Consider the following 57671-nt stretch of genomic DNA (forward strand, 5'->3'; position numbering starts at 1 on the left):
TTATATTTTGGGTCAAGGGGAGTTTATCGATCAAAGAAATACAAGACATTGTTAATGCTACCAGCCATTACCCAATGCTGGCCGAAACATTGATAGCATTAGATAAAACCAAAACCATTTCTATAAAACAGCTAAAAAAACTGGCTCTGGATCCCAAAAAACATCAACAGGAATCTATTTTATATCATTACTCTGAACAATTTAAAACCTACAATTTGCGTAAATCCGATTTATCCCAATTAAATTTGGATGATCTGGATGCTTTAGGGAAATCTTTTAAAGTTTTGAAAGAAGCGGGAATTGCCAATGATTATGCTTATCGTTTGGTACTAAAAAATAACAAAACAGGGCAATTGCTTCGCTTGTTTTTGCCAGGGCTCGCTAAAATCGAATCGCTCTCTCATAGAAAAGCTTTAATTGAACTTTTATATACAGGAGCTCAAAAAGGGGTTGTTACTCAGGGAAAGGCGCTTTTACAAATTAAAGACAGCAATTTATTAGTTTTGGCACGAGCGTTGCGCGAACGATTTATTTGTGTCCAGCAGATGCAAGATTTAGGATTTAAGAAAGAGATCATTGCATTTACAGGCGAAGAAAACAATATCAACTCCAGCCGTTTCAGGCATGTCATTATGCGGGTAGAAGAAAAATGCAAGGATATACATGAAAGATTACGAAAATCATCTCTTGATAAAGATAAAGTTGGAAATTGGCAGCGTGCTGATGAAAAATACCGGCAAACGCTCTACAGCATTGCCTATGATGGCATAACAAAATCAGGTGTTGATCTGCACATTAAAATGAAAAGTGCGGAAAAGGAAATATTGAGTATTGTTGATCCTGAAATAAAGTCAATAATACATAAAGTTTTAGTCGTTATAGCTAATATTATTATTACGACACTGACCTTGGGTTTTGCTAACGATTTAAAAGAAAGTGCCACTGGCAATTATTGGTTTTTTAACCAAAGTCCATCTGGAGAAGTCATAAGAGCCTTAAATAAAGAGGTATTAACTACTATTGATTCTCCGGAGTTAATTACAATTTCGCCCTAATCATAAGGCTTTTGTCAACAAACCCTTATCGCTTTGGGCAATATAAGACAACCCTGAATGTTTAATTAAACTAATTATTTCATGATTGTCATCATGATAAATAAACAAGCAAATTTTTTTTTATAACTCATTATGTGTGCCAGATGTCTAGTTTGTTTCTAGTCAAGTGTTATTTTGTATGAAAATTATACTTGAACTTCTTGACTATTTCTGATTAATATGGGGCATAGGATGGATTGATCTGATTTAAAGGATTTGATATATGGGTTTGCCCAAAAAAGCACTGAAAGAGAGCCAACTGCAGTTTTTAACAGCGGGGACTGCGGTTTCGGATAGCTCTCATCAAACATACAAGGTCAGTTTTATTGAAAATGGCGTTATTAAAAATGCCTTTTATAAAAAACTGGATCCTAAAAATCATTATCCGGAACTTTTAGCGAAAATAAGTGTCGCTGTCTCTTTATTTAAAAGAATTTTTCAGGGAAGAAGATCGGCAGAAGAACGTCTTGTATTTGATGATGAAGAGAGGCTGGTAGGTACTTTATCTATCAGTGTTGACGGATTTAAAGGGTTTAATTTCCATAAAGAGTCAGTGCCTCAGGAGTCTTCCGCCAAAGAACAGGTGATTCCCAGCACAAGAACCTTAATTGAAAAAAGTTTCATGGAAATCCTTCTGGGAAGGTGGTTTCTTGATGATGATGATGGTCACCCGCATAATCTGAGTTTGGCCGGGGACATTGATTTTGATATGTTTTTTTATTGGTTTACCATCTACATGAAAGAGCCCAGGCCAGGTGTAGGTATACCTAAAACAAGGGTTAATTTGACCGTGCGCGATTGGGAAGGATTTCCTAATGTCAAAAACTCAAAGCCTTTTCATTGGCCAACATATAAAAATCCGGGGCAGGAAACTTTGCCAACGGTTTTGCCTGTTCAAGATAAGCTGGTTAATTTAATTCTTGAAAAGACGTACCCGGATCCTGGTCAATTTGAGCAACTCGCTCATGAGCCAGTGGCTCAGGAGCAAAAATTTGCTGCCGCGTTGAAAATATTGTTAACTTATCAGCCGGAGATGATAAGAAAACGTTTGACCGAGCTTTTTGGTGAGATGACGCTAAACTACACTTCTCTGGATGAAACGGATGTCGCCCTGCGCAGTCAGTACGAGAAAACATTTCCTCATTTATGCAATGAAAGCACCAATATAAAACCATTCGTCGATTTCATAATGAATTTATATCAAATGCATTATGATAATTTGTATCGAGTAGTGGTTTTTTATATGGGGTGTGAAAATAATGGGTACGGAGTTCCTTTGCCTGCAACGAATTCAGCGCTCTATCACAAACCCTCTTTCTATAAAGACATAGTCGAATGGGCAAGGACTCAAAATATTACGATTTTTAGCAAGGACGACAGCAGCATCAAATTTGATGAAGATGAGTTGCGAAGAAGATATCATCAGGTGTGGCGAGATGCTTATGCACCTACATTCAGAGATCTGTTGCATGACTCCTATAGCCTGACTAATAAACTATTGCAGCAAGTGTCTACATTTCACGTTGTTCTGGATGAAGTAGAAGGCAAAAAGCCAACTGATGACACTTTAACCAATGCCTGGGAGTTGTTTGGCACCATGCCTGAGTTATCACTCGAGAAAATTACCCCATTAATTAGTGTAGATAAAGACAGCAAACTAAGAACAGCATTAATATTGCTTGTTGAATTTACAACTCAATTTCATGCAGTAGCTAAGGCTTATTATCAGAAAGACCGAAAGGATTTAACGGAGGAGGACAATCTTGAATTCTCCGAGCAATTGGTACAGTTGTATACGAATTATAACCTGAAAATTCGTCAAAGTTTGGCACATACAAGCACTCTTGCCGGTGAATTTAATCGCATAGCCGTTGGGTTAAAGCAATACACAGAGCGGGCCAATTTCCAATTGCATTTAACGACAACAGATGAGCAGATGAAGGAAGCAACTGTAGCCACAACTCCTAAAGAAATATTGCCGCATACGCATGAAGATGTCATTAGGCAGTTTAATGATTCTTTATTCCTTTGGGCTAAGAACTTAAGACCTGAAGACTTATCCCATCATATCTCTGAAATAATTGATAAATATTATGCCCCAACTATAGAACTATTATCAAAGCGTCATAGAGCACAACCTGTTAAAGAATATTTACAAGCTAGCGTAAATGAAAGTGGTGAAAACAGATTGGCTTATATTTTAAGCGCAGGGGAGGGTGATACAGGTGCTTTAAATACTTTGCTTATTCAACACCTCACGCCTTATATGCTACAAACTTATCCTTTGTTGAGCATTCGTAATGCAGTTAAAGAAGGTAGTTTTGATAAGGATTTGGAAATTTTTACCAAAGCAGCTGTAGATTTCGCCAAACATGACAGGCGTTTTATTCATTTATACAATGTGGAGGGTAAGTCTCTATTTTTCAAAACAATGTATGAGTGGATTGATGAGCTCCCTGCGACTAAGTTTAAGGGGTTGCTTGAGTCTGCATTAAAAGATTACGAAGGTAAATTATGGTGGTCCACTTCAAGGAGATCGGAGGTGGAAGGTTATTGTACAAAATTCTCGCAAGCAAAAACTATTGCTATGACCTTTTTAAACGGGAAAGACTCCTCCTCTCTGAATGATGTTTTATTTGATAAAATCATTGCGGCTATACAAAAAGACATAAACAAAAACAAAGAAAAATTAAAGATACCAGGATTCAGGCTAATTAATTGCTACAATACCAAAGAACACAGGGCTGATTATTTTAAAGAGGTCAAAAATTACGCAGAACCTATATCTCATAGGCAAGAAACTACTTTGAATTCAAATATTACGAGCTTGGTGGTTTAAATTTTCTCTGGCATGGAGATTTACTCGTCTTATTGTGACAATACAATAAGCTTTAGGTTATTATTCTCTTTTTTCAGTTTTGAGTAAAAAGTATGTTTCGTGATGTACTGAAGACACTACCCCAATACCTTATTCCGAAACACGGTATCACTGCTTTAGCAGGGTATTTTGCTGACGTTAGGAACCCTCGTCTCAAGAATTTCCTAATTCGAAACTTTATTCGTAAGTTTGATGTCGATATGAGTGAGGCACTTATTGAAGATCCTAAGTCTTACGACTGTTTTAATGATTTCTTTATTCGTCATTTAAAGCCGGAATGCCGTCCTCTTTCTCAGTCAGATGTGATTTGTCCAGTAGATGGTTGTATCAGCGAAATAGGCAAGATTGAACGAGGACAGTTATTGCAGGCTAAAGGCAAATATTATTCTGTACAAGAGCTTTTGGCCTGTGATGGGCAATTGGCCGAACAATTTGTGCAGGGACAATTTGTAACGCTATACTTATCGCCAAAAGATTACCACAGGGTTCATATGCCAATAGATGCAGAGCTCGTTTCAATGACTTATATTCCAGGTGCTTTGTTTTCCGTTCAACCAGCAACTACACGCGTTATTCCTAAATTGTTCGCACGAAATGAAAGGCTTGCCATTTTTTTTAAAACGAAAATTGGCCCAATGGTGATGGTGATGGTTGGAGCTACTATTGTAGGTGCAATTGGAACCAGTTGGCATGGTGATGTCAAAAGAGCAAAAACATTAGAGCGTTTTGATTATAGTGAACAGTCTCCAGTAAAGATTTTATCTCAGGGAAGTGAAATGGGGTACTTTAAACTGGGATCTACGGTCGTTCTATTGTTTGCAAATGGAGAAAAAATGCAGTGGGGTAAAGATTTACTTGCTGGTAGCAAGATTCAGTTGGGTAAACCAATGGCAATGATTACTTAATTGATGGTACCGAGAAGAGGACTCGAACCTCCACGGGGTTGCCCCCACTAGCACCTGAAGCTAGCGTGTCTACCAATTCCACCACCTCGGCATAGGGCCTTAAGTTACGCAAATTATAGTGTTCTGTCAATATACTATTGCGCGAAATCAAAAAAGTATAAATTACTCGACATTTATTGCTGCGAATAGGGGAACCCGGCTTTTAATATTCTTTCTCGTACTCCCTGCCATTCACTCGTATTGGGTGGTAGCTCGATAGCGATACAAATGGCATCGGATGTATCAGCTAATCTTAGTTGATAATACAAATCATAGGCCGATTTTTCAGGATGCATTCCCAATGGATGAAAGAGATTAGTCTCGACACCAGGGGGTTGTCTATTCGCTATGACATAAACAGTCCCTTTGCGTTTTTGACAAAATTCGGAAAGAGTTTCATATTGATCAAAATAATATAAAGTTTTTTGTGGTTGATAATGGCTATCCAATTTACCAGGGACACGAATATCATTTTTTTGAGTCGAGCAACCTATGGCAATCGTTTCAGCAATAGTTTTTTCATCTATTATCCCATGGCGTAAAATTTGATAAGAATCAGGATTGGTAGCATCTACAATGGTTGATTCAATTCCCACACGACAGCGTCCTCCGTCTAATATAGTTAATTCGACATCATTAAATGATTGTTTAACGTGCAAAGCGGTGGTCGGACTAATTTTTCCAAAAGGATTGGCAGAGGGTGCCACCACAGGAATATTTAATTTTTGTAACAATTTTTGTGTCAAGGGGTGATCCGGGCACCTTATCGCTACAGTAGATTGACCACCGGTAATGAGCGGATTGATTTGATCTTTTTTACAATGGAATACCAGGGTCAATGGTCCAGGCCAAAACTTGCCAGCTAATTGATGCGCATACTCAGGTACCTCTTCCACGAGGTCATGCAGATCCCAATTGGAAGCAATATGAACAATCAGAGGATGATTTAAAGGCCTGCTTTTCATTTCAAACACAGCTCTGATGGCAGCATTATTGTTTATTGGTGCTGCCAATCCGTAAACCGTTTCAGTTGGTATAGCTACTGGTTTTCCTTGCTGCAAATCATGAATTGCCCGATTGAGATTGGTAGTAATTATGGACATATAAGGGGCTCGATAAAAAATAGTTATGTTTCAGGGTCTTTCTATCTGTTTTTAAGCTCAATTTAAATAAGAATAAGCTTCCATAAATAAACTGGAGGGAATCAGGCAGGATCAATAACCTGATTTTACCTCAACCCTATACTGTAAATTCTATTGCGATAAACTAATAAATATTAGTCTTTCTAAAAAATTAAAACTTAAATTCCAGCAATTTCTACATCGGTTTATTATAGAACATATGGTTCATATTGTGGAGTCCACATCGTTCTTTTTATAGAATCATCGATTTCATTATCGTTCATTGGTTCTATATGGCCTTCTTTTATACCTTGTAAAATTACTGCTCTCGCTATATGTTGACTGACTTTTCTAATGGAATTTAATTCTGGGAGTAAACGTCCTTCTCCGGTTTTAATTGCAGGTGCTAATTCACTTAATGCAACTGCTGCTGCCATCATCATTAAATCAGTCACTCTTTTGGCTTGTCCTGCAACTACTCCAAGACCAACTCCCGGGAAAATGTAAGAATTATTGCATTGAGCTATCTCAATTTTATGACCATTAATTGCAACTGCCTCAAAGGGACTGCCCGTTGCAATTAAAGCTTTACCAGCTGTCCAATTTAACAGATCTTGCGGGATTGCTTCTGCTCGAGACGTAGGATTTGATAAAGGAAAAATTATGGGGCGTTCACAATAGCTTAGCATGGTCTTGATCATTGCTTCGTTGAATTGGTTAGGTTGGCCAGACACACCCAGGAGTATAGTCGGTTGGGCATTGTTAATAACGTCTGTTAAGGTGATTTCTCCTTGTTTTTCTAATTTCCAATTTTGGAGACGAGTAGAAGAGCGGACAAATCCTTTTTGAAATGGCAATAGATCTGTCATCTCATCATGTAAAAGTCCATACCTGTCAACTAAATAAAAACGTGATCTGGCTTCTTCTTCAGAAAGCCCCTGGTTCATCATAGCATGCACCAGCTGCTCACTGATCCCACAACCCGCTGATCCTGCGCCTAATAAAGCAACTCGATGTTCTTTTAAAGGAGTATTAGTAACACGAGTTGCCGCTAGTATGGCGGCTACAGCAACGGAAGCAGTTCCTTGAATATCATCATTAAAAGTACAAAGTTGATTTTTATATCGCTCCAATAAAGGATAGGCATGTTGTTGTGCAAAATCTTCGAATTGTAATAGCACATGAGGCATATGGCGTTTTATACTTTGCACAAATTGATCAACAAAATCATCATACTCTTTACCTGAAATCCGAGTGTGCCTCCACCCAATATATTCCGGATCGTCCAGACGCTCCTTATTATTGGTTCCTACATCCAGAATAATAGGTAAAGTGTTAGACGGATGTATACCACCGCAACTGGTGTAAAGAGACAATTTGCCTATAGGAATTCCCAATCCACCTGCTCCTTGATCTCCCAACCCCAAGATCCGTTCGCCATCCGTGACAACAATCACTTTGATTGAACGAGTCGACGCAATGTTTTGTATGATGCTGTCCAGTTTGTCTCTCTCGGAATAACTTAGAAATACTCCTCTTGGTTGCCGATAAATGTGGGAAAACATTTCACAGGCTTGGCCAACAACTGGTGTGTATATAATGGGCAAAATATCAACCAGATTATCGATTATAAGACGATAAAAAAGTACTTCATTCCGGTCTTGCAAGGCACGTAAGTAAATGTGTTTCTCCAAGGGGTCTTCTTTGGCACTATAAGCGTCAAGGCAGCGAATTACTTGTTGTTCAAGGGTTTCCACTGCTGTTGGTATTAAACCATGCAAGGCAAATTCATCTCTTTCCTGTAGGCTAAATGCGGTGCCTTTATTTAGTATGGGGTCTCTTAGTAAGTCCATTCCCCTTTTTGTTAATTTGATTGCCATTAGAACACTCCTTGTGAATATTTGTAGCCAAGAAATTTAAATCAGGATTTCTAAATAACTTCAATTCAACTCATTGATTTTAAGATGGAAGTTATTTACAAATTTTATAAATGCTAATTTATTGTTGTATTGTAATTCTCACATAGTTTCTAGTTTAGTCGATTTTTGTGATTTTGTGCTAATAGCGTATTTTGCCTTTTATTTTATGCCGGCATAAAATGATTAAAATTGGGCTATTAGGATAATTGGTTTTGTTACTCAAATGCATAGAAAAAATAATTGATGGGTATTTCGCTGTAATTCCCAGGCAAACACCTGAGTCCGAAAATATCAATAGTGCGTTAGTAATTGCTCATAGAGGAGCTCATAATAATGTAAGGGGGATAATAGAAAACACCCTGGAAGCATTTCAGATCGCAAAAGAGGCCGGATGTTGGGGAATTGAACTGGATGTACACCTCACTAAGGACAAGGTCTTCGTTGTTAATCATGATCCTACCTTAAATCGATTATGGAACAAGGACATTGCTATTGCTGAACTGAATTTTAGTGAGTTACGGGCATTGGAGTGCAGAATCCCGTCGCTCTCTGAAGTAGTGAGTCAGTATGGGAATTACATGCATTTATTTATTGAATTAAAAACAGCTATTGAGGAAGAAGAGATATTAGTGCGAACCCTGCAACATTTAACGCCATGTAAAGATTTTCATTTATTGACTTTGCAGGAAACTACCCTCAAAAAATTGTGTTCTTTTCCTAGACAATCTTTATTGCTTGTTGCAGTGCATAATAACGTTAAGAAATTTTGTGAATTAAGCATCAAGGAGGGGTATGGAGGCGTACTGGGTAATTATTTATTATTGACTAATAGGGCATTACAATATTTACAAGATGCCAATCAACATTTTGGCGTGGGATTTGTTGATTCCAAAAACAGTCTGTATAGAGAATTAAATAGAGGGGTTAAATGGCTCTTTACTAATCAGGCAATAAACATTAATCAGTATTTAAATGACTTAAAAAATAGAATGTAATCATTTTGACAATACTCCTGCCTGTTTTTGACAATTCAATAATCATCACATAGTCTTAAATTAACAGTTCGATTTTATCATCTAGCAAGGATTAGCACCTTAAAGATAACAGGTTTAAGGTCGGGACATTTTAGTGAGTGACGGCAGGGGGTAGAATGACTCTAAAAATTACTTTTTTAGGTTCCGGATCATCCTTTGTTATTGGGCCAGAAAATTATCAATCCAATGTGCTTTTAGAGCTAGAAAAAGATACTTTATTAATTGATGCAGGAACAGATATCAAATACTCATTACGAGATCAAGGATTGAGTTATAAAGATATAAAAAATATTTATATTAGCCACTTGCATTATGATCATTGTGGCGGATTGGAATGGTTCGCTCTAATAACCTATTTTGATCCTAATCTCTCGCAGAAACCTTGTTTAATCGCTTCAGATAAAATTATTAACGAATTATGGGATAAAAGCTTATCCGGCGGGTTAAGCACTTTACCTCATGAGAGAGCAAATCTTAGCGCTTTTTTTGATGTTAAGGCGGTAAAACAATATGAAGGTTTTGTTTGGCAATCAATAAAGTTTAAATTGGTACAAACAGTCCATTACTATAGCGAATATGAATTGATGCCCAGTTTTGGTTTGATATTTAGCTATAATAAATCACGCATCCTTTTTACATCAGACACACAAAGTTGTCCGGTACAGTTAGTCTCCTTCTATGAAGAATCAGATATTATCTTTCATGATTGTGAAACTACAGAATCTAAAAGCGGGGTGCACGCGCACTACTCAGAGCTCGTTAAACTTCCCTCTCATTTAAAGAAAAAAATGTGGCTATATCATTATAATCCAGGGAAATTGCCTAATGCTAAAAAGGATGGTTTCTTAGGTTTTGTTGCCAAGGGGCAAAGCTTTGTGTTTTGATGTAATTCACACACATGCTCCCGGATAATCCAGGGAGCATACTGCGAGACAGCCAGGAAGAAAACAATTTCTATTCAACTGAGAGAAAGTTGTCTTCTCACTACTGATTGGTGAACTGGTTAACAGTACGAGTTATTCGATTGACCAATTCGTCAATTTCATCTTCACTGATAATAAGTGGAGGTAATAATCTTACTACTGTTTCAGCTGTAATATTGAACAAGACTTGGTTTTCCAAGCCCAGGACGCGCATTTCATTTGCAGGCCTGTCCAACTCTATTCCTATCATATAACCTTTACCACGTATAGCTTTTACATGGGGATGCTCTCCCAGGTTGCTAATTAATTTATCCATTAACAAAGCACTATTTTTAGTGACGCGTTCACATAGCTTATCTCGTTCAATGACTTCCAGAACAGTCAAAGCCGTTGCACAAGCTAAAGGGTTGCCACCAAAAGTCGAGCCATGATTTCCAGGTTTAAATAAATCTTTAGCTCGCTTGTTCATTAAACAAGCCCCAATTGGCATACCGTTTCCAAGTCCTTTTGCCGTAGTAAGAATGTCAGGTTGTATGTTGTAATGCATACAAGAATAAAGCTTACCTGTTCTGCCATTTCCTGTTTGTATTTCATCCAAAATTAACATCCAGTCATTCTGCTCGCAAAGGTTAGCCAATGCACGCAGATAACCTTCCTCTGCGGGGTAAATTCCCCCCTCGCCCTGAATCGGTTCTACCATAACTGCAACCACATCCTCTCTGTTGGCTGCAATAGTATGAATGGCATCAAGATCATTGAAGGGAGCACGAATAAACCCAGGGACCAAGGGTTCAAAACCAGCTTGAACTTTACGACTGCCTGATGCAGTTAAGGTGGCCATAGTGCGACCATGAAATGCTTTTTCCATTACAATAATAGAAGGCGTTTCAATTCCTTTTTTATGACCAAACAGACGAGTAAGTTTGATGGCAGCCTCATTAGCTTCTGCTCCAGAATTAGCAAAAAAAACCTGCTCCATTCGTGCCATCGAAGTGAGTTTGGCGGCCAATAATTCTTGTTCTTTAATATGAAAGACATTAGAAGTATGTATTAGCCTGGCCGCCTGCTCCTGTATGGTACGGGTGACATCAGGGTGCGCATGACCTAATCCACAAACTGCTATCCCGCTTAAGCCATCGAGGTATTTTTTCCCCTGCTCATCATACAACCACACGCCTTCTCCGTGCGTGAAGGTTACAGGCATTGGGCTGTAACTTGTAATTAAACTCATGATGTCTCCATAAACATAAAATTATCCGGTAAGGATTGCAACAAATCCAGCTTGTTATTTTATTTCAGATTACTGCTCGCAAAATCCCAATTAACTAATGACCAAAAGGCTTCAATATAATCCGGGCGCCTATTTCTATAATCGATGTAATAGGCGTGCTCCCATACGTCACAAGTTAATAAGGCATTTAATCCTTCAGTCATTGGTGTTCCAGCATTGCTAGTGCTGATAATTTTTAAAGCCCCCGACTGATCTTGGACTAGCCATGCCCATCCGGAACCGAATGTTGTAGCAGCTGTTTGTGAAAATTGTTCTTTGAATGCTGCAAAAGAGCCAAAGCTTTTATTAATGGCTTCTGCCAGCCTGCCTTTTGGCTCACCTCCACCATTAGGGCTCATGCTGTGCCAATAAAAAGTGTGATTCCAAACCTGAGCTGCATTGTTAAAAATACCGCCTTTAGCTTTCATGATGATCTCTTCCAGAGTCATGGATTCAAATTCTGTTCCGGGAATTAATTTATTTAAGTTGGTAACGTAAGTGTTATGGTGTTTACCATAATGGTATTCCAAGGTTTCTTTGGAAACATGAGGGGCCAATGCATCCAATGCATAAGGTAATTGCGGTAGGGTAAAAGTCATATCAATCTCCAGGATTAAAAGTCTTTAGTTTATCAGGATAAGTGTGATATTCAATGTGCCATTACTGAGCGATTCAATATTTTTATAGTCTTGGCCATGGATACATTTCTACTGGTATAATAATCTTTTACAAAATAGTGGATTTTAATTCTCGTCAAGGTGGGGATTTTTGGCACATTTAGTACTAAATTGGTATTTTATTGATCGTTGAGGTAGGGTAAAATATCACTATAAGAAAAAAAGATTGATAGGATTATCACAATAGAATCATTAGTTGCGACCTTGTTTGGTTTTCGACATAATTGGGTTTTTTATTTTATAAAAGGTGCATAGTGGATACTTTAGAAAAAATTAAAAAGCAAATTGCTGAAAATGCGATAATGCTGTACATGAAAGGCACTCCAAAGATGCCGCAATGCGGGTTTTCCGCTCGTGCCGTTCAGTGTATTGAGGCTTGTGGAGTAGACTTTGCTTATGTCGATATCCTTGCTAATCCTGATATTCGTCAAGTTTTACCCCAATTTTCTGACTGGCCTACCTTTCCTCAACTTTATGTGAAAGGGGAATTAATTGGAGGATCTGACATCATAGCCGAAATGTTTCAGCAAGGAGAGTTAGAGCCTATGTTGCGTGATGCAGTAGCGGCATAATTTTAATAACAATTGTGGGATTTACTCACCCACTGCTAATGGAGATAATAGAATGAGTGTCTTAGTTGGGCGTAAAGCACCTGATTTTACTGTGGCTGCAGTAATGGGCAATGGGGAAATTGTTGATAAATTCAATTTACACGAACATTTAAAAGGCAAATACGGATTAGTTTTCTTTTATCCCCTGGATTTTACTTTTGTATGTCCTTCCGAGTTAATTGCTCTTGATCATCGTATCGAAGAGTTCAAAAGACGTAATGTTGAAGTGGTTGCCGTATCTATTGATTCACATTTTACCCATAATGCGTATAGGAATACGCCTGTGAAAAATGGTGGAATAGGGCCAGTGAGATTTACTTTGGCAGCTGATATGACTCATAGTATTTGCCAATCCTATGGTGTAGAACATCCAGTTGCTGGTGTGGCTTTCCGAGGCGCTTTTGTTATCGATACCAATGGTATGGTTCGTTCGCAAATCGTCAATGACTTGCCGATAGGAAGAAATATTGATGAGATTATTCGTATCATAGATGCAGTCCAATTCTTTGAAGAAAATGGTGAAGTGTGTCCTGCTGGCTGGCAAAAAGGACAAGCTGGTATGAAAGCGTCTCCTAAAGGTGTTGCAGAATACCTGTCTGAGCATTCCGAGTCTTTGTAATATAAGACAAGGAAATGGGGTCTTTTTGTTGTTGTGTTTTATTGAGAAGCATAACACAAGAAAATTTCTATCAAACTCCTGGATTACAGTTTTAGGTAATCCAGGCTATTTATGTTTTTCTAATATCAGATGTTTAGCATTCGCCACTTGTTTATCATAAGGCAAAACAAATCAGCTGTTTTTTCGGCATCATAAATGGCAGAGTGCGCTTCCTGGCTGTCGAAATGTAATCCAGCGGCTTGCACTGCTTTGGCCAATACGGTTTCTCCAAAAATCAAACCCGCTAATGTTGCTGTATCAAAGCAAGTGAAGGCATGGAATGGTGATTTTATCCCGGTTCTTTTGATTGCCGCTTTGATGAATAACAAATCAAACCAGGCATTGTGTCCTACTAAAACAGCTCTTTGGCAACGAGTTTTTTTTAGCAAGTCATTGATGGGTTTGAATAAGCGTTCAAGGGCAATTTGTTCATCTACTGCAAAACGAAGAGGCTGGTACGGGTCTATTTGGTTGAACGCCAGTGATTTTTGATCCAGTTCTGCACCAGGGAAAGGTAAAATATGTTCAAAATAACTACTTTCCTTTTTTAACAAGCCTTGCTCATCCATATCCAATAAAACAATACACATTTCCAGGAGAGCATTTTTTTGAGGATCTATTCCCGCAGTTTCTACATCAACAACAACAGGTAAAAAGCCACGAAAGCGATTTTTAATGGTGCTACTTAGAATATTATTGCGAGAAACCATTAATACTCCAGTTTATAGTGTCTCCAGCAGCAATAGGTACAACCTGAGTTGATCCAAATGGGATTGAATTAGGGATAGTTTGAGGTGATTTAATGAGTTCCAATTGCTGTTGATTAATAGGGAGTTGGTAAAACTCTGCACCAAATCGACTAAGAAAATCATTAAGTTTTTTTAATTGGTTAAGTTCATCAAAGATCTGCGTGTAGAGCGCTACCGCAAATGGAGCTGAATAAATACCGGCGCATCCACATGCATTTTCTTTGGCATTGATGGCATGAGGGGCACTGTCAGTGCCGGCAAAAAATTTTGGATTTCCACTCGTTGCTGCAAGTTGTAAGGCCTTTTGGTCTTTTTCGTGTTTTAAAATAGGCAAACAATAATAATGAGGTCTGATGCCCCCTGCGAGTAGCTTATTGCGATTATAAAGTAAATGGTGAGGGGTTATTGTTGCTGTAAGGTTAGCAGGTCCTTCTGAAACATAATCCACCGCAGCTTTGGTTGATATGTGCTCCAGAACGATTCTTAATTTGGGGAAATGTCTGGCAATGGGTTTCAGGTATTCATCAATAAACAGTGCTTCGCGTTCGAAAATATCACTATGAGTGACTTCGCCATGAATTTGCAAAACTAAATTACTCGTTTGCAATGTTTCAAAAAGGGGGTAGAGTGCTTTCAAAGATTTAGCACCCTCTTCAGAATTTGTCGTCGCTCCAGCCGGATAAAGTTTTGCTCCAACTATATAAGAAAGAGAGGCGGCTTGCTGTAATTCTTCTGGTATAACGGACTCATTTAAATAAAAAGTCATATAAGGAATAAAAGAGTTTTGTTTGGGAATGGCCGAAATGATTCTGTTTCTATAACTCTCAATTGCGGCTAAATTAGTTAGCGCTGGTTTGAGATTGGGCATCACTAACGCTCTGGCAAAATGTTGGGCAGACGCCTGGACGGTATGAGTTAGAAACTCTCCATCCCGGAGATGGAGATGCCAATCGTCAGGGCGATTAATTATCAGAGTTTGCATAATAAAGGTTCCTGCATTATTGCCGATAAAAGAGAATAACATGAATTAGGCAATTGGGATGAGCAAAAAATGATTTCAGATCATTTTATATGCAAGACAGCAAAAATTATTGCGATGAGTTCTTTATCCATTACTACTGTCGTCTTTGCTGCTCCCTCTATCCAATATGCAAGCCCTATGGGAGAAGAAAATTGGCGTATGACAGGCAATCCTCTTCGATGTGGTTTGTCATTGACGATTCCAAATTATGGTATTGGCTACTTTGAGCAATACGCCACCCAATCTCCTCACTTCATTCTGCGTAAATGGGATCAAGTTCAACGGGCCTTACCTGCTCAAATTGTAGCAAGTCCCCCAGTATGGAAACCATTATTAACCAAATCTTATTTGGTAACCCGAACTTATATTAAACCCGGGGAGTATGGACTATTTTTAAATCGGCAGCCCGCTTTAAAATTATTGAGGTTTTTATCGCAAGGGTATCAGGCAAGCTTTAGCTATTTATCAGAGGAAGGATTTCACACTACGGTTACACTCTCACCTGTTCGGTTTCAAAAAGTGTACTCGCAATATCAACGTTGTCTTGGTGGCCTGTTGCCCTTCAACTATGAGGATGTAAAAGAAAGCGTGTTTCATTTTGGGGTGGATAGTAAGTTATTGTCTGATGCTGATAAAGCGCAATTACGACGGATTGCCCAATATGTGGATGCAGATGTACAAATTGATGTCATTAAGATTATTGGTCATGCTGATGATAGCGGCCGTAAAGGTTACAATAATGCCATTTCACAATATCGAGCAGAGTCTGTGAAAAATTATTTGATTAGCCTTGGAGTACCTCAAAGAAAACTATCAATAACATGGGTAGGAGCTCTGCAACCGATAGCCAGGAATGATACTGACGAGGGGAGAGCTGCTAACAGACGCGTTGTTGTGACATTGATAAAAAAATAAATTTTATGATTAAAAAAAGTATCTTTTCGTGATGGCACTTCATCCTCGAAAACCCCCTTCTTGGTCAGCAAATTTCTTTTGAAAGAGACATGGCAATAGTGTTAAAAAAATAGAGATAATGTTCAAATTTAGTTATATCGTCATGAAAATATTGGAATTTTTAATAAATTTTCTTGACTTATTTAAAATCACTGCAGATACTCATATCGTTGCATGCTTCGAACCTAAGCGACGATGCGTGCTATTGACAACTCCAAATGGTGAGTTATCAATAAAATGGAAACTCAATAATAAACAAGTGGAGACAAGGCATGTTTAGTTTGAAAAAAACAGCAGTGGCAGTACTCGCCTTAGGAAGCGGTGCAGTGTTTGCTGGAACCATGGGGCCAGTTTGCACCCCAGGTAATGTAACTGTTCCTTGCGAAAGAACTGCATGGGATATTGGTATCACCGCACTATATTTGCAACCAATCTATGATGCTGATTGGGGCTACAATGGTTTCACCCAAGTTGGTGGCTGGCAGCATTGGCATGATGTTGACCATGAATGGGATTGGGGCTTCAAATTAGAAGGTTCTTATCACTTCAATACTGGTAATGACATCAATGTGAACTGGTATCATTTTGATAATGACAGTGATCACTGGGCTGATTTTGCTAACTGGCACAACTACAACAACAAGTGGGATGCTGTTAATGCTGAATTAGGTCAATTCGTAGATTTCAGTGCTAACAAGAAAATGCGTTTCCACGGCGGTGTTCAATACGCTCGCATTGAAGCTGATGTGAACCGTTATTTCAATAACTTTGCCTTTAACGGGTTCAACTCTAAGTTCAATGGCTTTGGTCCTCGCACTGGTTTAGACATGAACTATGTATTTGGCAATGGCTTTGGTGTTTATGCTAAAGGCGCTGCTGCTATTCTGGTTGGTACCAGCGATTTCCACGATGGAATCAACTTCAGAACTGGATCTAAAAATGCCATCGTTCCTGAGTTAGAAGCTAAGCTTGGTGCTGATTACACTTACGCAATGGCTCAAGGCGATTTGACTTTAGACGTTGGTTACATGTGGTTTAACTACTTCAACGCTATGCACAATACTGGCGTATTTAATGGATTTGAAACTGATTTCGCAGCTTCTGGTCCTTACATTGGCTTGAAGTATGTTGGTAATGTGTAATTTGTTAAGTTGATAAGAAATTTCAGCAATACTGTTGACTTTATAGAAGTCCGGCTGGATAATTTATCCAGGTACGCTCTCGATTAGAGCGAAGAATGCGTACTGTTGCTGATATGCTAAATTAGTAACGAACGGAAATTAATAATAAAAAAAGTGGAGATAAGCATGTTAAATTTGAAAAAAACAGCGGTAGCTGTTCTTGCTTTAGGAAGCAGTGCAGTGTTCGCTGGTACTATGGGACCAGTTTGCACCCCAGGTAATGTAACTGTTCCTTGCGAAAGAACTGCATGGGATATTGGTATCACCGCACTATATTTGCAACCAATCTATGATGCTGATTGGGGCTACAATGGTTTCACCCAAGTTGGTGGCTGGCAGCATTGGCATGATGTTGACCATGAATGGGATTGGGGCTTCAAATTAGAAGGTTCTTATCACTTCAATACTGGTAATGACATCAATGTGAACTGGTATCATTTTGATAATGACAGTGATCACTGGGCTGATTTTGCTAACTGGCACAACTACAACAACAAGTGGGATGCTGTTAATGCTGAATTAGGTCAATTCGTAGATTTCAGTGCTAACAAGAAAATGCGTTTCCACGGCGGTGTTCAATACGCTCGCATTGAAGCTGATGTGAACCGTTATTTCAATAACTTTGCCTTTAACGGGTTCAACTCTAAGTTCAATGGCTTTGGTCCTCGCACTGGTTTAGACATGAACTATGTATTTGGCAATGGCTTTGGTGTTTATGCTAAAGGCGCTGCTGCTATTCTGGTTGGTACCAGCGATTTCCACGATGGAATCAACTTCAGAACTGGATCTAAAAATGCCATCGTTCCTGAGTTAGAAGCTAAGCTTGGTGCTGATTACACTTACGCAATGGCTCAAGGCGATTTGACTTTAGACGTTGGTTACATGTGGTTTAACTACTTCAACGCTATGCACAATACTGGCGTATTTAATGGATTTGAAACTGATTTCGCAGCTTCTGGTCCTTACATTGGCTTGAAGTATGTTGGTAATGTGTAATTTGTTAAATAATTAAGTTCTTTTTGAGCCCATCACCAAAATGATGGGCTTTTTTTTTTGAAATGGAGTCCATATGTTGAAAAAGACAAGTTTAGCCCTATTGGGATTGGCTGCAAGTGGTTATACATTGGCAGGAACTATGGGACCTGTTTGTACGCCTGGTAATGTCACTGTTCCCTGTGAAGCAAAACGTTGGGATTTAGGTGTGCAGGCACTTTATCTAAAATCAGTTTATGATGCCGATATGGCTTATAGACAAGTTCACGTAGCCCCCACAAGATATGATGATGATCAGGGTTGGGATTGGGGATACCGATTAGAAGGTTCTTATCACTTTAATACTGGCAATGATGCGACTCTTACATGGATTCACTACAGTGATTTTGCAAATCCTAGTGGCCTTATTGGGAGAATCGATGTATTGCCACCTACATTAGCGTTTCCTCGTTTATTTAACGCAATATATAAAAACAGATTTGAGCAAGTGAACCTGGTGATGGGGCAACATGCTGATTTTGGCTTGGTGAAGGACATGCGCTTCTATGGCGGTTTACAGTACGCCAATATTGAAATCGATAATACGAATTATTATTTTGGCGCGTTTCCTCAGTTAGGTGGGGTCAACCTGTTCGATAATACTGATTACAAAGGAGTAGGTCCTGTCCTGGGAATCGATTATGCTTATGCCTTAACTAATTCATTAAGTGTCACGGCAAATGGTGCTGCTTCAGTCTTATATGGTAAGGGTAAATATAACATCGGGTATGTTGCATTGCCTACAGGCTCTTCTGGCGCAGTAGTGCGATCCATCTATGCAAACAAAAGAACAATAGTCCCCAGCCTGGAAGCTAAGCTTGGATTAAATTATGCTTACAATATGGCCCAAGGAGTATTAAATCTTGAGGGTGGTTATCAGGTAATGAACTATTTTAATGCCCTACATACACAATTCCTGCAAAACATGGCAAACCCAGTAACCAATAGTGATTATGGACTATATGGACCATATATTGGTGCAAAATATATTGGTAATGCCTAAACGAAGTCCTTTACTTAAATGCGTTCGTTATCGACGAACGCATTACTTTAAAATACAGCTGAAAAATCTTGAAAAAAACTCTTTAACAAAAAATATAATCATGGTGATCCATTCTAAGTCTAACCAACTAAATCCCTAATTTATTGATGTATAGGCAATAAACTGTAAATGCATACAAATAAATCAATTTATTTTAAATTTTAGCGGAGTGATCCTATAGCCAGCGAATAATTGCCGCGCTATAATCCCGTGGCTATCCGTTTAGGATGTAAAAATAATAAACAGGAGTACCCCGCATGAAGTTTAAAAAAATTATTTTGGCCCTCGCTTGTTTGTCATCGCCATTATATGCGGATCAAGATCAACAACTGAAAAGTGAAATTCAACGATTACAGCATCAAGCAGAAGATTTACAAGCCCAACTCAACCGATTACAAAAACAATTGGCAAATCATAAAAGCTCTCCGCAAAAGCACGAGCAACAGGCTGCCGCAAAACCTGTAGAACCACAGAATAAGCCGACGGCTAAATCAGGGGCTGCAATAGAAGAAAAATATCACTCATCTAAAGTCGAAGTCCATGCGCCTGATGTCCATCCAGAGTCAATAAGCTTTTATCCAACAGCATTGATAGCCGATAACCGAGTGGTTACTTATATAGCAGGAACTCCTGTAGTAAGCTCACCATTCCTTGGAGACCGGCCTGCTTTTGATGGTTCTGATTATATAGTAAACATTTCCAGTATTAATAGGGATGTTCGTTTACTGCAGCAGCGACGACGCTTATACAGAGCCTACCAGAAAATAGGCTATCCTATCCCTAATATGCCAATTATTTCATTAAGTGGTAAAACAGAACCTGCTGCGACATTTAACAATCCATTTCGATCAACTAATACGGATGGTGATATTACGCTAGGCTCAAGTGAACTGGACGTTGCTGCTGCATTGAATGAAAATGTCGAAGCTTATATTGCAATTGCCTATGATGAAAGCCCTCCTGCAATTGGCCCGCGGGTTAATAACTCGGCATTTAATTTGAATATGGGATTTGTCAACATTGGTAACCTGGATAAAAGCCCGCTTTATTTTACTGCAGGGCAAGTCTATGTTCCATTCGGCCGTTATTCCAGCGCAATGGTTAGTGCGCCTGTCACAATGAATTTGGCAAGAACCAAGACAAGGCCTGTCATTTTCGGTTATAAATCTCAGGGCGACACTGGTCCTTTCGGTGCTGTTTATGGCTACAGAAGCGATACTACATTAGGTCGCTCAGGAGTCGGCGGCGTTAATCTGGGGTATATTTTCGGGTTTGATAATGACATCAATGGCGAGATAGGGGGCGGCTTCATTAGCTCTGTTGCTGATGCAGGCGGTATGCAGAGTACTGGATCGAATGTGGGGACAACATTTGGCGGTTTTGGCTCCATAACTAACGGTAATGAAAACGTCCGTAAAACAAAAGCCGCTGATGTTCATGGCCACGTGGGTTATGATCGTTATAATCTGACTTTGGAATGGGTTGGTGCTGTACAGAGTTTTAGGCCCCAGGATTTGAGTTTTAATGGCCAAGGCGCCAGACCTCAGGCTGCGCAAGCAGAGCTGGGTATGACTTTTATGGCTTTCAACAGACCGGCTTCCATAGGAGTTGGTTATCAGTGGACAAAAGAAGCATTAGCACTAAATCTGCCTAAGCGACGTTACATTGGAGTATTTAACATTTCCATTTGGAAAGACACAGTGGAGAGTATTGAGTACAGGCATGATATTGATTATGGACTTACTCAGTTTGCTAATGGTGCAGCTCCTCCGGGATTGGTCAACCTTCCAACTTTGGGCACAGGTAAATCTGCCGATACTGTTTCTGCACAAATTGGTGTGTTTTTCTAAATCATCACCATTCGGTATAATCAGCTTGTAACGAATTAATCGGTTACAAGCTGATGTGTTTACAGATCTACCCGTGCCAGGTGGCAGGTCTGTATCTTGCTCAACTCAATTCGCCTCAATAACAGGTAAAGATCTTGAATTGATGTGACACCCTCCCCTTGTTTTTTTCAACCTGTGCTATCTTTTATTTTATAACTACCTCTTAAAGGGATGTAAAAATGCATCGGGATTGCGTCAGGCAAGAGGGACTGCACAAACTCAATAATCTTTTTTGCAAATTGGCTGCGGTGACAAGAACTCTGCAAGGAATAATATTCAGCGGCAGACTATCTGTGTCAGTTCTTGAAGATTCAGATTCTGCAGCAGCAAAACAATCCCCGCCATCGGTAACGTGCGAAATGAAATTCAGTAAATTCATGCAAACAAGTTATATTTTTATATTCCTTACCCTGTTCCTTTTGATTGGATTGCATACTTCATTTGCAGCAAAAATTGTAGAGTTGAATATAAAAGGACCAATTGGCCCTGCGACAGCAGATTATTTGGAACGAGGTATTAAAAGCGCTCAAGATGCTGATTTGATAGTGATTCTAATCGATACACCAGGCGGTTTATATGATTCAACACGAAATATCATTCAGTTATTTTTACTTTCTGATGTTCCCATAGTTTCTTATGTCAGTCCTACTGGAGCAAGGGCTGCGAGTGCTGGAACTTATTTAATGTACGCAAGTACATTAGCGGCAATGGCGCCTGGTACTCAAATGGGGGCTGCAAGTCCAGTCAGCCTTGGCACAGGATTCAGTGAAGGTGAAAAAGATGAGAAAAAAAAATCAACCATGGAAAATAAGGTAACTCATGATGCTGTAGCAACAATAAGGTCACTTGCTCAACTGAGAGGACGCGATCCTGATTTTGCTGAGAAGGCAGTGACAGACGGCAAATCCATAACAGCGGATGAAGCCCTTAGCAAGGGAGTGATCAATTATATTGCAAAAAATAGAGATGATTTATTGTCTCAAATCCATGGAATAAAAGTCAGTCAAAATAACAAGACAATAACTATTAATACCGAAAGCCCTTACATTCAAGTAATCAATCCAGATTGGAGAACCCGCTTTCTATCAGTCATTACCAACCCTACAGTGGCTTACTTATTATTGCTACTTGGAATTTATGGAATTTTCTTTGAATTGGTTAATCCAGGTTATGTTTTACCTGGAGTAGTTGGCGCAGTTTCAATGCTTTTTGCGCTGTATGCGCTGCAGCTGTTACCTATAAATTATGCAGGTTTGGGCTTGATTATTTTAGGTATTTTATTTGTCATAGCCGAGGCATTTACCCCAAGTTTTGGAGCGTTAGGTGTAGGAGGAACTGTTTCTTTTATTTTGGGTTCCATTATGCTGATGAACACGGAGCACCTGGCTTTTCAGATAGCGTGGTCAGCAATTTGGGCTATGGCAGTTCTGAATATATTGATTTTTGTTTTGGTTCTGGGGATGTTAATTAAATCTCGAAACCAAAAAATCAGACATGGCCTGGAAACGTTGGTGGGTGCAAAAGGCAGGGCGTTAGGAGACATTAATCTGGAAGGCCAGGCTGTAATTAAGGGAGAGATTTGGAATGTCCATGCACGCTCTCCAATCGCTGCAAATAAAAGCGTTAAAGTCACTAGAGCATCAGGACTGCTGTTGGAAGTAGAGGAAGATCAATCGGTTTATTAGTTGGTTATTCCATGTTGAATGAAAAAGGATTAAGGAGAATGAGATGGGACCATTTCTGGTTATATTACTGGTAGCGATAGCCTTGCTACTGGTTTCAATGTTCAAGGTATTTCGGGAGTATGAACGTGGAGTGGTTTTTATGCTGGGTCGGTTTTGGCGTGTTAAAGGTCCGGGATTGATAATCATTATCCCAGTCATTCAACAAGTGGTGCGAGTTGATTTGCGAACCATAGTCATGGATGTACCCAGTCAAGATGTTATCTCGAGAGATAACGTTTCTGTACGCGTCAATGCTGTGGTGTATTTTCGTGTTGTCGTTCCTGAAAACGCAATCATCCAGGTTGAAAATTATTTTGAGGCAACCAGCCAATTGGCGCAAACCACATTGCGGTCAGTATTGGGTCAGCATGATTTGGATGATATGTTGGCTGAACGTGAGCAACTGAATAGTGATGTGCAAAAAATTCTTGATGCCCAGACAGAGAGCTGGGGAATCAAGGTTTCAAATGTTGAAATCAAGAAGGTGGATTTGGATGAAAGTATGATAAGGGCAATAGCCAAACAGGCTGAAGCGGAAAGAGACAGGAGAGCGAAAGTAATCCATGCGGAGGGAGAGCTGCAAGCTTCGGAAAAATTATTACAAGCCTCTCAAGTACTCGCCCAGCAACCCCAGGCAATGCAGCTAAGATATTTGCAAACTTTAGCCACTATAGCGGTTAATAACAATTCAACGATAATTTTCCCTATGCCAATGGAGATAGGTGATATATTAACTTCCATGGTTGGTAAGAAAAAATAGACCTTGAACAGTGGCATAACTCCTAAATATACCTAAGTGTATAGAGTACTGCCATTGGATATGAGAACATGGCGATAAGATTTTTTATTCCGCGTCAGGTTGTTGTATCAGTATTTTTTTAAAATGAGAACTTTCATCGAAGTTTCAATCATTTTATTCTGTATAATTTCCCAAAACAAACTTTCGTTTCATTGACTTTTGTGATAGAAATCTATCTTTTTAAGAAAAGAGGAATATCGTGTCAATCAAATCAGACAGATGGATAGAGAAAATGGCCCTTGAGCATGGGATGATTTCTCCATTTCAGGCCGGTCAAGTGCGAGAAAACCAAAATGGTAGGATTATTTCTTATGGCGTCTCCAGTTATGGGTATGATGTTCGCTGTTCAAATGAATTCAAGATTTTTACGAATATTAATTCAGCGATTGTTGATCCCAAGGCGTTTGATGAAAATAGCTTTGTAGATGTTCAGTCTGATGTCTGTATTATTCCCCCCAACTCGTTTGCCTTAGCAAGAACTGTCGAATATTTTCGTATACCCCGCAATATATTAACGATATGCTTAGGTAAATCCACTTATGCTCGTTGCGGGATTATAGTGAATGTTACTCCTCTGGAACCAGAATGGGAGGGGCATGTTACTCTCGAGTTTTCCAATACGACTACTTTGCCAGCCAAGATTTACGCCTATGAGGGAGTTGCTCAAATGCTGTTTTTAGAGGCTAATGAAGTTTGTGCTGTTTCTTATCGTGATCGAAACGGAAAGTACCAGGGACAAACCGGGGTTACACTACCACGCACTTAGGATAAAAAATAAAATTTAATCTTTATCCAAAAGTGGGAACTTGGCTCGCGATGAATTGACCCGCTCTCGTAATTCCTTTCCAGGTTTAAAGTGAGGACTGTATTTTGCCTCTGTTACTACTTTTTCACCCGTTTTAGGATTATGAGCATTTCGCGGTGGTCGGTAATGAAGAGAAAAACTGCCAAAGCCACGAATTTCTATTCTTTGTCCATGGATAAGTGCTTCACTCATTAATTCAAGTATTCTGTTGATGCCATCGGCTACTTGCTTTTCAGTAAGATGCGTCATTTGAGCAGCGATGTGTTCAATGAGTTCGGATTTAATCATATACTCACCTCGTTTTGTCGCGTATTTAATAGACCGATTGCATCCTCTATTATTTTAGCTTGCCTGCCTATGCTTCTATTCGCTTTGTATCTCGAAACACGGGTGGCCTATACTAAAATAAACTCCACGAGCTGAGCAACTGGTCTAATGTCTGCTACCAGGACACATCAGGTGCTGACAATTTCCCATTTGATTTTATAAGTATAGTTCGGGTAAAAAATTATTCAATGTTTTCAAGCTGGTTAGTAAAAATTAGTTTTCTTTCTTATGAATAAATGCAAAAACCACACCCCAACTCATTTGTATTTTAGCTCGAGCAACTAATTTAAAACGACTGGATGATAAGGTTTTGCTAGTAGTAATGACGGTTGATAGTTGTGTCAGGCTATTGAGGCGGGTGTTAAGAGCCTCCCAGGTTGCACCGAATAAGGTACTTGAGTTAATAAATATTAAGGTCGCCTCAGATAAATCAACGGTTAGAAAATCACCCAATATAAATGAGATTTTTTTGCTACTCTCTGTATAGCCTTCCATAGCCGCCAATTTCTGGAGACGCTCGCAAGCACATTGATGCAAGTTAGGGAACAATTCGATACCTATACTTTTATGGACTGGATATACCATAGCGCAGGCGACAACAGCCTTGCCAGTTCCAGAGCCAAGATCATAAAAAACAGTATTGTGATCAATATTGACCATTGATAATAAAGCGGTGAACGGTAAAAACTCAATTTCACCATACACATATTCAATTGCATCTCGATTCTTTCTTGCTTGTTGGGAAATCATGAAGCCATTAACGTCATCGTACAGGAGATGAAAAATTTGAGCATGATTCTTTAAATTTAGTTTTTTTTGCCATCGGTTTATGCGCAATTCTTTTCTTGCCTTGTCAAAACAAAGCAAAAAAAGAATGAGAAACAGAATGAGGCATAAAAAAAGCGTTTTTGACGATATGAAATCAAGCACAGTATTATCCTGGTTTCAGACCATCTTCATTCAAGATTTTTGCTTTTTCCTTTTGACTTAATTTTGGCCATGCTTGAAGAAGAACTTTACCAGCCTGGCGTTCGCTCATGGCTTGGTGATGCATTTCCCAAGGCATTTCATCATTAAGGTAAATGACTATCACGAAAGCAGTGAGTACGGTGATTAACATGGCAAAAAGACCTACTTTGAATTGAAGCATATTAAGCATTTTATTGCTTTTGTTTATGGCATCGTTTGCAACTCGGTCGACATGGTCACAGCTTTCGTTAGCGATGCGATGAAAGTGTTGAACATCATATTTAGATAGTTGCAAAGTAAGTGTTTGAGTTGCTTGACCAGTATGCTTTTCGATCCTATCAATGCAGTTTTCTGTTAGGGTATTGAGCTTGTCTTGTTGTTGTTGGAAGATTTGGGTAAATTGATTGCAAGTTCTTTCTAAAGAATGCAAATGCGTTTCGCCTTGAGCCAGGGCCTTTTCAGCACTTATTTTAAAATGGGTTACTCCTGATTGAGAAATAAGGTTTTGCATTGAAGTTAATTCATTTTGTAGTGATTGGGTGATGTATAGAACTCGTTCAGCCTGCTGCTCAATTTCCTCTCGCCATTCCATCATTTTCGCTTCGACAAACTCAAAATAGGCAATAAATTCTCCAGTATGTCTCAGCAACTCTTTAATGCGAGCCAAGTCATCTTCCTGATAATGCTCCATGCCTCTCTCCTTACTAAATTCATAGTCAGAGAATCTTCAAATAGATCTCTCGCATAATCTATCCTTTTCATTTTATTGCCGCGTTGCAAACGTTTCTATATTTGCACTTTGCCTAAAACAAAATAATCAGTTTATACAAAAGAGCTAACAATATCCTTTGATGCATCCTGCCTCTTTGGCCGTGAATTTAGAATTATGATGTTCCATATTATATTATATCCATAACTTTATTTTGGAAACGGCAATTTTTGCCTAAAATTCTCATTGAATTTTCGTTATTAGTTCCATAAATTCTCGATTGGTACAGTATAGTCGTGCCTCATAAAGTTGGCATTATTTATGCTGGAATGTAATATACTCGGCATATACTTTCTTTATTATTAAAATCCACTGAGACGAGTTGTCAGTTTGCAGAAATAAACGAAGCTCAATCGCATTACATGAAAATGAGCGGTGGTTTAAAAATGATGTGCTTAAGAGAAACGCCCCGTGTTAAAAGTTTCAGTAGACTGTAAAAACTTTGTTAATATTTCCTTAATCTGGATTGATTAGAATGAAGATATAAGTTGGGATAGGAGAACATTATGCCAAGAGCTAGGTTCTTTAAAGCAGAAACTAATTGTTCGCAAGTACAGCAAAGCTTTATTAATGTGGGCGGAGAGCAGTTTCACGCGGCTGCAGTAGCTTTAATTGATTATTTTAAGAGATCTCCACGCATTAATGATGATACTTTGAAAAAAATACTGGAGCGTTTCTACTTTCATTTTCCAAAATACATTCCCAGCCAACCTTATTTGACCCCCTCCGAACGCATGAGTATGCTGATTAATGGGGCACGGAAGTCGGAAATTGTCGAATGTTTTGCTTATGTATTACGTCAATTGGCTATAGATGAGATTTATGCAAAACCTCTCAATTATCGTGATATCTTTGCTGAATTCAACCGCGACACGCCAAAATCATTGTTACGTCAACCATCCACTCCTCTCCCGGCCAGTGCTTTAAAAGCGCTTTCTCATGTAATCGGTACCAACATCACTTTATCTGTTGTGGAAAATGGCAAGGAATTGAGGAAACGTGAAATGTATGTTGGGGATAATCCGAATAGTGCAAAACCCGGGATAACCATTCAGGTCCAGCAAAATAACAGGTATTTCCCTGCCGTGAAAAATAAAGCTGATTTTGTTTATGTAGGGCAATTGGCAGTAAGCCCCCCCAAACCAGTAGAAAGCTCCAATGCAAGTGGGAAAGACACTATCGCTGATATGGTTGATTTAATTGCGTCCGATAATAAAAAATTATTACAGACCTATAAACAATGGCATCAGAACTTTCTAACCATGCTTAAATTAGGCGAAATAACAACCCAGAGGATGATCAATCTTTACATCAAGTTTTTACCTTTAGAAAAAGGCTTGTTTGTTGACTCAACAGAATTTTTTTCCAGGTTATCAGAAGATTCTGACAAGCCGGTCATTCCTAATTATTCGGGTGAAAACAAGGACGGAGTCAATCAGTTATTGGCTTCCGCGCTTGCTGGGTGGATTAGTACCAGTCAGGTCGATGTTGATCAATTGTTTGATCATTTAGAAAATCGACCTTCTTCAGTATCCATGTCTGTTGGTTAAAGTGCATTGGCAATCCGAATCATTTTGTAACCGTTCGCGGGGTATGTAAGTAAGGTATATTAAGTCCTTTGTCTTTCCCCCTTTGCGGGAAAGACAAGTCAAATAAATAGGCTTCAAACAGAAAAATTTGCATACCCCGTGAACAGTTGCGTCATTTTTCAGAGCGAATTGTCAATAATTTTTTCTTTTTTGATGAAGTAGCTACTTGATATTTTGACATCATTAATTAAAGAAAGCCCATTTCTTTCATCCATTCATCATTAGCAAATTTGGACATGTAATTACGGATAGAGTCGGGTAAAATTACCAGACATTTTTGTCCTTTGCTTAAGGATTTCGCCGCTTGCAATGCTGCCCACATCGCTGCTCCACATGAGCCGCCAATTAACAGTCCTTCTTCTTTAATGAGGCGTCTGGCAGTACGGAAAGAATCCGCGTCATTGGTTTTTATGTAGGCATCAATCAATGTGTTATCCAGCACATCAGGGAAGAAATCATAACCTATCCCTTCAACATGATAAGATTTGACTTCTGTGCCGCCACCGAGAATTGAGCCTTCGGGATCTGCTCCAATGATTTTGATGGCGGGGTTAAATTCTTTAAGGCGTTTGGCAATACCTGTAATTGTTCCGCCAGTCCCAACGCCAGCAACAACCATATGCAAATCTTTTCCGAAGTCGTCAATAATTTCCTGAGCGGTTCCAAAATAATGGGCATTGGGGTTATTGGGGTTCGCGTATTGATCAAGGATATGGGAGTTAGGGATTTCAGCTTGTAACTTTTTAGCCAGAGAAATATGACTGTCCGGATCATTATACGCGGCTTCTGTTGGCGTTCGATAAATGATGGCTCCCAGGCGTTCGAGCACGGATTGCTTTTCCTGGCTCATTTTTTCTGGCATGGTAATAATCACTTTGTAGCCTAATACAGCGCCTGCCAGGGCTATACCTATGCCGGTGTTCCCGGAAGTAGGCTCGATTAAGGTATCTCCCGGTTTAATTCTCCCTTCCTTTTCTGCTTTTACTACCATTTCATAGCCAATACGATCCTTTACGGAGCCGCCAGGATTAAAAAATTCGCATTTGGCATACAGCTCACATTCCAGATCTTTTCCAAGCCTGTTAATTTTTACAACGGGAGTATGGCCTATAGTGGCCAGGATGTTAGGGTAAATCATGGTAGTCCTTTGTCATGGTGAAATGAGTTGATTATAAGCGGATAAGGTAAAATAGCAAAATGGTGGTTTCTACAATCAAGTTATTTTCTCTTATTAACGTGGTTTATAGATCAGGATCACATAAGAAGCAGTCGATATCCAGTATCTGTTTGGGCTGAGGAGATGCGCAAGCATCGTCTCGAAGCCTTAGTACCAAACATTAAATTCCATACAAGTCTTCGAGACAGCATAAATGCTTCGTCAGCCCTAACGATACAAGATAATGACCTATCTTAATCCATAACTCACGCTTATTGGAAAGAAATGCAAATCATCTTGGCAGTTTATATTTGTGATATTCTCCTTTAATGCAGGGATATTTCGTTTTTATGGTTATTTCTCCTTTTTTACATTATATTTATTGTGGGCGTTGGTTATTTTTGTAAAAACAGGACAATATTACTTATTAATTGAGATCAAAAAACGGATTTCTATCTGTTTTACAAAAATGGCAAAAATCCAAAGTGGTTTCAAATAGTTACAATAATTCATTTCAATTAATATTTTGTTTAATTAACGAATGCAGGAAGCTTAATTATGATAAATTACAAAACAATAAAATGGAGATATGGCCTCATTGTACTCTTTGCTTTAGGGGTATCAGGATGTTATTTTGATGGGGCAAGCCCTCAGGAAAGAGGGTATTCTTACCAAGAAAGTAACATGCCATCCACTGGAGGACAAACGACCGCTAGCAATCAATCTCAACCGCAACAAAAAAGCTATGCGTCAAAGGACACCTCTCAAAAATCTACTCCTGGGCCAAAGCGAACCGCAGCACCCCAACTTCCGGTAATTCAATAAAAAGAGTTTTACTTACTATCCCTCATAATCAACTTATATGAGGGATAACTGAAACTTGTTCAAAAAATTTTCTCATAGGCATGAAATGCCATGATCCCTGATAGTTATCAAAGATGACAGTAGAGAAATTCCTCCTTGTTTTGGTTATAGCCATAATGTTATTTTTTTCTGGGATTTGCGTGCCTTGGAAAATTATTTTAGAATGGCGACCATCTAGTAGTCTGAAATACAGGAGTGGATGATGGATAAGTTAGATTGGGAGTTGCCTGAAGTTTGCGCTATACCAATAGACAGTGTTAGCGCTAATACTGACGGCTCTGGGGCTAACGACAGTGGTGACGATAGCGGCCTCTCAAGCAGTACGAGCGGTTAAAAAGAAAAAGCCCTTTATAAGTAGTGAAGTAAAAGGTATTTTTTTATATTATTTCAGATCCCTCACTAATCAAGCACCTTTAGGATAGTTAATGGAATATGGCAAGCTTATTGATATTTTAAACAAAAAAGAAATCTCCTTGACCTCATTTGCACAACCCGAAATCCTAAAGACAGCGCAAAGAATGCGCCTGACCAATTTGGTGTATCCCCTTTTAAGGGAGCACTATGGTATTCCAGCTTTTCAACTCGCTAACTTTAAGCTCGTTTTAAAGGAAAATAGAGACAGGGCCATTAGAAAGTTATTTTTGTCCATCAAAATTAATGAGCTTTTTCAGCAATACAATATTCCAGTTATTCACCTGAAAGGACTACCACTCTCGCAAAAATTGTTTGGAGACCCTTTGCTCCGTCAGTCATGCGACATCGATTTATATATTTCTCCCCAGCACTTGGAACAGGCAGATGAAGTGTTTTTTGAAAATGGAATCATTCGAGATAAATACAATTTCTTGCATGACGTTAATAAGCTAAAGAAACATCGAGTACTAAAGGATGTTTCGTATGTGGCTGAAAAATATGGTATTAAAATCGAACTCCACTGGCGTTTGTTTAGATGGAAAGATAAATTCAATCAGCCTTTTGAGTTTTATTGGAACAATAAAGTGCCGGTTTTTATGGGTGGTAAAAATGTATTTTATACTCTTTCCCCAATTGATGAGTATCTGTACGTTGCTGTGCATGGCGCTAATCATGGATTTGAATCTTTGCACTGGCTTTATGATTTTGCCAGTTATTCCACCTTGCTCAGCATCGATGAGAGAAGAAGAGTTGTTGAATTGGTTGAGAGTCTTTCCATACAGACAGAGTATCAAATGGCGACTTATTGTGCGGAGAGAATATTTCCAAGTGTGTTTACAGAAAGCAGTATTGCAGGTTTACTGCCCAACTCTTTAACGAGAAAAGCCCTAATTTCTTTAATTTACCATTCAAAAAGCACATATCGCTCGAAAAGAAGAATATTACGTATGATGGCGAACAAATTTTATTACATTTAATGAAAAGCTTAGAGTGGAAATGGAGCTTGCTACTACCAGCAACGAATTTATTAGTTTTGCTGTTGCGGTGGTTACATTTTTGGCTGGTTGGAAATTAAGCAGCGCAAACATTAGTAGTTATTTTTTATCTTAGGATATAGCATGAATGCTTTATATGGAGTTCTGCGTTTTGACGGGCAACCATTTGATCGAGAGTTATTAGAACGAGCCAAATTTAATAGCCCGGTATGGAGAGCGGATCATAGCGAACTTTATTATAATGATTTTTATGCTACGGCGAGTACACAGCGCTTTATTACTCCCGAATGTGCCTTACAAACAGCTCCATATCATGATAAGGAATCGGGTGTAATTGCCAACGGTGATCTTTATCTAACTAATCATTCCAATTTGGCTAATCAGTTAGGAGTTAGCTCCAAAAATTCGGATTTATATCTGGCAACCCGGGCCTATTTAAAATGGGGTGAAAAATGTGTGAATTATTTAGCAGGGAACTTTTTCCTTGTATTTTATGACTTACACAAAAAACGGCTGTTTATTGCCATTGATCATTTTAATTTTTGTTGCTGTTACTATCTTTTTGTACCCGGTAAATACTTTATATTTAGCAACACATTCAATACATTCAAGGTTTTTCATGACTCCTTAGCGGTGAATCATGGCGCTTTCTATAAGCTTGCGGCAAAACAGAAAATAGGTCAGGAAACTTGCCTGAAATCAGTTAAAAAACTGACGGCTGCCAGTTATATGATTGTGAGCGAACAAAATTTACAAGAGCAACAATACTGGGAACTTCATAAGACACAACAGACGGGACAATGCCAATCGCGAGAAGACTACTATAGTGCATTCAGAAATGAGATTCAGCAATGTATCAGGCAAAGTATCCGGACTGGCGCAGAAATCATGGCCCATTACAGCGGTGGTTTAGACTCTTCATCCATTGCTTCGATTGCGGCATTGCAACTTGCAAAAGAAAATAAAACTCTTTTGGCATATACCGCGATTCCCAAATACTTGTCGGGCGATAGTCATCGGGCAGGATGTAAATATCATGAATTAGATCGAGTGCAAAGCGCATGCCGTTACTATGATAATATAGAAACAATAGTTTATCAAAGCTCTGAAGACATGAGTATTTTTGATAGACTCCAACTCTTTTATCCTTATTTGGATCAACCATTCAAAGCGGTATTCAATATGGAATGGATATTGGCGGGATTGGAAATGGCAGCAGCCAAAAACTGCAGGATTCTTTTAAATGGTGAGCAGGGGAATGGCTCTATTTCATGGAAGGGAGTGACATTGGGCAACTATCTGAATCAGCGTGTAAAATTTACGCGGCATTTTTTAAAATACCATATGAAATTAGGCAAGCAATTTATAAAATCTGGCTCGCTAAACCTGAAAAGAAATCGCCTCCATATCCATGAAATGAAAAAAAATTTTTTAGAGCCCCACTATTCTCTCTTGAGAGGTAAGAATAGGTTGGAAACAAGAAGCTATATGCGTTCCATCTATTTGTGGTATGGGGTAGAGGTGATTGACCCAACAAGTAACCTGGATCTGGTCCAGTTTTGCTATGATCTTCCTGAATGGGTTTATCATGGAGGTAACAAATATTTTGAAATCAGGCGATTACCCAAATTAAAAAGACGCTTGTTGGTGAGAGATGCTCTGGAAGGGCTTGTGCCTGCTGAGATCCGCTACAATCCCTATCGTGGAGAACAGGCAGCGGATTGGTACTATCAATTCAATAAGTATGGTCATGTTTGGGAGGTCCTTTTGACAGATATTGCTGAAAAAAATCCAATCATTTGGGAAATTTATCCTAAAAAATACCTTTTGGATTTATTTGCTAATCATCCTATTAGTCCGCAATCAAGAAATTTTCAAGACGTTAATATGCATTTGGTCCCAGCTTTAAGCACAGCATTTTTTATCAACTACCTAAATGATCTGTATTGATTATTACTTACTGGAGATAATCTCGATGAGTAACCATTTACAACAACACGAATATCAATTCGAATATAAAACCAATACAATATTAGAACGCTATGACTTGGTGTTTTTTTCCAGCGTTGATGAGGATTTGATCCTGCTTGATGAAGAAACAAGTCATTATTTGGTAGTTAATTCCGTAGGTTACAAAATATGGAATTTGCTGGAATCAAAAAAAACGGTGAGCCAACTTGTTTCTGGGCTTATGGAAATATATAAGGTTGATTTCGATACCTGCTTTAATGATATTAAAGCGTTTATACAACAAATGGTTCAACATAAATTAATCAAAATCTGTCCATAGATAAAGAATTTATAATCATTCGCTGTCATAATTTTTAAGCAGAATCGGATAATACAATTGGCTGAAATAAAGAAAATAAGATATGCCCGTCTTTTTCTGGTTTTATTGGGCAAGGGAAAAACACGAGCTCATGTTACTGTGCTTATTGTTTATTACCTAATAGTATCAAGAATCATTACCTGGTTATATCCGTTTAACAGATATGCCAGGTTGTTTGGGCATAAACATGCCGAAACTTTGTATGAAGACTTTGACCATTTGTATTGGCTAAAATGTTGCCAAAAACTGTTTCCTAAAATAAATAGATTGTTGCCATGGAAAAGCGCCTGTTTACAGCAAAGTGTTGCGGCATTTTTGCTATTACGTCGCAAAAATATGCCTACAACGATTTATTTTGGTATGAAACGAGACGGAGATGAGGTCATAGGGCACGTATGGCTGCGGTGCGGTAAACGCTATATCACTGGAGGAAACGGTGTGGGTTATACTATTTTTTGTACTTATGCATTAGACTGGGTAAAAAATTAAGTGTTGTTTTATGGCTGAATTTTATAAAAAATATGCGGAAAAATATAAAGACTTTCTCGATTTCATCAGATTTTTATATGAATATTCGCCGTTCCAGCTTGTGTTTTCACAAGCAATGGTAATTCTTTCAAGCTTTCTGGGCGGTGTTGGAGTGGTCTCATTGGTGCCTATGTTAAGCTATAGTGGTTGGCTAGCCCAAAATAAGTCCGGCTCTGATCTCAATTGGTTATCCAGTTTATGGCAACAACTGCCGATGCACGATGGCCAAATTCCAATCACTTTTGTCTTATCGGTTTATTGCCTCATCATATGCTCAGTCTCTATGACCAATTATCTCGCTGAATTAACAAAAATAAAATTCATGAAAAATTTTGAGAGATACTGCCGTGAAAGCTTAATCCAAAACTTGGTGAATGCGCGATGGGAATACCTGCTAAAAAGTAAACTGAAAGATTCTGAGTATGTATTGAATGTTGGGTTGATGAAAATCTCTGCTTTAACGACTTATACGTTGAGTTTATTTAATAACATAATCAAAAACTCGGTGTATTTGATTGTTGGTTTAATGCTTTCTACGGGATTAACAGTCATTTCGCTAATTACTGTGATTTCGATAGCAATTTTTTTTAAAAAATCAAATTCTGCTGGCATGGGAAAACAAGAACTTGATCTGAGCAGAAGCAGGCAAATCAATTTGTCAAATTTTCTTGAAGGAATAAAAATAGCTAAAATTCATGAGCTTACACATGAATATCTCAAACAAGAGCGTGATATCTCATTCAAAGTGATGGACAATAACATTAAATTTTTAAGCAACCAGATGAAAATTAAATTTGGATATACTGCAATCGGAGCGATCGCGTTCACTTTAATTTTTCTTATTTCCATTTCCCTGTTACAGATTTCAATTCCAACGTTGGTTGTTTTATTATTTGTTTACAATCAAATCATAAGAAGAATATCAACGATGCAGCAAAGCATGTCTTATGCATTGAATATTTCTCCCTTGTTTCGAAACTATTTAATCCTTAAAAATGATTTTTTATCGAATAAAGAATCATCAAATGTGATCCCCTTTCATACGCGAGTACCATTACCTAAGGATATATTAATTCAAGTAAAGCAAGTTTCCTTCTCCTATGGAGAAAAAGCTATTTTAAAAAATGTTTCATTTGACATACATCGAAATAAAATAACTGCAATAAAAGGACCATCTGGTGTTGGGAAATCCACCTGTGTCGATTTAATATTGGGGTTGTTGAAGCCGGATGATGGCTCAATTCTCTTTAACCAGTCCTTAGCTTCAATGGATGCGGAACATGGAACTCCCCAGAAAAAATGGGTTAGTTATGTTCCTCAAAATATTTTTCTTTTTAATGATTCAATCAGGAATAACATCACGTGGCTAAACAATGATGTGAATGAAGCAGATCTATGGAAAGTTCTTGCTCTGGTTGATGCTGAAAACCTGGTCAGGTCTATGCCCAATGGATTGAATACCATGATTGGCGACAGAGGAGTGCATTTATCTGGCGGAGAGCGGCAGAAGCTGGCGATTGCCAGAGCCATACTGTCATCGCCAACGCTGCTCATTCTCGATGAGGCAACCAGTGCACTTGATCCCCAAAGCGAGGCTGTTATTATGCAGTCGCTTGCTGCTTTAAAGCAGACCATGACAGTCATTTTAATAGCTCACCGGGAAAGTACCATAGATTATGCGGATGAAATAATCGATTTTGGCAAGTTTAATTTAAAAGAGGAATATCCGTTAAATTTCAATGTTCTTGAAGACACTACGGTTGCTATGAATTAATTATTTATCAATTTTTTATAAAGACGTTTATGTTTTACTATCGCGCATACCAATTGAACATACAAAGTGACATTCCACTTGGAAAAATAGAGCAAACTTCTTATTGTGCTCCAGATGTCATTATTCGTAAAACCAGTGAAATTCCTGATATACCTGCAAACGCGAGTCGCTTGGGAAACAAGTACGCGTCTTTAAAAAATCAGCTATGGATTACTGATAGCCAATGGAGCTTTTATATTGAAGGGGGAAATACAATTTTATACCAGATTAAATCCGTCGAGTTGACTACACCAATTCATATTCTTCTTACTGGAGCCTGTTTTGGCTGCCTGCTCCAGCAGAGAAATTTGATTGTTTTGCATGCCAATACAGTTTGCTACCCAGGGCAATCCGCTTTTGCCATCTCTGGCCATACCGGGGCGGGAAAATCTACGGCAGCTGCATTTCATATAAAACAAGGCGCTTTATTGGCCGCAGATGATATAACAGCCATAGAGTTCAAACAGGATATTCCTCATGTATTGCCGGGATTTCCTCGTTTGAAATTATGGAACGATAGTAGGGAAGCCCTACATTTATTATCTTTGGAGTCACTCTATTCTTATAATGGAAGATCCAAGCATCATATTGATTTAAAACCTAATCAACATTGCAGCACACCAGTTGTGCTTGAAAAACTGGTTATTATAAAACCTGATTTGACAGAGGAAAGTGAACTCTTCGGTAAAGATAAGATTCAATGTCTCCTTGCAAATAACTACACTGCTCTGATATTTCATCTATTTGATTTTCATTGGGACGTATTTAAGAATAATTTAAAATTAGCCAGACAACTTAAAATATACAATGCCCCTCGCCCGACTATGGTATTTTACAATGAGATCTAGATGATCTTTGCCAAGAGCACTTGCCCAGGCAGACATTTTTGCCAGGCTGAAAAATTATTTGTAAAGCATTTTCTGATACTCAATTGGCAATCTGAGCGTTTGCGGGATTAATACTGCTTGGCTATGGTTATTGGTTTAGGCTAACATCGAGTCATTTAAATTTTATATTGGTGCAATTTGACTATGAAAAGACCGACCCGAATTGCGATGGTTGCCGGCGAACTATCTGGAGACTTACTGGGAGCAGGGGTAATTCGTGAGCTGAAACAGCATTTAACAAACGTAGAATTCATGGGGGTCGGTGGTCCTCAAATGCTCAAGGAAGGTTTCCATTCCCTGATTGATATCTCCGAGCTTTCTGTGATGGGAATCAGTGATGTTCTGCGACGATATCCTCAACTGTATTTAATAAGAGAAAGGTTATTGAGGGAATGGACAATTAATCCACCAGATGTATTCATTGGGATTGATTACCCTGACTTTAATTTATCCGTTGAAGCACGGTTAAAAAAACAGCATATTAAAACCATTCATCTGGTGAGCCCCAAAGTTTGGGCATGGCGACAAAAACGGGTGCATTTAATAAAAAAGGCAGTTGATTTAGTATTAACCCTATTTCCATTTGAAGAAGCATTTTACCGACAACATGGGGTATCGGCACAATTTATTGGTCATCCTTTAGCTGATTTAATCGAAATAAACCCAAGTTATTCTTCTTTACGTAAAAAATATAACTACCATTCTGATGACACCATTCTGGCAGTATTACCAGGTAGTCGAGTAGGTGAAATCAAATACATGGGACCCTTGTTTTTGGAAGTGATGCAAAGAATTGCTGTGGAGAGGCCTCATGTGCATTTCATAGTACCGATTGCGTGTCAGGATTTGTATCCCGTTTTTTTTAAACAACTCCATGCCGAGTACGGCCACTTAAAAACTCAGATTATTCAAGGGAATGCTCGTGAGGCCATGGCTATCTCTGACGTTGTTTTAACAAAATCCGGAACAGCAACACTTGAGGCGATGCTTTTAAAACGACCCATGGTGGTTGCCTTTAAATGGGGTATACTTACTCATGCGATTATCGCGCCGCAAGTAAAAGTTCCCTATATTGCGTTACCTAATTTATTGGCTGGTAAAAAATTAATCCCTGAATTTGTTCAGGAAAAAGCGAATGTTGATAGCATTACAGAATCAGTTCTGAATTTACTCGACTCATCCAATCAAAACGAACTAATTAAACAATTTACTGATATTCACCACACATTAAGGCAAAATGCTAATGAGAAAGCGGCTTTATCTATCCTCAGGATTTTGGAGACTTCTTTGGCTTAATCGCTGTTTTTAAAAATCGGATTTGTTTTTGCCAATCACTAATTGATACTGCTGGATGCCCTCCGACTCTGCCCCCGGATTTCACATTTTTATAGACTTTACCGCTGGCTAAAACAGTGGCGCCTTTACCAATCTTCAAGTGTCCAATCACGCCAACTTGTCCCGCCAAAGTGACATGTTCACCAAGCTCTGTACTCCCGGCGATTCCAACTTGTGCTACTATAACAGAGCCTTTACCAATCTTGACATTATGCCCAATCTGCACAAGATTATCCAGACGACACCAATCCTCAATTACCGTATTATCCAGGGAGCCTCGGTCAATGCAGGTATTAGCCCCGATTTCAACATCATTGCCAATAATGACACCACCCGCATGGGGAATTTTATAATGGCCATTCGCATCACTGGCAAAGCCAAAACCATCCTGGCCTATACGAGCACCGGAATAAATGACCACGTTACTCCCTATAACAGCATGCCTAATGCTGACGTTGTCTTCTATAAGACAATCATCGCCTATGGTTACAGCATCGCCAATATAAGTATTCACTCCAATTTTGCATCTGTTGCCTATTTTAACCTGATTACCAATATAAGCTCCATGAGCAATAAAACAATCCACGCCAATAGCAGCGGTCGACTCAATCATTGCCGAAGTGGCAATGAAACTGGGTGTTTTTTCAGGAGGGTAAAACGCTTGAGCAATCAAAGCAAAGGCTTTATACGGGTTTGGGTGCACCAGTAAATACATGCTATCAGGTGCAAATTTCACATAATCTGGCCCGATGATACAAGCGCAAGCAACAGTATTTTTTAATTCTTTGACGTATTTTTTTTGATGCAACATTACCAAATCATTGCTTGTGGCTTCTGAAATTTTGGCCAAACCAGAAACTGTAAAGGTTTCTCCTTTACCTTCATACAGTGTAGCACCAGAAATCTTAGCTAATTCGGATAAACGAAATGGTCCTGCAGGTTTTGTAAATTGGTAATTTGACATACATACTCTAAAAAATTAGCGATAAAAGCTGCGTTTGGAATTTTCAAGAAACTTGAGGATATAAGCCACATCACTATTATCCATGAATTCACGCTTGAGTATTTCAATGGCATTTGTCAAAAGATGACCATCATGAAAAAGAGCCTTGTAGGCTCGTTGAATTTGCATTCTTGCGACAGGACTGTATCCATTTCGTTGCAATCTCTCAATGTTAATACCAAATCGCTTGGCTGGGTTTCCGCAAACCAGAGTGTAGGGCAGTACGTCTTTTGTGATTCTGGTTTGAGAGCCAATCATACTCATCCGTCCTAATTGTACGAATTGGTGTATGCCGCATAAACCGCCTATGGTTACCCAATCGTCAATGATTACATGCCCGGCTACGGCTACCGCATTGGAGATGATATTATGGTTACCCATCTGGACATCATGAGCTATATGGGCGGAAGTCATTATGACATTGTTGTTTCCTATGCGAGTCACTCCACCACCCCCAGAGGTTCCTCTACTGATAGTAACGTATTCGCGAATAATGTTATTATTACCGACTATGACGGTGCTTTTTTCCCCACTGAACTTCAGATCCTGCGGGATTGCTCCAATGATTGCTCCCGTTTCAATCTGATTATATTCACCTATTTCTGTCCAGGACTTTATCGACACATGAGAACCAATGACGGTTTGTTGTCCAATGCTGACATTGTCTTCAATAATTGAATACGGCCCTATAACCACATCCCGTCCGATTCTGGCGTTGGCTGATACGATAGCTGTAGGATGAATTTGATGGGAGAGCATATATAAATTGTTAACCGCATGAACATGATCCAACTGACTCATTTGCATGGTTCACCTCCACTACAACTATAAATTAAATGCTGGTTACAACGTGCTCTATACTACTCTTAAATCCGTTTGGGTAAAATGATTTGATACAGAGGGAAAAGCACTCCATGACACAACTTGCGTTAATCACAAGCCGTGTCTGAATTTCAATTAAACCATATAACTTGCCTTTATAAATACATTACGTATAGAAAAACGCTCGCTAATACTTAATCTATTACCTCCATTTGCCAAACCATACCTTTCTCCATCGTGCATTGACCAGTATTGCTCAGAGCCAATTCCGCCCTCAACACCAATCACGCTGCCGTTATTCAAATTGAAATGAGAAGCAACTACCAAATTAGCTCCGAGAACTGGAGAAACCCATAGTGAGGAGGGGTGATTCAGGAAGTAAGCGTAACGTCCACCGGTATTGGGAAAGTCTAAAATCGGTACAGGTCCAGTTATGTCTACCCTTTCATTCAAATGGCTTTTACTATTTCCAGCCAACACAGAGAGTGAAATGTCCCCACCGACCGTGATAAATCGATTAACATCCCAATAGACTCCTGCTCCCGCTTTAGGTCCAATCCCTTTATATTTTGCCTGAAAATTGATGCTGTCCGTAAGGGGCTGTATGGCTGGGGGGACGGCGAAGCCAAAACGAGATTCACCACTATAGCGAGCAGTGAATTCTTTAACTATTTCTGTAGCTTTTGCGCCGTAATAGCGAGTGTAATGGAGTGGTTTGGCAAATCTGCTTGGAACAGTTCTGTGTGTTATCAGTTCTGCATTTTGATAGTCATAATCGGAACTTACCGTAGCAAGGGCAGGGCCAATCATTCGCAGTCCTGAAAAATCTTTGAGAATCAGGCTTAGCCTGTTGTCCATGAGATCACCCTGCGCTGAATTACCAGTTATGCTGGAGCCATGATTTGTTATATTGGTGTAGCTTAATACTAAGTCATAGCTGAATTCAGGCCCAAAAAGATATCCGGCGCTTAATGAATATCCCCAACGTGAGTCGACATTAAACAAGCCAGAACTAATGAGTCCGGAAGATTTTATGGTATCAGCATATGGTATGGAATCCAGAGTCCCATCACTTAACGAGCCATAAATTGCGGAAGCACTAAAAACAAATCTCTTAGCATCCTGTTGCGCTTCTCCTACCGAGCCACCTATGCCTAGGGGGCTTACTAAAAGCAAGCTCATCAATAAAATACTTTTTTTATTCATCTATGTATCTACTCCCTGATCTTTGATTTTATATTTGTTCGCTCGCGATTATAAAGGACATCTTCAATGATATCCAGTTGTAAATATCGTATATCCAAGAATCAGTCCTTAGGCTTAGTCAGGGAGTTCTGTTTACTTTAAAATAATTAGATTGTAGACTGCCTGTCTAAACCAGGCTTCATAGTCAGGAATAGTGCTTAGGCAAAACACAGGGTAGTTTTCTTTTTATGTTCGAGTTGAAACGTGATTTAAATTCTCTTCCCTTGACCTGGTTGGGACGCTGCGTCTATTTTTTATCTTCTTACAAAAGAAGTAATGCAAAAAAAAATATCGAACGTGTTTTTCAATTCTCCCTATCACCTGCTGAAAAAAAACGTTTATGCATGGCTTATTATTCTCATATTATAACCAATATTAAAGAAATTATTTTATACGCGTTGGTTAGTAAAAAATCTTTGGAAAAGCGTATCAAAGTCATCGGTATTGAGCATTTAGAGAATGCTTTAGGTAAGGGAAAAGGAATTTTAGTGTTCACTGGACACTTTGGTAACTGGGAGTTTGCACCTTTATTCTTTCTTGACAAATTTAATGGCAAGGATCTTGATTTTTATTGTGTTCGCAAAAATTTGCGTTTTGCTTTTTTGGACTCCATTTTTTTGCGGCGATTTGAAAATTGCGGCTTTAAGATTATTAGTCATAAAAATGCGGTGAGTCAGACCCGCAGGGCTTTGAAAAGCAATGCCATTGTGTTTTTTCCTTTCGATGTTTGCCCTTCTTCGAAAATTAAAAATAAGATAAAAACCGACTTTTTAGGACAGAAAACGGAGACTAATCTCAGTTTGGCCTATTTAGCAAGTCTTTATGATTCATGTGTGTTATCAATCACTTTTTATCGCACCAATAAAAAGCAACATGTAGTGCATATTTATCCGGAGGTAAAACCGGTTGTTTGTCCGGACTATAAAAAGACCCTTGTCGAAAATACCCAACTTTATAATAAAAGATTGGAAGAGATGTTATTGCCTTATCCTGAGCAATGGTTATGGTCATACAAGCGTTGGAAAAATAATGGCTAACCATCATTTGTCCAAAATTCGAGTGACTTTTGCAGGGCTTATTTTTTACTGGATTTTGCCTCTTCGCAAGCAAATTGTATTGAGTAATATCGACCTCGTTTTTAAAAATACAGCGACCTCTGCTGAAAAAACAAAATTGGCCAAAGCGTTTTACTCTCATGTCGCATCTACTCTGAAAGAACTATTTTGGATGAATTGGGCAGGTTCTAAAAAATTGAATAAAAAGATAGAGATTCATGGTTTAGAGGATTTGCAAAAAGCTGTTGACCAAAGGAAAGGTGTTTTTTTATTAACAGGTCATTTAGGGAGTTGGGAACTAACTTCTGTATTAGGTTCTTCACACCTAATCCCTCAGTTCGGAAATTTCAATATTGTCAGACGCCCTATTAAAATAAAGTGGTTGGAAAATTTATTATTTAATAGAATTAAACGTTACAAGTTAGGTGTTATCAATAGCATCGGTGCTCCGAAAAAAATAAACCAAGCCATAAAGAATAAAGAGTTGGTGCTTTTTGCTATGGATCAACATGCCCAACTAGAAAATAAATCAGGGATCGCTGTCGAGTTCTTTGGAGTTAAGGCCGGAACATACCGGAGTTTGGCCTTTTTTGCCCATAAACATCAAACACCGGTTGTTCCGGTATCCGGCTACAGGCAACACAACGGCAAGCACGTTATTAAATTTTATCCAGAGATAGAATGGGAATATCATGCAGACAAAGAACAAGCTATCTATCAAAATACCCTTCGCTATAATCAAGTGCTTGAACAATTAATTTTAGAGCACCCGGAGCAATGGTGGTGGGTTCATAGACGATGGAAATTATAGCCTTATAGATTTTGACTTATCGATAGTAAATCCCCATTAATACTACAATAGAGATATAATTTTGCCTGCACTGAGAATTTGTCATAATGGACTTAGGCGCACTAACAAATTCTTTCATAATTTTTTTACGCTCATTAGTGCTCTGCTTTCCATTTACATGAGGGTTATATTCAATACAAATTGATTATTTAATGGCGCTTTTAAAGCGCTTTGCGAAACAATTTGGAGTCAAAGAGCAAGAGCCCCTTGACTATCAGATAGTTGTAAATTACTTCAAATCGTTTTTTTGAGCCCAATTTCCAGATTGCGGATTCGAATCAATTGTCATTGAGGGTTTAAAGAATCCTACAAGTGAGTTGTTAGAACTTGGAGAAGTCTCAGGATGTTTTATTTGTAATCCTTCAGCTGAAATCGAAATAGCTGCCTTTAATTCTCTTTGACTGGTTTTAATAGTTGATAAACTATCTCTTATCATGGTTTCAAAAACCACCAATTCATTTGGTTTTATTCCTAAACCTGAATTAAAGGTAATGGTTCCATTAACAATGGCTTCCTTTCCAAACCGTGTTGTTCTTCCTTTAGAAGCATAAATAGTTGAACTCACCCCAATCTCTGCAAGACTGATTGCAAGTCTAGAAGCAAAACTGTGATGTTGTAGATACTCACCTTCTTTTGCACCATAACATACACATAACACTATCGTGATGCTATCTCCTCTTTTTAATCCAGCGCTAGCTAAAAAATGAACAATTTCATCGGGAGTTCGACTCACGCTTATCATTGATTCTTTTGAATCACTAAAGTATAAACCACCAAGAGAATTAGAACCTTTACCGCAATGACCCGTTATAAATACCAGGCTATTATTATCTATCTTACCAACCGTCTTAAGGATCTTTTCTTGATTTTGTTCTGAACGTAATACCACTAGAGGACTATTTAAAGCACTCGCTATTGCTAAAGCAGAGTGTCCATTTCCAACTTTTTCTAAATTACTATGGTTCATCGACAGGTCAGCTGTATTCGGATTTTCTAATGCTATATTTTCTTGATCGAGGCTTTGAGTGCTAATAACAAGTCGATTAGTGGATTTATCCAGAGCTTCCGGTGATTGTTTTTGATTTGTTTGTGATATTGAAGCTTGAACTTTTAATCCAGTAGCTGATATTTGGGAGTTTTCGCTAAACTTAGTAATACTCTTGAACTGTGTATGAGTAAGACCGAACCCGAATTTATGCTTATTTACATTTCCAGAATTTACCGATGCTTTATGCAAATTATGTAAGTCACTGTATTGTTTTTTAATTAAATTCAGTGCCGTTTCAGCATCTTTTCTCGAATCAAACTCAAACCACACCATGCTCTTTCCTGTTCTCACTATATGACGTGCTATATCTTGTATGCTTGTAATCATTTTCCTATCTCCGTAAAGATGTGTTGGTTTCAACTCAATCCGGGGCTCGATTAAAAACGTTCTTTTCCTATTTACTGTTCGGTGTTTAACCTGAAATAGGCAACGTGAAATATCAAACCTTCTTAAGATGGAGTTGAAAATAAATTAATAAGGTGTTTGCGTGCTTTATTTAAAAAATTCAAATAAGCGCTTATTATTGGAGATAGGTGTCGGGAATAATTTTATGGCTCGGAAAACGAGCTACTACGTGGAAACTAATAAGAATATTAGACTTAAAGGTTAGTTGCATAATTAAATCATCAACTTTAAATTGATAACAATAATATCACATTGATCGTTTTTTATGAATACTTTCGCTTGGCGGTCTCTGAGACACTGTAGAGATTAACGAATGAATCGGGCATATTATTCATCCCTAAACAAAACAGCCTAGGTAGGGATATGGGTAATCTCTCACAAGGAATGTAGTCTTTAATGGTTAAAAAACATCCTGTTCTTATAATTGGTGGTTATGGTAATTTCGGTAAATACATTGCCAAAGTACTTAGCCGAGACACACGAATTGCCCTGTCAATTTCGGGTCGAGATCGACAAAAAGCAGAGGATTTAGTAAACAGTATAAAATCAGCTAATCCTATAACCATTTACAGCTGTGATATTTTTCAAAACCCAGCGGAAACTCTTAAGCGGGTTAACCCCTATAAGGAAGATTTCAGCCCAATTGAAGGTCAAATATAGCCTGTTTGTCATAGATAAGATCAAAAAGTATAATTATCAGAGAGCATCAAACTATAGATTAACTATTATGAGTACAACTATTGATGAAGCAACTAAGCACTTAGATAATATGGTTAAATTATTAAAAGAGTTTAAGAAGGAAGTCAAAGCTCAAAAATTCAAGTCAGAGTGGAATTTCGAAAATTCCAGTACCATTTTTGCAGAATTCAATAGCGAACTGAATGAACTAAAAAAGTTAAAACATCATAATCTTGCAAGAGTAATTGTGGAAGATTTAGGTCAGGTCATCGAAAAAAATGATCTCAATATGAAACTGATAATTACAAATAAGGATACGACACAAAATATAGTTGAACTTGAAATGGCTAGTAATCTCAAGAAAAAAGAGTTTTATAAAAAGGGGATCGTGATAGCCACAGATACATCAGCTATCAATCATGAATTAATGAAATATGTTAGTGAGGTCACGGTTAATTGTCACTGGTCCAGGAAAAATAGAACATCCTACAACAGCACGAGGGAGCTAGTTGATACTGTTGCCAACGAACTGCAGCATGAGAAGCAGTATCCGCGGCTCAAGCGATTAGCCATTTTAGGTTGCGACACAGCGGATATAACCCCTCCCGAGGTTGAAACCAAATCATCTTCTGCAATGTTATATGTTTACCAATGTGAAAAAAATAACGCAGCTACCCCAGATAGGAAAAAAATACAAAGTTTCCCTTGTTTTGTACTCACAATTTCACAAGGACAATATCAGCTCCATTATTATATTGACCAAGACAAAGAAGAAACCTGTGGGGAAATGGTTAAGATTACTAAGCAAAAAAAACTCAAAAATAACTATAAGGTGTTAGCGGTTTGCGATAAAAATGATATCCCCCTCATACCCGATAGTATCTTAAAGAACATTTATGATAAAACAAATTCCGCGAAAATAAATGGTGTAAATAACCCCTACTTACATAGAGGCGCTACCGTAGGCAATGTACAATCAAGAGAAGAGTGGAGAAATCGGAAAAAAAATATTCCCGCACTCTCGTGTGGTTTATTTAAATTTGATAATAAAAAAATTCACAACTCAAATTTAGCTGAAAGAGCGGCTTTAATTATCAATAATAGCCGGAATAACGTTAAAGTTAAAGGCTATTTAGTACCAATTACCCCGGATGAAAACCACGGATTTATGAAACCAATGACAATCCACGAGGACACGCCTTGTAAAGCAGTTATAATTGACCATGGGCAGTAAAAGCCGTGTGATTTTGCCGCCAAGAATAGGAATGCCCCTTAAAGCAGGTATGGAAAATACTTTCGTAATCATTGTTAAAACGTAATATACAATCTTGCTGCGTTTCTTTTGTTGTATTTTAACAACGTAGCAATTCCCTTCAAAATCCATGTGAAATACTCTGCGATTTGAAATTGAAGCATGCTTCTCAATTAATGCAATTAATCATTTCTGTTCAGTCAATCTCGTTATCTTAGGTTAAGACATACCAGAACCCCAGCATGTCTTAATCCTGTCAATTTCATTGCTCAGGGGAAATCATCTTTTCCGGTTTCACAAATGCAGCAAATTGCTCGGCGGTTAAAATTCCCAGTTTCACGGCGGCTTCTTGCAATGAAATATTGTCATGATGAGCGGTTTTGGCGATTTTAGCCGCTTTATCATAGCCAATGTGCTGGTTAAGAGCAGTAACCAGCATGAGGGAGTGGTGTAAATAGTAATCAATTACCGGCTGATTAGGCTCTATTCCCTCTGCGCAAAATTCCTGGAAGGAGTGGCAGCTATCGGCAAGCAGGTTTAATGAGTGCAATACGTTAAATATGATAACCGGTTTAAACACGTTTAATTCAAAATTGCCTTGGCTGTCAGCAATTCCAACGGCTGTATCATTACCCAGTACCTGGGCGCAAACCATGGTCATGGCTTCGCATTGTGTCGGGTTGACTTTGCCTGGCATGATGGATGAGCCTGGCTCATTTTCTGGAATAATCAGCTCACCAATCCCGCAACGAGGTCCTGAGGCGAGCCAGCGTATGTCATTGGCGATTTTCATTAATGCGCAGGCGAGAGTTTTCATGGCACCGTGCGCATGCACCAGGGGTTCATGAGAAGCCAGAGCGGCGAATTTGTTAGGAGCGGTCACAAAAGGCAGCTTGGTGATTTTAGCGATGTGTTCAGCGACTTTGGCTGCGAATTGCGGATGGGTGTTCAATCCGGTTCCAACAGCAGTGCCCCCGGCAGCCAGCTCATATAATTCAGGCAAGACTTCTTCCAGACGGTGAATGCACGCATCCAGTTGGGCAACATAACCTGAAAACTCTTGTCCCAAAGTCAGTGGAACCGCATCTTGCAAGTGGGTTCTGCCAATTTTTATGATGTTTTTGAAAGCGTCCATTTTCGCTGCGAAAACATGACGTAAATTGCGTACAGCAGGTAACAATTTTTCGTTAAAAGCCATCGCCGCTGCAATATGCATGGCTGTTGGGAAGGTGTCATTCGATGATTGAGACATATTGACGTGATCATTGGGATGAATAGGGGACTTGCTTCCTAGGGTGCCGCCAGCCAGCTCAATGGCCCGATTGGAAATGACTTCATTGGCGTTCATATTCGATTGTGTGCCGCTTCCTGTTTGCCAGACATGCAAGGGAAAATGCTCATCCAATAGCCCTTTGCTCACTTCTTCTGCTGCCTGAACAATCAAATCCGCTTTGTCTTTTGGTAATTTGCCTAACTCAAGATTCGTCAGGGCGGCTGCCTTTTTCAGGATGCCAAAGGCATGGGTTACTTCGCGTGGCATAATGTCTTTGCCTATATTGAAGTGATGCAATGAACGTTCGGTTTGGGCGCCCCAATATTTATCAGACGGGACTTCAATTTCACCCATGCTGTCTGTTTCTACACGTGTTTTAGCCATGTTATCAATTCCTTAGCAAAGTTAATCTGTTGATTATGTTTATTTATGTCTAGCTGCTTTATCAGCGAGTTGGGAAAGAATAAAATCAATCGCCAAAATTCTAGCATAGCAGACGTAAATTGGTAATTTTTGTTATAGTGTCATTATCGAAATGAGGAATAATTGGCTGTGAGAACAATACGTATCTATCAACCCGGAGAATACCAGCCGGGGCAAGTTCTGGAATTATCGCCTGAGGCGGGGCAGCATGTTGGTGTAGTCTTGCGCATGGAGCAAGGTGAACAACTGACACTGTTTAATGGGGACAACAAAGAGTTTACAGCATCGATTGAGAGGGTCAAAAAAAAGCAGGTATTCGTTAGAATTGCCTCTGTTCTTGAGGTGAACAGGGAATCCCCATTAAAGATACATTTGGCTCAAGCCATTTCCAAGGGCGATCGGATGGAAATGGTGATGCAAAAATCGGCAGAGTTAGGTGTGGCATGCATTACACCTATCATTACCGAGCGTTGCCAAGTTAAAATAGACAAAGAAAAAATGGCAAAAAAAATGCACCAATGGCTTAACATTATCATTGGAGCTTGCGAGCAATGTGGGCGTAATCAAATTCCAGAGTTGCGACAGCCAGTTTATTTGGATCAATTTGTCAGAGAAGCCAAAGAACATCTCAAGCTCATTTTGCATCCGGCATTTAGCAAGACATGGCGCGATTATCCTGTCCAACCTCCTGATGTTGCCTTGATTATTGGCCCGGAAGGTGGTTTCAGTGATGAGGAAATTAGATTGACCAGTGGTCATGGATTTCTGCCTTTGTCACTGGGGCCGCGAGTATTACGTACGGAAACCGCGGCAATAACTGCGTTAAGTGTTTTGCAAGCTGCAGGAGGTGATCTATAATAGACTTCTTTCCAAATCGGTATAAGCTGCGTCTTTTGTTTTATAGCTCTATTACAAGTATTTCTGGAGTATTATATGTAAACTACTCTTTTTGAAAATCTTGTGTTTGCTCTAAAACAAAACACACAGGATACACAGGAAAGATTTTGGATCGAATAGCATAATCTGGTCTTCGACCAGACCTTTATATTTCTAATAACTGAGGTTTATTTATGAGTGATCATATTAAAACAGTAACCGATGCAAGCTTTGAGCAGGATGTTATTAATTCATCCAAGCCTGTTCTTGTTGATTTTTGGGCTGAGTGGTGTGGACCATGCCGTGCATTGACACCTATTCTGGAAGAAGTGGCAGCCACTCATAGTAAGGATATGACGTTTGCTAAAATCAATATCGATGAAAATCCTCAAGCTCCAGCTAAATTTGGTGTGATGAGTATCCCAACGTTGATTCTTTTTAAAAATGGTCAGGTTGAAGCAGTTAAAATGGGTTTGCTGTCTAAATCCCAATTAAGTGCTTTTGTTGAAAGTAATTTGTAACGGTATTAAAGTTAAAAAGCCCTGAGATGAAAATTTATTTACAGGGCTTTTACTTTTTTATGGGGCTTGTGTTAAAATTAACCTACTTAAAGGGATTTTTTCTTAAAGATTTAAAAGTTAAAATCAAAAAAGTCAAAATAACTTTTTATTTTTAGTTTAAAAATGTTGGATCTTGTTGTAAAGCTGTGATAGCCTGTACCTATATGTGACATACTTTAAAACAAGTGAGCCACATAGGCAGCGGATTCCTTAGCTGCTATTCCCTAACATAATTTTTTCTTCGGATATTCAATTCATTTAAACAACAAATCAAGTGAGAAGTATGAATCTTAGTGAACTTAAGCAATTACCTATTGCCGATCTCGTTAATATCGCTCAAGAGATGGGTGTGGAAAATACCTCCCGTATGCGCAAGCAAGACATCATTTTCGCCATCCTTAAAGCCCATGCTTTAAAAGGGGAAGACATCCATGGCGATGGTGTTTTGGAAGTTTTGACTGATGGTTTTGGTTTCTTGCGTTCCGCTGATGGCTCCTATCTGGCGGGCCCTGATGACATTTACGTCTCTCCCAGTCAAATCAGACGTTTCGGTCTTCGTTCGGGGGATACTATTTCTGGTAAAATCCGCCCCCCCAAAGACAGCGAACGCTATTTTGCTTTATTAAAAGTTGATCAAATTAACTACGATACACCGGATAGCGCAAAGCGTAAGATTTTATTTGAAAACTTAACTCCCTTGTTTGCTACCGAGCGTCTGGTTATGGAGCAAGGTAATGGCAGCACAGAAGATCTCACGGCAAGAGTAGTTGATTTATGCGCTCCTTTCGGCCGCGGACAGCGTGGTTTGATCGTGTCACCTCCGAAAGCAGGTAAGACATTAATGTTGCAAAACATTGCTCGCTCTATAGAAAAAAATTATCCTGAATGCTATCTCATTGTTTTGCTGATTGATGAACGTCCTGAAGAAGTAACGGAAATGCAGCGTTCTGTCAAAGGGGAAGTTGTTGCGAGTACTTTTGACGAGCCCGCCAATCGCCATGTCCAGGTTGCCGAAATGGTAATAGAAAAAGCAAAACGTCTGGTTGAGCATAAACGTGATGTGGTTATTCTGCTGGATTCGATCACTCGCCTGGCCAGAGCTTACAATACGGTTGTACCGGCTTCAGGTAAAGTACTGACTGGTGGTGTTGATGCGAATGCCCTACAAAGACCCAAGAGATTGTATGGTGCGGCACGTAACATAGAAGAGGGCGGCAGTTTAACTATTATTGCAACGGCTCTGGTAGACACGGGTTCCAAAATGGACGAAGTGATTTACGAAGAGTTCAAAGGTACAGGTAACATGGAAATCCACTTGAGTCGTAATATTGCCGAGAGAAGGGTTTTCCCTGCGATTAATATTAATCGCTCTGGTACTCGCCGTGAAGATCTCCTGTTGAGTCCCGAAGAATTACAGCGCACCTGGATATTGCGTAAAATCCTGCAATCCATGGATGAATGTGATGCGATTGAATTCTTATTGGAACGCATGAAGAATCATAAGACAAATGCCGAATTCTTTGATGCAATGAAGCGTCAGGAATAATTTAAATGATTAATTAACCCCGTAATTAGCGGAGCATAATTCGGGGTTCAAATTCACCTTATTTTCAGGTTTATAATTCATGCTCATAGCCTGTATTGAGCTGTGCTGGTACGGGTTTACAGTAAGCTTCTTTTTGAGATAATTAATGAAGTATTCAGATCTGAGAGATTTCATAGCCCAACTTGAATCACGTGAATTATTAAAACGTATTGATTATCCTGTATCACCTCATCTTGAGATGACCGTAGTCAGCGATAAAGTGTTGCGCTCAGGAGGGCCAGCCCTTCTGTTTACCAATACACCCAATTACAACATGCCTGTACTGACCAATCTTTTTGGTACGGTAGAGCGCGTGGCTTTGGGAATGGGTGAGGAATCAATAGTGGCTTTGAGGGAGATTGGAAAATTATTGGCTGCTTTAAAGGAACCCGATCCTCCCAAAGGCTTCAAAGACGCTTTTAGCAAGTTGCCCTTATTGAAACAAGCCCTGAATATGGCACCCAAATATGTCAGTGGAGCCGAGTGCCAGACTCATGTGTGGGAAAAGGATGAAGTGGATTTAACGTTATTGCCCATCCAAACGTGTTGGCCCGGAGATGTTGCTCCTCTAATTACCTGGGGTTTGGTTACTACTCGTGGCCCACACCAGTCTAGAGAAAACATGGGCATCTATCGCCAGCAACTATTAAGTAAAAACAAATTGATCATGCGCTGGTTATCTCACCGCGGAGGTGCTTTGGATTACCAGGCCTGGCAACAAGAATATCCCCAAGAACGTTTCCCTGTTGCGGTGACTTTAGGCGCTGATCCAGCCACCATACTGGCAGCAGTTACTCCTGTTCCTGATACTTTGTCTGAATACGCTTTTGCGGGCTTGCTTAGAGGACAACGAACCCGGTTGACTCGATGTATTGGCAATGATTTGCATGTTCCAGCCAGCGCAGAAATTGTTTTGGAAGGTTACCTGGAGCCAGGAAATGAGGCAGCCGAAGGGCCTTATGGCGATCACACCGGTTATTATAATGAAGTCCAATCTTTTCCCGTTTTTACGGTAGAGCGTATTACTCATCGCGATAAACCTATTTACCACAGTACTTATACCGGAAGACCGCCAGATGAGCCAGCCATTTTGGGGGTTGCCTTAAATGAAGTGTTCATTCCCTTGTTGCAAAAACAATTCCCAGAGATTGTGGATTTTTATTTGCCGCCAGAGGGATGCTCTTATCGTTTGGCTGTAGTCACTATAAAAAAGCAATACCCAGGACATGCTAAACGTATTATGATGGCTGTTTGGTCTTTCTTGCGCCAGTTTATGTATACCAAGTTCGTCATTGTTTGTGATGATGATGTGGACGCGCGCAATTGGCAAGATGTCATATGGGCAATGACCACACGCATGGATCCGTCCCGCGATACAGTCATGGTAGAAAATACACCCATTGATTATCTGGATTTCGCTTCCCCAGTTTCAGGATTGGGTTCCAAGATGGGTATGGATGCTACCAGTAAATGGCCAGGAGAAACACAAAGAGAATGGGGTAAACCAATTACGATGGATGAAGATGTGCTTAAAAGAGTAAATGGTTATTGGTCCTTGTTAGGATTAAAATAATGACAGATAAAATAATTCAAGCTCAGGTGGAGGACATTTCCCCTTTAACGGACAGCATCGTGCGATTGGTCTTAATGCCTGATGAATACGTTGATTATCAAGCTGGACAGTATTTGCAAATCCTGTTTGCAAATGATGCGTTTAGTTATTCAATTGCAAATGCGCCTTTAGGTTCTCATCGTTATGAACTACATATTCGCCATAGTCAGGACAATGATTATCATCAATCGTTATTGGCTCATATCAAACAATATGGATCTCTGCGCTTAAGATTACCTTTGGGTGAATGCAGTATCGATCAATTACATCCCCAAAAACCCATTTTATTCATTGCTGGCGGGACTGGATTTGCGCCAATTAAAGCCATGATTGAGCAGTTACTAGCAGATGCGGACAGTAGGCCATTTGAGTTATTTTGGGGAGCACGCTCGCAAAGCGATTTATACATGGATGAAAAAGTAAGGAGTTGGCGCTCTCATGCCAGCCACTTCCAATATTTTTCTCTATTATCCGATAAAAGTGAGGATACTTTGGCTTCTCGAGTTCTTGCCAGGCATGCAAACATTCTACGGGACTGGCAAATTGTCATCAGCGGTCCTTTTGATATGGTGTACAGTACTCGTGATAGCTTTGTTGGTTATGGCATATCGTCTACCCAGATGTTTTCAGATGCCTTTAGTTTTGAATCCAAAACAGATGATGCAAAAAACTGAGTGGAATGGAGTGAATTAATGGAAACTTTATATCAAATTTTAGGACTCATTGGCGCCGGATTGATTATTTTTATATTGTACCGATTTATTAAGGGAAGCCCAGAGCAATTTAGCAAGGAAAATATGAGCAAAAGCTTTATGACGATGGGGGTTTTAGGTCTGATTTTAATAGGTTTTATTGCCTTGCTGGTGTTGATGTTGAGGAATACATAACCAGCTCCATGCCCTGTTGGCATCTCCACCTCATAAGTTAGTGAGACGAGATAGCTTTCTGATAACTGCCCTTGTTTTTAATTAAATAATCATCAATATTGGGGTTGTTGATAGGCTCCTGACTCGTATCAGGAAGTAACTGGCATTCTTCGACATAAGTTATTTGGCTGCTGTCATCAACTAATAGGCGGTACCATGGGTTTCTTGTTGCGAATTCATGCTGAGTTGCCCGGGGATTGTATTTTCCTGAGGCTTGGAATATGGGATCCACATCAATAACAATCGCCCGGTATCTGATGCGTTTATGAATAACCAGATCACCGATATTGTATTTGGCTATTTTATTCATAATGGGCTCCGTTTTTGAGCATTATGACAAATATATCGGTAATTCCGCTTTTAACTTGAGCTTACTGAATTAAAGTGTGCGCGGGGGATTTCCCATAAATCCTGGCTAAAATAATCCCCGCTTCATAAAGCAAACACAAAGGCAAGGCTAATGCAACTTGAGAAAAAACATCAGGGGGCGTGAGTAGCATACCAATAATAAATGCCCCAACTATCACATAAGGCCTGATTTTTATAAGTGTCTCAACCGTAGTGAAATGAGTTTTTACCAGTACAAGACAAATTAGTGGAACCTGAAAAGAAAAACCAAACAAAAGCAGCATCCGCGTAATGAAATCTATGGCGTAAGCCATATCAGGCATGAGCCGCACTCCTTCCGGAAGGGCCTGAGCAAAAAACTGGAACATATAAGGGAGGACAAGATAAAAGCAAAATAGTGTCCCAAAGACAAAGAGCAAAAGACTTAAAATGATGGTGCCTCTGATTTGTTCCTGCTCGTTTTTATAGAGTCCCGGACGCATAAAACGCCAAAGTTGCAATAAAGCAAAGGGAGCAGTGAGCAACAAAGCGGTATCCACTGCAAGTTTTAAAGGGGTGAAAACCGAGGAAGTAATCTGTGTGGCAATCAAGCCCTCTTGATTCGGTAAAGAACGCAATAACGGCCTTACCAGGAGATGAAACAGCTGGTCTGATATGAAAAAAAACAATAGTGCTAAAGCGCCAAACCAGAGAAGGGTATAGATTGCTCTTTGCCGTAATTCAATTAAATGAATTAACATAAAGCTCATTGGGGTTGAATGCCGAGATCATAGAATAAACCATTCCATTTGATTTTTCTAATTTTGATCATTGCCTGACACAGTAGCATATGAACCCATTGCTATGGGTCCAATTCAAGCCGGGAAAGGAATTCTACTTTTAACACCGATTCTTTCAGGTCGGATTTCTTTCAGACGATTGAATTGATCAACAAAAACAACAGTGGGTTCATGTGCTGCACAATCTTCTTCCAGAATTTGTGTAAAAGAGGCGATAATAACCAAATCACCAGGGGTTACCAAATGAGCTGCCGCTCCATTGACACAGATATCCGTTGAACCCTTTTCACCTGTAATGGCATAAGTTTCAAATCGGGTTCCGGCAGTGATGTTCCAGACATTAACCGCTTCATAGGGCAATATGTTTGCCACTTTTAAAAGCTCTGGTGAAATGGTGATACTCCCTTCATAATCCAGATCCGCCTGTGTGACGCAAGCACGATGAATTTTTGATTTAAGCATTTTTCTATAAGCCATTATTTACTTCCTAAATTTAAGCCTGGAAAAAGCAATTGGCTAAATACGACTGACTTTATTTGTTACATGGCTTTTTCCAGATTGAAATAACTAAAAAAAATAGATAAGAATATCAACCTTGGTCATTGTGGTTGAATTTTACCCCATACCTTGGAGTTTACGCTATATAAATTTTTAAAATTAAGGGAGAAGGCTTTGAGTTATTGCGTATTGTCGGGGTTTGCTGGCACTTGACACTAACCTACGGTAAAATTAACAGGCTTCCCCAATAGGGTATACCTTGTGATGTCAACAAGATTACTGAATTAATTTTATCCTAACATAGGTGATAGAAAGTGAGGCATAGCCCACGTAAACGTTTTGGTCAAAATTTCTTACAAGACAAATTTATTATTAATGAGATTCTATGCGCTATCAATCCTTTGGCGGATGATAATATGCTGGAAATTGGCCCTGGTTTAGGCGCTTTAACTCGGCCATTATTGCAAAAACTGAATCGATTAACAGCTATTGAAATCGATACGGATTTACAAAACTATTTAACCCGCTTGCCCGTATCTCAAGGCAAACTGAATTTAATTCCTGCTGATGCGTTAACTGTTGACTTTTGTCAATTCGGCCCCCATTTAAGAGTAGTGGGTAATTTACCTTATAATATTTCTACTCCATTGCTGATCTATTTATTGAAATTTATAACTTGTATTGATGACATGCATTTTATGTTACAAAAAGAAGTTGTAGAACGAATAGCAGCAGTCCACGGGACTAAAGCCTATGGGCGACTAAGCGTGATGTTGCAGTATCATTGTGAGGTAGAGTATTTATTTGATGTTCCTCCAGAAGCGTTTGAGCCCAAGCCCAAGGTAGACTCAGCAATAGTTCGATTAACACCTTATCGTGTTTCGCCTTTTGAGTCTATAAACACCGAGAAACTGGAAAATATTGTTGCGAAAGCATTTGCTATGAGACGCAAAACTCTTACTAATAATTTGAAAGGGATTATCTCATTATCTCAACTCAATGATTTAGGTATTGATGGAGGTAAGCGGCCAGAACAAATTTCGGTGGCGGAATATGTCCAACTAGCGAAATTTATTTCCAATTAGTGTAAAATTATATGATAAGTTATTGTGGAGGTTATCTTGTTTCATCGTCAGCGTAAAAGCTCTTTATCTGCTCAGTCCAAATCATTAAAAGATTTAATCCGCATAGTGACCGCAGAGCAGTTTCTGAGTGAAGAGAAACGCCAGGTATTACTCCAGAAAATGAGGGCATTGAGCGGGTTGGAAGCATCTCGTTATGAGAGTTTATGTTCTGTTCTTGTCGAGAATCTGGTGAACTATTGTCAAAATTTGCCGGAAACCGCGAACAGTTATTATTCCCAGCCCGGTGGTTTGGTCGATCATGCTTTAAACAGAACAGAAGCCGCATTGAGTCTATTCAAGGAGTTTACCGTTCAAGAACAGCCAGATTTGCTTTCCGAGGAACAGAAGCTTTGGCAATACGCTCTTTATTCAGCGGCAATTTTACAAGGCATTGGCAAATTATTTGATGAGTTTCGCATTAATTTATTTGATAGCAATGGTCAATTGTTAAAACAATGGAACCCTCTATTAGAAAGCTTAATCCAAACTGGAAGTTATTATGATTATCAGTTTGAGAAAGAAGCAGACGCGGAGTTCCGTCGCCGGCTTAACTTGTTGCTGGCCAGAACTTTGATGCCGGCCAGTGGTTTTGCCTGGATTGCCTCCAATCCCGAAGTATTGGCTGTTTGGTTAGCTTTACTGAATGAAGATTATCGTTCTGCTGGTACTTTGGGCGCTATTTTAATTCGGGCTGATGCCATTGCGATACAGCGCTATTTTCTGGCGTTTATGGCACGAAGTGGGGCAAGACGAAGTGGCCGTTATGGCCGAGCTGTAACTTTTACCGGCGGTGTACCCGAATCCGTAACAGAAAAGGAACAGGCAATAGGGGTCGAATTCATCCAATGGCTTATCAAATCGTTGGATGAAGGTCGAATTATGGTGAACAAGGCTCCGTTGTTTATGGTTCCTGGCGGCATGCTGATGTGCCCTGAAATGTTTCAATTGTTTGTTCGTGAGCATCCTGAGTATAAAAATTGGCAAGCTATACAGAATGGGTTTTTATCAT

55 protein-coding genes and 1 tRNA gene (2 of these 56 running past the window's edge) are annotated in these 57671 nt (G+C 39.2%); 37 read left to right on the top strand and 19 right to left on the bottom strand.

Annotation, left to right across the window (positions count from 1 at the left end; all coding sequences use genetic code 11):
- The 3 genes from OQI99_RS12115 to asd all read left to right on the top strand — a co-directional run.
- On the top strand, positions 1-1055 hold the 3' portion of the coding sequence (locus OQI99_RS12115) for a hypothetical protein (protein WP_265732102.1). It extends 475 nt beyond the left edge of the window; the window shows 1055 of its 1530 coding nt (coding positions 476-1530); its start codon lies off the left edge, out of view; it ends in the stop codon at positions 1053-1055.
- 262 nt (positions 1056-1317) lie between these two features.
- Complete coding sequence (locus OQI99_RS12120; RefSeq protein ID WP_061514016.1) at positions 1318-3933, top strand: lpg2975 family Dot/Icm T4SS effector; 2616 nt, start codon at positions 1318-1320, stop codon at positions 3931-3933.
- Positions 3934-4025: 92 nt separating this feature from the next.
- A complete protein-coding gene (asd, locus tag OQI99_RS12125; RefSeq protein WP_061514017.1) occupies positions 4026-4877 on the top strand; it encodes an archaetidylserine decarboxylase in 852 nt (283 codons plus the stop codon).
- A gap of 4 nt (positions 4878-4881) precedes the next feature.
- Here asd and OQI99_RS12130 read toward each other — a convergent pair.
- The 3 genes from OQI99_RS12130 to OQI99_RS12140 form a co-directional block, all read right to left on the bottom strand.
- Positions 4882-4968 (bottom strand) — tRNA-Leu (locus tag OQI99_RS12130).
- An 82-nt stretch (positions 4969-5050) separates the two neighbouring features.
- Positions 5051-6019 carry an L-threonylcarbamoyladenylate synthase gene (locus tag OQI99_RS12135; RefSeq protein ID WP_061514018.1) on the bottom strand — a complete coding sequence of 323 codons (969 nt, stop codon included), beginning with the start codon at positions 6017-6019 and terminating at the stop codon, positions 5051-5053.
- A 227-nt stretch (positions 6020-6246) separates the two neighbouring features.
- Positions 6247-7917 carry an NAD-dependent malic enzyme gene (locus OQI99_RS12140; RefSeq protein WP_061514019.1) on the bottom strand — a complete coding sequence of 557 codons (1671 nt, stop codon included), beginning with the start codon at positions 7915-7917 and terminating at the stop codon, positions 6247-6249.
- Positions 7918-8168: 251 nt separating this feature from the next.
- Here OQI99_RS12140 and OQI99_RS12145 point away from each other — a divergent pair, with 251 nt between their 5' ends.
- Together OQI99_RS12145 and OQI99_RS12150 are read left to right on the top strand one after the other, a co-directional pair.
- A complete protein-coding gene (locus OQI99_RS12145) occupies positions 8169-8951 on the top strand; it encodes a glycerophosphodiester phosphodiesterase (protein WP_265732103.1) in 783 nt (260 codons plus the stop codon).
- Between the two features lie 155 nt (positions 8952-9106).
- Positions 9107-9874 (top strand): MBL fold metallo-hydrolase, encoded by a 768-nt coding sequence (locus tag OQI99_RS12150; protein WP_265732104.1) that lies wholly within the window; start codon positions 9107-9109, stop codon positions 9872-9874.
- 100 nt (positions 9875-9974) lie between these two features.
- Here the strand turns inward: OQI99_RS12150 and OQI99_RS12155 are convergent, their stop codons facing one another.
- Positions 9975-11144, bottom strand: a complete 1170-nt coding sequence (locus OQI99_RS12155; RefSeq protein ID WP_265732105.1) for an aspartate aminotransferase family protein — start codon at positions 11142-11144, stop codon at positions 9975-9977.
- 59 nt (positions 11145-11203) lie between these two features.
- Positions 11204-11782, bottom strand: coding sequence for a superoxide dismutase [Fe] (gene sodB / locus OQI99_RS12160; protein WP_011947867.1), 579 nt, complete (start codon positions 11780-11782; stop codon positions 11204-11206).
- Between the two features lie 332 nt (positions 11783-12114).
- Here sodB and grxD point away from each other — a divergent pair, with 332 nt between their 5' ends.
- Both grxD and OQI99_RS12170 read left to right on the top strand, forming a co-directional pair.
- Positions 12115-12432, top strand: coding sequence for a Grx4 family monothiol glutaredoxin (grxD, locus tag OQI99_RS12165; RefSeq protein WP_011947866.1), 318 nt, complete (start codon positions 12115-12117; stop codon positions 12430-12432).
- Positions 12433-12484: 52 nt separating this feature from the next.
- Entirely contained in the window at positions 12485-13090 is a 606-nt protein-coding gene (locus tag OQI99_RS12170) for a peroxiredoxin (RefSeq protein ID WP_014844997.1), read from the top strand.
- Between the two features lie 125 nt (positions 13091-13215).
- Here the strand turns inward: OQI99_RS12170 and rnt are convergent, their stop codons facing one another.
- Both rnt and pyrC read right to left on the bottom strand, forming a co-directional pair.
- Positions 13216-13839, bottom strand: coding sequence for a ribonuclease T (rnt, locus tag OQI99_RS12175; RefSeq protein ID WP_265732106.1), 624 nt, complete (start codon positions 13837-13839; stop codon positions 13216-13218).
- Positions 13823-14860 carry a dihydroorotase gene (pyrC, locus tag OQI99_RS12180; protein WP_061514025.1) on the bottom strand — a complete coding sequence of 346 codons (1038 nt, stop codon included), beginning with the start codon at positions 14858-14860 and terminating at the stop codon, positions 13823-13825. The genes rnt and pyrC overlap by 17 nt, the downstream gene beginning before the upstream one ends.
- Positions 14861-14929: 69 nt before the next feature.
- On the opposite strand from pyrC, the gene OQI99_RS12185 reads away from it, so the two are divergent.
- From OQI99_RS12185 to dcd, 8 genes are all read left to right on the top strand, one after another.
- On the top strand, positions 14930-15814 hold the full coding sequence (locus OQI99_RS12185) for a flagellar protein MotY (RefSeq protein WP_265732107.1): 885 nt from the start codon (positions 14930-14932) through the stop codon (positions 15812-15814).
- A gap of 311 nt (positions 15815-16125) precedes the next feature.
- Positions 16126-16995 carry an Lpg1974 family pore-forming outer membrane protein gene (locus tag OQI99_RS12190; RefSeq protein ID WP_265732108.1) on the top strand — a complete coding sequence of 290 codons (870 nt, stop codon included), beginning with the start codon at positions 16126-16128 and terminating at the stop codon, positions 16993-16995.
- A 165-nt stretch (positions 16996-17160) separates the two neighbouring features.
- Positions 17161-18030: an Lpg1974 family pore-forming outer membrane protein gene (locus OQI99_RS12195; RefSeq protein ID WP_265732109.1), complete on the top strand. Its 870-nt coding sequence runs from the start codon at positions 17161-17163 to the stop codon at positions 18028-18030.
- Between the two features lie 73 nt (positions 18031-18103).
- On the top strand, positions 18104-19069 hold the full coding sequence (locus OQI99_RS12200) for an Lpg1974 family pore-forming outer membrane protein (protein ID WP_265732110.1): 966 nt from the start codon (positions 18104-18106) through the stop codon (positions 19067-19069).
- Positions 19070-19365: 296 nt separating this feature from the next.
- Positions 19366-20958, top strand: a complete 1593-nt coding sequence (locus tag OQI99_RS12205) for a FlxA-like family protein (protein ID WP_265732111.1) — start codon at positions 19366-19368, stop codon at positions 20956-20958.
- Positions 20959-21176: 218 nt separating this feature from the next.
- On the top strand, positions 21177-22682 hold the full coding sequence (locus tag OQI99_RS12210) for an NfeD family protein (protein WP_265732112.1): 1506 nt from the start codon (positions 21177-21179) through the stop codon (positions 22680-22682).
- A gap of 43 nt (positions 22683-22725) precedes the next feature.
- Positions 22726-23481: a slipin family protein gene (locus OQI99_RS12215; RefSeq protein WP_061513014.1), complete on the top strand. Its 756-nt coding sequence runs from the start codon at positions 22726-22728 to the stop codon at positions 23479-23481.
- A 238-nt stretch (positions 23482-23719) separates the two neighbouring features.
- Positions 23720-24286, top strand: coding sequence for a dCTP deaminase (dcd, locus tag OQI99_RS12220; RefSeq protein WP_010948641.1), 567 nt, complete (start codon positions 23720-23722; stop codon positions 24284-24286).
- A 15-nt stretch (positions 24287-24301) separates the two neighbouring features.
- On the opposite strand, the gene OQI99_RS12225 is transcribed toward dcd, so the two are convergent.
- The 3 genes from OQI99_RS12225 to OQI99_RS12235 all read right to left on the bottom strand — a co-directional run bounded on the left by OQI99_RS12225 (position 24302) and on the right by OQI99_RS12235 (position 26312).
- On the bottom strand, positions 24302-24613 hold the full coding sequence (locus OQI99_RS12225) for an integration host factor subunit beta (RefSeq protein ID WP_061513015.1): 312 nt from the start codon (positions 24611-24613) through the stop codon (positions 24302-24304).
- Between the two features lie 252 nt (positions 24614-24865).
- Entirely contained in the window at positions 24866-25582 is a 717-nt protein-coding gene (locus OQI99_RS12230; protein ID WP_061513016.1) for a methyltransferase, read from the bottom strand.
- Positions 25583-25586: 4 nt separating this feature from the next.
- Positions 25587-26312 carry a hypothetical protein gene (locus OQI99_RS12235; protein WP_061513017.1) on the bottom strand — a complete coding sequence of 242 codons (726 nt, stop codon included), beginning with the start codon at positions 26310-26312 and terminating at the stop codon, positions 25587-25589.
- A gap of 584 nt (positions 26313-26896) precedes the next feature.
- Between OQI99_RS12235 and OQI99_RS12240 the strand changes: the two genes are divergently transcribed.
- Positions 26897-27940: a hypothetical protein gene (locus OQI99_RS12240; RefSeq protein WP_061513018.1), complete on the top strand. Its 1044-nt coding sequence runs from the start codon at positions 26897-26899 to the stop codon at positions 27938-27940.
- Between the two features lie 226 nt (positions 27941-28166).
- Here OQI99_RS12240 and OQI99_RS12245 read toward each other — a convergent pair whose 3' ends face one another.
- Complete coding sequence (locus tag OQI99_RS12245) at positions 28167-29117, bottom strand: pyridoxal-phosphate dependent enzyme (protein WP_011216794.1); 951 nt, start codon at positions 29115-29117, stop codon at positions 28167-28169.
- 576 nt (positions 29118-29693) lie between these two features.
- On the opposite strand from OQI99_RS12245, the gene OQI99_RS12250 reads away from it, so the two are divergent.
- From OQI99_RS12250 to lpxB, 9 genes are all read left to right on the top strand, one after another.
- Complete coding sequence (locus OQI99_RS12250) at positions 29694-29960, top strand: hypothetical protein (RefSeq protein WP_061513019.1); 267 nt, start codon at positions 29694-29696, stop codon at positions 29958-29960.
- A 241-nt stretch (positions 29961-30201) separates the two neighbouring features.
- Positions 30202-30333, top strand: a complete 132-nt coding sequence (locus tag OQI99_RS12255) for a lasso peptide (RefSeq protein WP_154694776.1) — start codon at positions 30202-30204, stop codon at positions 30331-30333.
- A 91-nt stretch (positions 30334-30424) separates the two neighbouring features.
- Positions 30425-31390 carry a nucleotidyltransferase family protein gene (locus OQI99_RS12260; RefSeq protein WP_061513020.1) on the top strand — a complete coding sequence of 322 codons (966 nt, stop codon included), beginning with the start codon at positions 30425-30427 and terminating at the stop codon, positions 31388-31390.
- Positions 31391-31531: 141 nt separating this feature from the next.
- Positions 31532-33358 (top strand): asparagine synthase-related protein, encoded by a 1827-nt coding sequence (locus OQI99_RS12265; protein ID WP_061513021.1) that lies wholly within the window; start codon positions 31532-31534, stop codon positions 33356-33358.
- Positions 33359-33383: 25 nt separating this feature from the next.
- Positions 33384-33698 (top strand): PqqD family protein, encoded by a 315-nt coding sequence (locus OQI99_RS12270; protein WP_027268602.1) that lies wholly within the window; start codon positions 33384-33386, stop codon positions 33696-33698.
- 57 nt (positions 33699-33755) lie between these two features.
- Entirely contained in the window at positions 33756-34226 is a 471-nt protein-coding gene (locus OQI99_RS12275) for a lasso peptide biosynthesis B2 protein (RefSeq protein WP_061513022.1), read from the top strand.
- Positions 34227-34236: 10 nt separating this feature from the next.
- Positions 34237-36039 (top strand): ABC transporter ATP-binding protein, encoded by a 1803-nt coding sequence (locus OQI99_RS12280; RefSeq protein ID WP_061513023.1) that lies wholly within the window; start codon positions 34237-34239, stop codon positions 36037-36039.
- Between the two features lie 29 nt (positions 36040-36068).
- Entirely contained in the window at positions 36069-36926 is an 858-nt protein-coding gene (locus OQI99_RS12285) for a hypothetical protein (RefSeq protein WP_061513024.1), read from the top strand.
- A 183-nt stretch (positions 36927-37109) separates the two neighbouring features.
- A complete protein-coding gene (lpxB, locus tag OQI99_RS12290) occupies positions 37110-38261 on the top strand; it encodes a lipid-A-disaccharide synthase (RefSeq protein ID WP_061513025.1) in 1152 nt (383 codons plus the stop codon).
- On the opposite strand, the gene lpxD is transcribed toward lpxB, so the two are convergent.
- The 3 genes from lpxD to OQI99_RS12305 form a co-directional block, all read right to left on the bottom strand.
- Positions 38233-39264, bottom strand: coding sequence for a UDP-3-O-(3-hydroxymyristoyl)glucosamine N-acyltransferase (gene lpxD, locus OQI99_RS12295; RefSeq protein ID WP_061513026.1), 1032 nt, complete (start codon positions 39262-39264; stop codon positions 38233-38235). The genes lpxB and lpxD overlap by 29 nt on opposite strands.
- Before the next feature lie 15 nt (positions 39265-39279).
- A complete protein-coding gene (gene lpxA / locus OQI99_RS12300; protein ID WP_061513027.1) occupies positions 39280-40110 on the bottom strand; it encodes an acyl-ACP--UDP-N-acetylglucosamine O-acyltransferase in 831 nt (276 codons plus the stop codon).
- Between the two features lie 150 nt (positions 40111-40260).
- Positions 40261-41331, bottom strand: a complete 1071-nt coding sequence (locus OQI99_RS12305) for an Lpg1974 family pore-forming outer membrane protein (protein WP_061513028.1) — start codon at positions 41329-41331, stop codon at positions 40261-40263.
- A 227-nt stretch (positions 41332-41558) separates the two neighbouring features.
- On the opposite strand from OQI99_RS12305, the gene OQI99_RS12310 reads away from it, so the two are divergent.
- Entirely contained in the window at positions 41559-42407 is an 849-nt protein-coding gene (locus OQI99_RS12310) for a lysophospholipid acyltransferase family protein (RefSeq protein ID WP_061513029.1), read from the top strand.
- The gene (locus OQI99_RS12315) at positions 42400-43236 is read left to right on the top strand and encodes a lysophospholipid acyltransferase family protein (protein ID WP_061513030.1); all 837 of its coding nucleotides are present in this window, start codon (positions 42400-42402) and stop codon (positions 43234-43236) included. Before OQI99_RS12310 ends, OQI99_RS12315 begins: the two co-directional genes overlap by 8 nt.
- A 268-nt stretch (positions 43237-43504) precedes the next feature.
- On the opposite strand, the gene OQI99_RS12320 is transcribed toward OQI99_RS12315, so the two are convergent.
- Positions 43505-44650, bottom strand: a complete 1146-nt coding sequence (locus OQI99_RS12320; protein ID WP_061513031.1) for a hypothetical protein — start codon at positions 44648-44650, stop codon at positions 43505-43507.
- A 474-nt stretch (positions 44651-45124) separates the two neighbouring features.
- Between OQI99_RS12320 and OQI99_RS12325 the strand changes: the two genes are divergently transcribed.
- On the top strand, positions 45125-45388 hold the full coding sequence (locus OQI99_RS12325) for a KR domain-containing protein (RefSeq protein WP_061513032.1): 264 nt from the start codon (positions 45125-45127) through the stop codon (positions 45386-45388).
- Complete coding sequence (locus OQI99_RS12330; RefSeq protein ID WP_061513033.1) at positions 45372-46640, top strand: lpg2372 family Dot/Icm T4SS effector; 1269 nt, start codon at positions 45372-45374, stop codon at positions 46638-46640. Before OQI99_RS12325 ends, OQI99_RS12330 begins: the two co-directional genes overlap by 17 nt.
- A gap of 280 nt (positions 46641-46920) precedes the next feature.
- On the opposite strand, the gene fumC is transcribed toward OQI99_RS12330, so the two are convergent.
- Entirely contained in the window at positions 46921-48315 is a 1395-nt protein-coding gene (gene fumC, locus OQI99_RS12335; RefSeq protein WP_061513034.1) for a class II fumarate hydratase, read from the bottom strand.
- Positions 48316-48477: 162 nt separating this feature from the next.
- Here fumC and OQI99_RS12340 point away from each other — a divergent pair, with 162 nt between their 5' ends.
- The 6 genes from OQI99_RS12340 (at position 48478) to OQI99_RS12365 (ending at position 53874) form a co-directional block, all read left to right on the top strand.
- On the top strand, positions 48478-49212 hold the full coding sequence (locus OQI99_RS12340; RefSeq protein WP_080447247.1) for an Lpg2936 family Dot/Icm T4SS effector methyltransferase: 735 nt from the start codon (positions 48478-48480) through the stop codon (positions 49210-49212).
- Between the two features lie 212 nt (positions 49213-49424).
- On the top strand, positions 49425-49751 hold the full coding sequence (gene trxA, locus OQI99_RS12345) for a thioredoxin (protein WP_010948620.1): 327 nt from the start codon (positions 49425-49427) through the stop codon (positions 49749-49751).
- A gap of 322 nt (positions 49752-50073) precedes the next feature.
- A complete protein-coding gene (gene rho, locus OQI99_RS12350) occupies positions 50074-51336 on the top strand; it encodes a transcription termination factor Rho (protein ID WP_011216778.1) in 1263 nt (420 codons plus the stop codon).
- Positions 51337-51481: 145 nt separating this feature from the next.
- Entirely contained in the window at positions 51482-52948 is a 1467-nt protein-coding gene (gene ubiD, locus OQI99_RS12355) for a 4-hydroxy-3-polyprenylbenzoate decarboxylase (RefSeq protein WP_061513035.1), read from the top strand.
- Positions 52948-53661 (top strand): NAD(P)H-flavin reductase, encoded by a 714-nt coding sequence (locus OQI99_RS12360; RefSeq protein WP_061513036.1) that lies wholly within the window; start codon positions 52948-52950, stop codon positions 53659-53661. The genes ubiD and OQI99_RS12360 overlap by 1 nt, the downstream gene beginning before the upstream one ends.
- Positions 53662-53679: 18 nt before the next feature.
- Positions 53680-53874, top strand: coding sequence for a hypothetical protein (locus tag OQI99_RS12365; RefSeq protein WP_011947826.1), 195 nt, complete (start codon positions 53680-53682; stop codon positions 53872-53874).
- 37 nt (positions 53875-53911) lie between these two features.
- Here the strand turns inward: OQI99_RS12365 and hspQ are convergent, their stop codons facing one another.
- The 3 genes from hspQ to panD form a co-directional block, all read right to left on the bottom strand.
- Entirely contained in the window at positions 53912-54223 is a 312-nt protein-coding gene (gene hspQ, locus OQI99_RS12370) for a heat shock protein HspQ (protein WP_061513037.1), read from the bottom strand.
- 61 nt (positions 54224-54284) lie between these two features.
- Complete coding sequence (tatC, locus tag OQI99_RS12375; RefSeq protein WP_080282132.1) at positions 54285-55010, bottom strand: twin-arginine translocase subunit TatC; 726 nt, start codon at positions 55008-55010, stop codon at positions 54285-54287.
- 105 nt (positions 55011-55115) lie between these two features.
- Entirely contained in the window at positions 55116-55517 is a 402-nt protein-coding gene (gene panD / locus OQI99_RS12380; protein WP_061513038.1) for an aspartate 1-decarboxylase, read from the bottom strand.
- Positions 55518-55852: 335 nt separating this feature from the next.
- Between panD and rsmA the strand changes: the two genes are divergently transcribed.
- Together rsmA and OQI99_RS12390 are read left to right on the top strand one after the other, a co-directional pair.
- On the top strand, positions 55853-56623 hold the full coding sequence (gene rsmA / locus OQI99_RS12385) for a 16S rRNA (adenine(1518)-N(6)/adenine(1519)-N(6))-dimethyltransferase RsmA (RefSeq protein WP_061513039.1): 771 nt from the start codon (positions 55853-55855) through the stop codon (positions 56621-56623).
- A gap of 36 nt (positions 56624-56659) precedes the next feature.
- Positions 56660-57671: the 5' portion of a conjugal transfer nickase/helicase domain-containing protein gene (locus tag OQI99_RS12390; protein WP_195911909.1), read on the top strand. The gene runs 326 nt beyond the window's last position; 1012 of the gene's 1338 nt are visible here — the first part of the coding sequence; the start codon lies at positions 56660-56662; its stop codon lies off the right edge, out of view.

The sequence above is a fragment of the Legionella sp. PATHC039 genome (assembly GCF_026191275.1).
In the GTDB taxonomy this organism is placed as follows: domain Bacteria; phylum Pseudomonadota; class Gammaproteobacteria; order Legionellales; family Legionellaceae; genus Legionella; species Legionella pneumophila.

Excerpts from the sequence above, each read along its gene's own strand:
- OQI99_RS12120 (WP_061514016.1), top strand. The coding sequence starts at position 1,318 with ATGGGTTTGCCCAAAAAAGCACTGAAAGAGAGCCAACTGCAGTTTTTA.
- asd (WP_061514017.1), top strand. The coding sequence starts at position 4,026 with ATGTTTCGTGATGTACTGAAGACACTACCCCAATACCTTATTCCGAAA.
- OQI99_RS12135 (WP_061514018.1), bottom strand. The coding sequence starts at position 6,019 with ATGTCCATAATTACTACCAATCTCAATCGGGCAATTCATGATTTGCAG.
- OQI99_RS12140 (WP_061514019.1), bottom strand. The coding sequence starts at position 7,917 with ATGGCAATCAAATTAACAAAAAGGGGAATGGACTTACTAAGAGACCCC.
- OQI99_RS12150 (WP_265732104.1), top strand. The coding sequence starts at position 9,107 with ATGACTCTAAAAATTACTTTTTTAGGTTCCGGATCATCCTTTGTTATT.
- OQI99_RS12155 (WP_265732105.1), bottom strand. The coding sequence starts at position 11,144 with ATGAGTTTAATTACAAGTTACAGCCCAATGCCTGTAACCTTCACGCAC.
- sodB (WP_011947867.1), bottom strand. The coding sequence starts at position 11,782 with ATGACTTTTACCCTACCGCAATTACCTTATGCATTGGATGCATTGGCC.
- OQI99_RS12170 (WP_014844997.1), top strand. The coding sequence starts at position 12,485 with ATGAGTGTCTTAGTTGGGCGTAAAGCACCTGATTTTACTGTGGCTGCA.
- rnt (WP_265732106.1), bottom strand. The coding sequence starts at position 13,839 with ATGGTTTCTCGCAATAATATTCTAAGTAGCACCATTAAAAATCGCTTT.
- pyrC (WP_061514025.1), bottom strand. The coding sequence starts at position 14,860 with ATGCAAACTCTGATAATTAATCGCCCTGACGATTGGCATCTCCATCTC.
- OQI99_RS12185 (WP_265732107.1), top strand. The coding sequence starts at position 14,930 with ATGATTTCAGATCATTTTATATGCAAGACAGCAAAAATTATTGCGATG.
- OQI99_RS12190 (WP_265732108.1), top strand. The coding sequence starts at position 16,126 with ATGTTTAGTTTGAAAAAAACAGCAGTGGCAGTACTCGCCTTAGGAAGC.
- OQI99_RS12195 (WP_265732109.1), top strand. The coding sequence starts at position 17,161 with ATGTTAAATTTGAAAAAAACAGCGGTAGCTGTTCTTGCTTTAGGAAGC.
- OQI99_RS12200 (WP_265732110.1), top strand. The coding sequence starts at position 18,104 with ATGTTGAAAAAGACAAGTTTAGCCCTATTGGGATTGGCTGCAAGTGGT.
- OQI99_RS12205 (WP_265732111.1), top strand. The coding sequence starts at position 19,366 with ATGAAGTTTAAAAAAATTATTTTGGCCCTCGCTTGTTTGTCATCGCCA.
- OQI99_RS12210 (WP_265732112.1), top strand. The coding sequence starts at position 21,177 with ATGCATCGGGATTGCGTCAGGCAAGAGGGACTGCACAAACTCAATAAT.
- OQI99_RS12215 (WP_061513014.1), top strand. The coding sequence starts at position 22,726 with ATGGGACCATTTCTGGTTATATTACTGGTAGCGATAGCCTTGCTACTG.
- OQI99_RS12225 (WP_061513015.1), bottom strand. The coding sequence starts at position 24,613 with ATGATTAAATCCGAACTCATTGAACACATCGCTGCTCAAATGACGCAT.
- OQI99_RS12235 (WP_061513017.1), bottom strand. The coding sequence starts at position 26,312 with ATGGAGCATTATCAGGAAGATGACTTGGCTCGCATTAAAGAGTTGCTG.
- OQI99_RS12240 (WP_061513018.1), top strand. The coding sequence starts at position 26,897 with ATGCCAAGAGCTAGGTTCTTTAAAGCAGAAACTAATTGTTCGCAAGTA.
- OQI99_RS12245 (WP_011216794.1), bottom strand. The coding sequence starts at position 29,117 with ATGATTTACCCTAACATCCTGGCCACTATAGGCCATACTCCCGTTGTA.
- OQI99_RS12250 (WP_061513019.1), top strand. The coding sequence starts at position 29,694 with ATGATAAATTACAAAACAATAAAATGGAGATATGGCCTCATTGTACTC.
- OQI99_RS12255 (WP_154694776.1), top strand. The coding sequence starts at position 30,202 with ATGGATAAGTTAGATTGGGAGTTGCCTGAAGTTTGCGCTATACCAATA.
- OQI99_RS12260 (WP_061513020.1), top strand. The coding sequence starts at position 30,425 with ATGGAATATGGCAAGCTTATTGATATTTTAAACAAAAAAGAAATCTCC.
- OQI99_RS12265 (WP_061513021.1), top strand. The coding sequence starts at position 31,532 with ATGAATGCTTTATATGGAGTTCTGCGTTTTGACGGGCAACCATTTGAT.
- OQI99_RS12270 (WP_027268602.1), top strand. The coding sequence starts at position 33,384 with ATGAGTAACCATTTACAACAACACGAATATCAATTCGAATATAAAACC.
- OQI99_RS12280 (WP_061513023.1), top strand. The coding sequence starts at position 34,237 with ATGGCTGAATTTTATAAAAAATATGCGGAAAAATATAAAGACTTTCTC.
- OQI99_RS12285 (WP_061513024.1), top strand. The coding sequence starts at position 36,069 with ATGTTTTACTATCGCGCATACCAATTGAACATACAAAGTGACATTCCA.
- lpxB (WP_061513025.1), top strand. The coding sequence starts at position 37,110 with ATGAAAAGACCGACCCGAATTGCGATGGTTGCCGGCGAACTATCTGGA.
- lpxD (WP_061513026.1), bottom strand. The coding sequence starts at position 39,264 with ATGTCAAATTACCAATTTACAAAACCTGCAGGACCATTTCGTTTATCC.
- lpxA (WP_061513027.1), bottom strand. The coding sequence starts at position 40,110 with ATGCAAATGAGTCAGTTGGATCATGTTCATGCGGTTAACAATTTATAT.
- OQI99_RS12305 (WP_061513028.1), bottom strand. The coding sequence starts at position 41,331 with ATGAATAAAAAAAGTATTTTATTGATGAGCTTGCTTTTAGTAAGCCCC.
- OQI99_RS12310 (WP_061513029.1), top strand. The coding sequence starts at position 41,559 with ATGTTCGAGTTGAAACGTGATTTAAATTCTCTTCCCTTGACCTGGTTG.
- OQI99_RS12315 (WP_061513030.1), top strand. The coding sequence starts at position 42,400 with ATGGCTAACCATCATTTGTCCAAAATTCGAGTGACTTTTGCAGGGCTT.
- OQI99_RS12320 (WP_061513031.1), bottom strand. The coding sequence starts at position 44,650 with ATGATTACAAGCATACAAGATATAGCACGTCATATAGTGAGAACAGGA.
- OQI99_RS12325 (WP_061513032.1), top strand. The coding sequence starts at position 45,125 with ATGGTTAAAAAACATCCTGTTCTTATAATTGGTGGTTATGGTAATTTC.
- fumC (WP_061513034.1), bottom strand. The coding sequence starts at position 48,315 with ATGGCTAAAACACGTGTAGAAACAGACAGCATGGGTGAAATTGAAGTC.
- trxA (WP_010948620.1), top strand. The coding sequence starts at position 49,425 with ATGAGTGATCATATTAAAACAGTAACCGATGCAAGCTTTGAGCAGGAT.
- rho (WP_011216778.1), top strand. The coding sequence starts at position 50,074 with ATGAATCTTAGTGAACTTAAGCAATTACCTATTGCCGATCTCGTTAAT.
- ubiD (WP_061513035.1), top strand. The coding sequence starts at position 51,482 with ATGAAGTATTCAGATCTGAGAGATTTCATAGCCCAACTTGAATCACGT.
- OQI99_RS12360 (WP_061513036.1), top strand. The coding sequence starts at position 52,948 with ATGACAGATAAAATAATTCAAGCTCAGGTGGAGGACATTTCCCCTTTA.
- OQI99_RS12365 (WP_011947826.1), top strand. The coding sequence starts at position 53,680 with ATGGAAACTTTATATCAAATTTTAGGACTCATTGGCGCCGGATTGATT.
- hspQ (WP_061513037.1), bottom strand. The coding sequence starts at position 54,223 with ATGAATAAAATAGCCAAATACAATATCGGTGATCTGGTTATTCATAAA.
- tatC (WP_080282132.1), bottom strand. The coding sequence starts at position 55,010 with ATGAGCTTTATGTTAATTCATTTAATTGAATTACGGCAAAGAGCAATC.
- panD (WP_061513038.1), bottom strand. The coding sequence starts at position 55,517 with ATGGCTTATAGAAAAATGCTTAAATCAAAAATTCATCGTGCTTGCGTC.